We start from the raw sequence: 55,617 nt of genomic DNA on the forward strand, positions 1-55,617 counted from the left end.
ACTGACCTGCGCGGTCCCTCACCACACCGCACCGCCGCTTAGGCTCTGAGGCATGAGTCTGCGTCTGAGTTCAGGGGGCCGCCGACGGCGCTACCTTCTCAGCGGTTGGTCCACAGGTTCCACCGCCAGGGCCAGGTGCCATCGGCGCACTGGTAGGCGTCCCAGTGTCCGCGATCGATGCCCTGCTGACCGGCCGTCTGGCAACCGCTCAGGGTGAGGTACTTGCCCCGGTGCACGTTGAGGCCGTCGGCCGCCTGGACGGCGGTCACGTGCGAGGAGGCTGCGGCAGGCGCCGCGATTGCGGGCGCCGCTGCGCTCAGGCCGAGCCCCGTCACAGCGATCGCTGCGAGGGCGGAGAACATGGTGCGTACACGCATGGTGAAGCTTCCTTTCGGTAGGGGTTCCCAGTCGGCTCATGCGGCTTGTGCCGGCACGGCCATGGCCACCGGCCCGCTCACCCTCGGGGGTGATCCGCTCAGCCGGTACGCCGAGTTTGCGGTGGTAGATCCATCTTCGCCAACAGGTCCCGTTTGCTTCACCGATGTCGGGATCAATACATTCCTGACCTGCTGGGACATATCCGTCCCGGGACATGAAGCAGCCGACGGGACACGGCTGCGGCACCTGCAAGGAGACCCTTGTCGATGAGTGGCCAACGTCCAGAGCACGCAGAGGACGCAGCGGCAGCACGAAGGCTGGGAGAGTCGCTGCGGGGACTGCAGAGAAGCTCGGGCCGAACGCTTCGCGCCCTGGAAACCCAGGTCCGCGTCAGCGACTCGTCCCTCTCGCGCTACTTCCGCGGCGAAACCGTGCCTCCGTGGCCCGTCGTCCGGGACCTGTGCCGGGCGCTGGGAGCAGACCCCAGCGTGTACCGGGCTTTGTGGGAGGCCGCCGACCGCAGTCGGCCCGAGGAGCCAGCCCCTGCCGCCCCGCCGCCAAACCTCTCCCCCACCTGGCGGCGCCGTCTGCTCAAGCGCCTGTCCGGTCCATGGGGCTTCGCCGCGGCCGGCACCGCCATCGGCCTTACGGCCGGGCTGACGCTGTTCGGCCTCCAGCACTCACCCGCCGCGCCCCCTGCACAGGGCGTCACCGAAGCGAAGGACGCGAAGACCGGCTATGGCGATGCCGGCGTGCTCGTCCACAACGTCGAAGAGAAATGCCAGAAACCCCGCACGCACGAATGCGCGCTGCATCTGGCCTGGGACCCCTACCGTCCCTACACGACGCCCAACTCTGCCGACCGTGTCTGGCACCAAGACCTGCTGCACGCGCGTTGCCGGATCGCCGACGGCGTCACCGTCACCGACGAGGAAGAGAAACACAGCAGCATCTGGATCCAGGTCGCACGGAAAGGGCAGCACCTGTGGCTCCCGGGGATCCGCGTCGATCCCGACAGGCTGGTCCAGTTGAGCACCGTACTGCCCAGGTGCCCGACATAACGGAGCAGCGTCCCGGGTCGCCCGTCGGCAACTGACGAGGCGTTCACGAACCGGGCCTCGCAGTGGGAAACGGTCGCGGCCGCGCTCACCGTGCGGCTGGAGCTCGTGAGCGCCGCCGTCTCGTTGGCTTGCAGCCTCATCTGCCAGAGACGCCTCATGAAGACCGGATCATGATCGCGTCACGAGCTCATAAAAAGGCTTTGAGCGAGGCGGCGCCCCGCTGCTACTTTCGTGGCGGACCGTGAAGTCGTCGTATGGAGGTGAGCCCCGTGAACACAGTTACCCATGGGTGCTCCCTCAACCCGTCACGGTCCGGCGGCTGACGTTCGGTGTCGCCAGGAGCGCCTGAGATCGAGGCACTCCTGGAAGGAGACTCCGATGAACACGAAGCCTTTCACATCTGGCCTGAGCGAGAACGCGGTGATGATCACGCGCGTCGCGGACAGGCAATGGCACGCACTGGATGACGACCTGGTGGTCGGCCGCGGGCATGCGGAGCACCGGCCCGACGGACGCTTGTTCGTCAGCATCGACGCCTGGCACGACGCCACCTTCGACCGGCTCGCCGAGGCGATGCTGGCGGAACTGCCGGCGCCGCTGTACACGGTGGTCGACGAAGCCGACGTCGAGCTGACGGCCGGCTGGCGGCGGGCCGGTTTCACGATCCGGCGCCGCGAGTGGGAGTACGTCGTGCCGACCGACCCGCAGGTCACAGGGCTCGAAGCAGCCCTGCCGCCTTCGGGCGTGACGATCGTGCCCGCCGGTCAGGCGGACGAGAGTCTGCTGCGGGCGGTGGACCGCGCGATCCGTGACGAAGTCGAGGCGAGTGTCGGGTGGCAGTCGATGCCCGCGGAGGTGATTCCCCGACCCGACGGCGACACCATCGTCGACCCGTCGAAGTACGCGGTGGCCGCGGCGCCGGACCGCTACCTGGGTCTGATCAGGGTGGTGACGGTGGTCCGTCCGCGCATCGGGCTGCTCGTGGTCCGGGCCCGCGAGCAGCGCCGCGGCATCGCTCGGGCGCTGCTGGCCCACGCACTGGGGACGCTGCACCGCTCCGGGTTCGCCGCGGCCTGGACGGAAGTCCACGAGTCCAACCAGGCGGCCTCGGCGCTGTTCGAGGGCATCGGCGCCCGGCCGATGAGCAGCAACCTGGAGCTGGTGCGATGACGAGGAACAAGAACGTCATCGAAGTCGAGGGCAAGGTCGTCGAGTGCCTGCGCAGCGCCATGTTCACCGTGGAGCTCGAGAACGGCCACCAGGTGCTCGCGCACATCAGCGGGAAGATCCGCAAGAACTACATCAAGATCATGCTGGAAGACCGGGTGCTGGTGGAGCTCCCGCCGTACGATCTGACGCGCGGCCGGATCGTGTTCCGGTACCGGAACTAGCGGCGATCGCCACCTTCCGCGGTAGCTGATCCTGGGGCCCCGGTCACGGCGTTTCCGTGACCGGGGCCCCGACGATGGCTCGCCCGGCCGCGGCGACCACCGCTCCAGCCGCCGCCAACAGGTCTGAGCCGAGCCGAACCCGAGCTCCAGGGGCAGCAGTTGCCAGGCGGTGTGGGTCGTTGGTTGATCGGGGAGTTCCACCTCAACTACACGTCCTCCCACGAGACCCGCCCGGGAGGCTCAGCCGCTGGAGTAGCCGCTGACGTGCAGGAGCCGGAAACCCTGGGCGATGAGGTCGTTGAAGGTCTGCTGGTACTGGCTCGCCGTCAGACCGTGACGGGCCTCAAAGGACGGACCGGGGCGCTGTTCGAAGATGGCGGTGAACCGATCACCACCACCAGCGCTCAAGTAACCGTTGACGTCCACAGGCCGGAAGCCCTGAGCAACGAGATCGTTGAACGTCTGCTGGTACTGGCTCGCCGTCAGACCGTGACGGGCCTGGAAGGCTGGCCCCTGGCGTTGCTCGAAGATCGCCGCGAACAGATCGACACCGCCGCTGGAGTAGCCGCTGACGTGCAGAGGCCGGAAACCCTGAGAGACGAGGTCGTTGAAGGTCTGCTGGTACTGGCTCGCCGTCAGACCGTGACGGGCCTCAAAGGACGGACCGGGGCGCTGTTCGAAGATGGCGGTGAACCGATCACCACCACCAGCGCTCAAGTAACCGTTGACGTCCACAGGCCGGAAGCCCTGAGCAACGAGATCGTTGAACGTCTGCTGGTACTGGCTCGCCGTCAGACCGTGACGGGCCTGGAAGGCTGGCCCCTGGCGTTGCTCGAAGATCGCCGCGAACAGATCGATGCCACCGCTGGAGTAGCCGCTGACGTTCACGGGCCGGAAGCCCTGGGAGACGAGGTCGTTGAACCTCTGCTGGTACTGCCCGGACGTCAGACCGTGCATTGCATGGAACGAGGGCCCCGGGGATTGCTCCCAGATCGCGGCGAAGCGCTGCGTATCGATCGCCGCCTCGAGAGCGCCCGCCACCGTGGCGCCGGCGGCGCGTTCCTCTTCACTGATTTCACGGAGGTCGTCGCGTATCTCGAAGGTCACGTTTGAGGCGTCACCGCCGTCCTGGCCCTGCAGCACGGTGGACCCGAGCTTGGTTTCCACCACGGCCGCGGGGGCGGCGTCACCGTTCCGGGAGTCCGGATCGGCGGAGGACTTGCCCCAGCGAACGCGTACTTCACCCGCGGGTACGCCGTCGGGGTCCTCCAGCAGGTAGTCGACCTGCCCTCCCGCACTGGTGGCGAGTTCGTCAGTCTGGAACTCCCACTCCCCCCTGTCGCTGATGAGTTCCGGCGGACTCGAGGTCCACTCACTGCGATCGAGGCGCATGGCGGTGCGCCTGAGCTTCAGGTTCCGGCGGGCTGACCCTCTGGTCAGCGTGGCGTGGTTGTTGAGCGTGACATGCATCGATTTGGTGGCCATCGTGACCTCCATCCAGCGAATTGTCAGAAAAGTTCCAGCATTTCCACGCTACGCGTCGGTGCAGGCCCATGCACGGCGGCACCAAGCGTGCTCACTCAAACACGCTGTGCAGTCATCGCCCTGGGCCCCTGGGTGTGCCAGACAGTGGATTGCAGGAGTGCGGCCCGGCCACTAATTGATCATGTGGAACTTCGGGTGCTGTAACCAGGTGGCGAGGAACTCGCTGTCGGCCACATGGGTTTCGTTGGGTAGCTCCCAGACCTTGCCTGGCAGGCCGGCCACCAGCCGGCGACTCTCGGCCAGTCGGTGCTCCTCTTCATCCGGCGGGAGTTGATGAATCGAGTAGCGATAGCCGAGCAGCCCCCCGAAGTCGATCAACGTGTCGAAGCGGCGGCTGAGAGCAAGCATCAGGTAGCCCAGGAGAAGGTGACTGCTCCTACCGCGCGTACCAGCAGTCCAGACAAGTTCCTGCACCGGTCGGCGCTCGAAGTCCGCGAACAACTCGTCCGGTTCCTCCGGCACGTGGTTCTCGCGGCACAGCGTCAACGGACCGCAGCGAGAAGTGTCGATCTCTGGGGCCCCGAGAGCACAACCGTCCTGGACCCATCCGCATAGCGCGCCGTCACGCTCGACCTGCACCGGATGGCAGAACGTCTCCATCCAGGGCCGAAGCTCGCGGACGACATCGTCATGGTCCCGTTTTTCAAACAACCACAAACTGGCTGCAGGCCCCGCCACGTCTTCCTCCACGCTCACTTGTATCCGGGCTCGGTGGCCGGCCTCCACTCCCCGTTACCGCGGAGACGACGCCGAGCTGGCGCAGTGCCCCGGCGACGCGGTCGACCAGATACGGCCCGTTGCCGATCAGTATGAACTCCGAGTTCTGCCAGGTGACCTGTGACCGGCCGCAGCACCTGCCACCAGAGGCGAGGCCCGGGAAGCAAGGCCTGATCCCGCTCACCCCCTACTGCGCGGCCGCGACTGCGTCGGCGATTCCAGCGGCCGTCCAACTCCACGCCAGGAGTCAGCACGCCGGGGACTCAGCTCAGCCAGTGAGTGATCGAACGGACCAGCTCCGCGATGGCCCCCAGGCAACGGAGGTGGTCGAAGGCCGGGCGGAGCGCTGCCAGGCCGCTCCTGGCGCTCTGGGTCGCCGTGCTCTTGCGCACGCCGTACGAAGCCGCCGCCTCACGCAGGCCGGGCGGAAGGTGGTTGAGCATCCCGCGGGAGTAGTTCCGCAGTCGCTGGCCGTACAGCAGAGGGAACCGGCCGAACGGCTCACGCTACTTCCCCCAAGCAGTCCGGCGCCTGGTCCTCGTTCACATTCTTACTGAACAGCGCCCTGAACCAGCGGGAGTGACCTGGCCGTCAGCCGGGAGCCTGACCCTGGCTCGATTCTGCTTCCTTCACCGTCGGATCCGGGTCGCGCATTTCTGGATAGAGGGTCCAGACAAGGGTGAGCAGTGCCAGTGCGGCGAGCAGCATGAGCAGCACCGTGGTGGACAGGAGTTGCTCGGCGAGGGCCAGGTGTACGGCGCGGCGAAGCCGAGATAGGCGATGGCTTGGAAGACGGCGGTCAGCAGCCCCAGGTTCTGCGTGCTCGCCATCCGCTGGACCTCCATCAGGCCGCACACCAGACAGCATCCGTACCCCGCGCCGAGCACTACGGACGCGAGTGCGATCAGCCACCATCGCTCGCTCGCGGCGGCCCCTGCGCCGAGCACGAGTCCGCCCGCGACGATACCCAGAGCGGTGACGAGCAGCTGGGGCCGGCCCGGGCGGCTGACGCGGCGCGCCAATGGCTGGACCAGGATGCCGGCGCACATCGTCGCCGTGGTCACCAGGGCCCCGAACAGCAGAGCATGGCCGTCGAGTTGGTCTCGTACCAGGCCGGGCAGGTAGGCCAGGGCGATGGAGGACGCCCCGAAGGCCCAGGGGGCCAGCGGCGTGACGATGCGCCGGAAACGATGCCCGTTCGCCGGGGACAGGTTCAATCGGGACCACAGCACGGTTGACTTGTTCACCCGGTGGGTCTCCGGGGTGTGCAGCACGAACGGCACTGCCGCCAGGGTCAGCACCACGTGGGGTACGCAGGCGGTGACGACCGGGTTCGGTGCCGTCTGCGCCACCAGGCCTGCTACCAGTGGGCCCAGGGCGAAACCTGCGGTCATGCCGATCGTCGCGCGCCGGGCACCGGCGTGGGCGTCCTGGCCCACGTCGCCGGCCGTGAGCTCCTTGATCCACGCGGTACCGGAGCTGAAGGCGGCGCCGCTGGCCGCACCGGCGACCAGGCGCCCGACGAACAGCCAGGCCACCCCCGATCCGGCCGGCATGAGCAGCATGCTGGCCAGGGCGGAGACGAACAGGGCGGGCACCAGCATCCGTCGTCTGCCGTAGCGGTCGGAGAGCGGGCCGCCGAGGAACAGACCGGGAATCAGGCCGATCGCGTAGAGCGCGTAGGTGGCCTGCACTGTGGTCGCGGGGACGTTCAGCTCGGAGCGGTACATCAGCAGCAGCGGCGCGAAGTGGTTGGCTCCCCATCCGACAGCCGCGACCCCTACGGCGACCGTCAGCCAGGCGCGGCTACGAGCGCCCGACCGCGGCAAGGACCTTGCGAGGCGTCCCGGCCCGGCCCGTGATGATTGATCGGTCATGAACCGATGCTCATGGTCGGCGTCCAGCTCCGCCATGGGCAGGAATGACACCACTCGTACAATTTGGGCCATGACTGCCGTCGCCCTCGCCGTCACGGACGGCATGCCCCTGTTCGAGCTGTCCATCCCCTGCACGATCTTCGGGCCCGGTAACCCGGAGGCAGTCGCGGCAGGATACGAACTGACCGTCTGCGCGCCCCCAGGCACGCAGGTCGGCGGCTGGCTGCGCGCCGAGACCGCGTACGGCCTGGAACACCTGGCCACGGCGGACACGGTGATCATCCCGGCCTGTGACGACGCCATGCACCGCCCGCCCGAGGACCTGGTGACGGCCGTGGGCGAGGCCCACGAGCGTGGCGCCCGGATCGCCTCCATCTGCACGGGGGCGTTCGTCCTTGCCGCCGCGGGACTGCTCGACGGGCGGCGCGCGACAACGCACTGGATGTACGCCACGAAACTGGCCGAGCAGTACCCGCACACCGAGGTGGACCCCGGTGTGCTCTACATCGACGACGGCGACGTGCTCACCGCGGCGGGGCAGGCCGCCGGGATCGACCTGTGCCTCCACATGGTCCGCGTCGACCACGGCGCCGCCCTGGCCAACGCAATGGCACGGCGCCTGGTGGTCGCGCCCCACCGCGCGGGCGGGCAGGCACAGTTCATCGCCGCCCCCGTGTCCCAGGCCGTCCCGCGTGGCCAGGGCCACGACGGCAACGACCTGTCCGGCCTGCTTCACTGGGCCCTGGAGCGACTCGGTGAGCCGCTCACCGTCACCGACCTGGCGCGCCAGGCCCATATGAGCCCTCGCCACTTCAGCCGCCAGTTCCTCGCCGCCACCGGCACCAGCCCGCTGCAGTGGCTGCTCACCCAACGCATCCACCACGCCCGGGAATTGCTCGAGACGACCGACCACAGCATCGAGCACATCGCCGAAGCCGTCGGCATGGGCACCGCGACGACGCTGCGCCGCCACTTCCACCGCGCCGTGGGCGTCTCCCCCACGACCTACCGGCGCACCTTCGCCAAGGAGCGGCAGTGGGACGCGGCCGTCACGCAGAACGGCAAGTGACCGCCCAGTTCCTCGCCGAGTACCGCGACGGCACGTTGGATCGCTGGGCGCTCCCCCTTGCCCCTGGCGTCACCGCGACCCGGCCGGGCTGTGCGTCGCACCAAAGGCGTTCTTGAGGCGCCACCCTGCCGACGGCCTCGTTCTCACGCCCTTGTCAGCCCCAGCGCCGCCTGCCTGGAAGAGTGCTCCTTCAGCCTCCGCCGAACACGTCAGGGAACACCGTGCCTCGGTGATCATTGCATGCGGTTCGCGGACCTTCACCAGCAACCGGCCACGCCTGCTGGACCTGGAGCGCGAGGCTGACCAGCGTCATCAACACGTCAACGTCCGCCACGACGTCAAGACGCAGCGTCACCCAGGGTGAACCGGGCACCAGCCGGACCGAACCGGCACCCGTGAGGTGCTCCTCGAACTTCCGTATGGCCCGCGCCGTGAGGCGCAGGTCAAGAACCCGGTCGGAATGGAAGTGGGCGATCTCGCCATGGGCTGAGCCCAGCGCCCGACCTATGCCACAGCTCGGCTCCACCTCGGTGAGATCGGGCCAAGCCGCCAGTTGCGCGAAGGCGCTCGCGGCCAACGTCATGCGCCCATCATGGCCAGCTCACCCCACAGACACCAGAGGGGGAGGTACCCGTAACCGATCCGCAGCGCATGCATGCCCGTGCGGCCTTGTAGCGTCCACCGACAACGCAGGCGTGCCCAGGTTGATGCCGGCATGCCTCCGTTGGCGGGGCGTGCCCGGGTCAGGCCCGGGAGCCGGAGAGCCAGCCGCCAGCCTTTGGGACGGCCTGCGCAGCCTCCGCCCCGTACGCGTTCCATCGCGGAGGTCTCGGGACGCCTTCGGCATGAGCCAGTCCTCGGTGTCGCACTCCCGCCCGGCTGTACGATGCCCTGCACCTGGCGACCGATGCGTTGTCGTGCGCATCGGCACTTTCAGGGTGCCGCCGAGGGCCGTGCGGGTCCGGACTCTGCTGTGAAGGCGGCCTGCCCACCGTTGCTGTCCGTGCGCCGGCTCTGTTCGCGCGTCCGCCGGCTCGTCACAGGCCGGGCCAGGGGCCGCGGTCTGCTGGGAGGGTCTGTTCCGCCCAGATGACCTTTCCTTCGCGGGTGTGTCTGGTGCCCCAGTGGCTGGCGAGCCGGGCGACCAGGAGCAGCCCGCGGCCTCCTTCGTCGAAGGTGCGGGCGCGGCGCATGTGGGGGGCGGTGCTGCTGGCGTCGAAGACCTCGCAGGTCAGGGTTGTCTGGTTGATCATGCGTAGCTGGATGGGGGGCTTGCCGTACCGGATGGCGTTCGTCACCAGTTCGCTGACGAGGAGTTCTGTGGTGAACGCCGCGTCCTCGAGGCCCCAGCCGGCCAGTTGGTCACACGCGTGGGCACGGGCGTCGGCGACGATCGCTGGATCGGAGGGGAGGTCCCAGGTGGCGACGTGGTCGGCCTTGAGGACTCGGGTCCGCGCCAGGAGAAGGGCGATGTCGTCGGTGGGGCGGCTGGTCAGCCGTGTGGCCAGGAGGAGGTCGCAGGTGTCCTCCAGCGACGCCGGTGCACGGGCGAGGACGTCGCGCAGCAGAGCGATTGCGGTGTCTGCGTCACGTGCACGGTCTTCGATGAGGCCATCGGTGTACAGGGCCAGGATGCTGCCTTCCGGCAGTTCGATCTGGGTGGTCTCGAAGGGAAGCCCGCCCAGGCCCAGGGGCGGGCCGATGGGGAGTTCGGGGACGTCGACTTCTCGTGAAGGCGGCGCGCTGTCCGGGGTCAAGGGGGTCGCCACGGCCGGCACGACGTGGCCTGCGCTGGACAGGGCGCACAGGCGGGAGACCGGGTCGTAGACGGCGTAGAGGCAGGTGGCACTGATCTCGTCCGTGTCCGGTTCCTGCTCGCTTTGGAGGCGGATGACCACGTCGTCCAGGTGGGTGAGCAGTTCGTCGGGTGGCAGGTCGATGTCCGTGAGGGTGCGCACGGCCGTGCGCAGTCGGCCCATGGTGGCGGCGGCCTGGAGTCCGCGGCCGATCACGTCGCCCACGACGAGGGCGACCCGGGCTCCGGACAGCGGTATCACGTCGTACCAGTCCCCGCCCACGCCTTCGTGAGCTCCGCTGGGCAGGTAGCGGGAGGCTGTCTCGGCGGCGGGGTGTTCGGGCACGTGGTGTGGCAGCAAACTGCGTTGCAGGGTGAGCGCGGTGGACCGCTGGTGGGTGTAGCGACGAGCGTTGTCGATGTACACGGCTGCTCGGGACGCGATCTCCTGGGCCAGGAACAGGTCGTCGTCGGTGTAGGGCTCCGGGGTGCGGTGACGGACGAACTGTACGAGCCCAAGAGTGACGCCACGGGCCCACAGCGGCACCATGAGCACGCAGTGGAAGCCGTGCGCGCTCAGGGCGCGTGCGTACTCGGGGTTCCCGGTCATCCATGCCGGGACATGGAGGGCTGGGAAGTCGAGCCGCAAGGGTTTTCCGGTCGCCAGCGTGCGAGCCGGCTCCGAGTCCGGCGGGTAGGTGTGCGTCTCATCCGCTCCGAGGACTGAGTCCGGGCAGCCCTCCAGCACGGACTGCTGCGCGATCCGGCGCAGCGTCTGAGCACTTGGCGCTGAATCCGTGCCCTCGCCACCTTCGCCCTGGAGTACGGAGTCGAGCAGATCGATGGTCACGAGGTCGGCGAAAATAGTCGATGCCGACATTTGCCAGTTCCTGGCTCGTGCGGGTGACGTCAAGGCTGGCTCCGATACGCACAGTGGCCTCATCGATCACAGACTGTCGCTACTGCAGCAGGCGCTGCCGCTCCTCTTGGTACGCGGCAACAACCTGTTTCGCGATGCGATCGTTGAACTCGAACCCCATCACGCTCACTTTGACCGCCGCCGCGCTGATCAGCTCGGGATCCTTCGCGCCCCGTACCACCCCTTCGAGCGTCCACTGGAGGATGCCGGCGAGACCAAGTCGATAGCCGTGCAGCAGCTCACTCATCTGCCCACCACGCTGAGCGAACCGACGCGCGCGCTCGACGGCGACGGGCGGCGCCCCGACACCGGTCACGTCGAGGCCGCGCTCGAGGATGTCCAGCCAGCGGGTGACGTGTTCGGAAAGGAGGAACGCCACAGAGGCGGTGTCCTCTCCCTCCCACAGCGCGGGAACCTCCATGCGGAAGCGCTCGACCAACACGTCGACCAGCTTCTCCTCCCGGGGCCTGAGGCCGCGAGCGGCGCTGGACAGGCAGGCATCGGCGTTGGTCGCCACACATAAAATGTAAGGCCGACCGGGTGAGCGTGCACTCCTCCCCACACGGCGCCGCGACACCCCCTCGTGAGGCCCTGGCCGGTGGAGCCGAAGGTGACGGTGGTGTCCAGGCCGGTCCACTCGCCCACTGGCGTTCGCCGTGTCCACCAGGGCGTGGTGGGACGAGAGCGGGGAGCGGTGTTCGTCGATGCGCTCGTAGTGGCTGTCGGATACGGAGATGCCGTGGGTCGACGGACGGCTCTCCTCGTGCCGTTCAGAAGGCGTTGAGCAGGACGACGTAGACGCCGGTGCCGATGCCGATGCCGATGCCGATGCTGATGCTGATGCTGAGGATGGTGCGTCGACCGAAGGCCAGGTGGACGCCGACGGTGACGGCGGTGGCGAGCAGTGCGTACGAGGCTCCGTGCCGGTCGGCGGTGATGGTGCCGTGGAGAGCACTCACCGCCAGGATGGCGAGGATGCCCACCGGCATCCACACCGACAGTTGTCCCACGATCGCCGAGTCCCGCAGTCGGCCGAGCACCGCGAACGGAACGGCGCGCAGGGCGAGCGTGATGGTGAAGACGATCGCCAGGACGGCGGCGAGCGGAGTGACGGTTGCCATCCTGCCCACCAGCAGCAGCTCCGGAGAACCGGCGAACGCGGCCAGGGACAGAGCTGGGGTCAGCCACCACGGCAGACCGGCTTGGAGGATCAGCAGGCCGAGCGCGATGCCCAGGGGGAAGATGCCCAAGCCCGCCGAGAAGGAGTCGCGGACACCTTGGGCCATCCGCATCCGGCGGTCCGCCGGCGCAGGAGCAGCCGAGCGGGTGAGTGCCTCTCGTTGCATGGGTCCATCGTCCCGCGGAAACCGTGACATGTGGTTGCGAATATTGCTGCCACTGACCCCATCTGTGCAATATTCGCATTGCGTTAGCGACCTATGAGGCAATTATTGCCGAGTGTTCCGGCGTTGGCCGGTGGGGAGCAGGAGGGTGGCGAGGAGGGCGACTAGCAGCGTGCCGGCGCAGATCCAGAAGTTGGCGGTGAAGCCGGCCTCGGTGGGCAGGTCCTGGGCGGTGCTGGTCGCCGAGAGGATCGTGGCGAGCACGGCGGTGCCAATGCTGCCGCCGATGGTGCGGGCGAGGGTGTTGATGCTGGTGGCCACGCTGGTCTGGGACGGTGGGACGGCGGCGAGAATGGCGTTGGTCATGGCTGAGGATGCCAGGCCGATGCCGGTGCCGATCAGTGTGACCGCGGTCAGGATGTGCCACGCCGCTTCGTGGGCGAGGGCCAGCAGGACGAAGGAGGCCGCGGCCATGAGGATGCCCAGTATCAGCGGGAGTTTGGCGCCGAAGGAGCGGTCCAGGGCGCCGGACAGTGGCGCGAAGACGACCATCGCGACGGTTGAGGGAAGCTGATACAGGCCGGCTTCGCTGACGGACTTGCCGAGACCGTAGCCGGTCGAGGCGGGGAGCTGGAGCAGGAGGGGCACGAGCAGGAACGTGCCGAACGTGACGACCCCGAACGCGACGCTGGTGATGTTGGTCGTCCACACACCCCGGGCGCCGAGCATGCGGATGTCCACCAGGGGCGCGCGCACGCGCAGTTCGACCGCCACCCACGCGCCGAGCGCGACGGCCGACCCGCCGATCAAGCCGAGTGTGGTGCCGCTGCTCCAGCCCCAGCCTCCGCCTTTGTTGAACGCGAGCAGCAGGCACACCAGGCCGGCGGACAACAGCAGCGCACCGGGCACGTCGATGCGGCCGGGAGCGCCTGCGGAGGATTCCGGGATGCCGAACGCTGCGCCCGCGGCGGCGAGGACGATCATGATCAGGGCGAACCAGAACAGCCAGTGCCAGGACAGATACTCGATGATCGGTCCGGCCAGCACCGTCCCGAGAGCGCCGCCGGCCCCGAGCAATGTGGACAGCAGGGCGACGGCGACGCCGACCCGTTCGCGCGGCAGCTCCTCGCGGACGATGCCGTACGCCAGCGGCAGGATCGCGCCGCCGGCTCCTTGCAGGACGCGGCCGATCACCAGGACGACCAGGTTCTCGGCCAGAGCGGCGACCAGGGCGCCGGTGGCGAGCACGCCCAGGACGATGAGCAGCACCCGTCGTCGGCCGAACATGTCCCCGAGCCGGCCCGCGAGTGGAGTCGTGACAGCGGCGGCCAGCAGGTAGGCGGTCACGAGCCAGCTGACGTCCGTCGCCGGGGTCCTCAGGTCGTCGGCGATGGTCGGCAGGGCCGGGGCGATGAGCGACTGCAGCATCGCGAACACCACCCCGGCCAGCGCAAGGAAGCCGAGTACGAGTGCGGGCTTCTTGTGCCGGGGTGCCCGGGTGAGCGTCATGTCTGGTTCGTCCTGGCGCGTTGAGCCGCCGCGCGATCGCGTCACCAGGTGACGGGGAGTTCGTGCACGCCGTAGGCGGACATGTCGTGCCGGAACGTGACGTCCTCGAAGGGAATCGCCAGCCGGAGGCCGGGAATCCCGCGGAACAGGGCAGGCAACGCGATCTGCAGTTCCGCGCGTGCCAGTTGCTGCCCGAGGCACTGGTGGGCGCCGTTCCCGAACGCCAGGTGTCCACGGGTTTCGCGGGTGATGTCGAGGACGTCGGGGTGGTCGAGGAAGGACGGGTCCCGGTTGGCCGCCGACAGGCTGATGGTCAGGAGATCACCGGCGCGGACCTGTTGACCGCCGATGATGAGGTCCTCGGTAGCAACGCGGTTGATCTTGTCCTGAGCGATGGTCAGGTAGCGCAGCAGTTCCTCGACGGCCTTCGCGGCCACGGCCGGGTCGTCGGTGTCCCGGATGCGGGCGGCCTGCTCGGGGTTGCGCAGCAGGGTCAGCGTGGACAGGGCGATCATGTTGGCGGTGGTCTCGTGCCCGGCGAACAGCAGGATCATGCTGTTCATGGCGACGTCCTCACGGCTGAGTTCACCGGTGGCGACGCGGTCGGTGAGCAGGCGGCTGATGAGATCGTCGCCGGGCTCCCGCTCCTTGCGTGCCACCAGATCGAGCACGTAGCCGAAGAGCGCCGAGCGTGCGGCGGTCTTCTCGTCCAGGGGGGTGGTGAGGGAGATCAGGGTGTTGCTGTGCTTCTGGAAGAACTCGTGGTCGGTGTAGGGGACGCCGAGCAGGAGCGAGATCACCAGGGAGGGGACGGGCAGCGCGTAGGCGCGGACGAGGTCCGCAGGTGCCCCGGTGGTGATCATCTCGTCGAGGAAGCCACCTACCAGTTCCTCGATGTGCGGGCGCATCGCCGCGACTCGTTTGACGGTGAAGTCGCCGGTGAGCATGCGCCGGATCCTGGCGTGGTCGGGGCCGTCCATCCGAGGGAACGCCGGCGGCAGGTGCCGCGAATCCGTACGGAGTTCTGGGTACAGGCGGGCGTCGGCGGTGATCCGAGGATCGGCGAGCGCCGCCCGTGCGTCCTCGTACCGGGTCACCACCCAGGCCGTAGCGCCGTTCGACAGCGTGACCCGCTGCAGTCCCTCCGCCTGGCGCCAGCCCGCGTACTCCTCGGGCGGGTCGAACGGGCAGCGCTGGGAGCGCAGTCCCGGAAAGACGGGCAGGTCGGTCTGGTCCGCTGTGATGTTCATGAGAAGACGTCCTCTCCATGGAACGGGGGGCATGGAACCGGCCTTGACGAATTCCTCGTCCGGGTCCGGCGTTTCCTGATGGCCTCAGCAGTGATCGAACGATCAAGGCCGTACATCTCGCGAAGGGCGTGCCGAGCAGTGCTCATGGTCCTGGCCGGTGCGGTTGCGCAACGACGGCCCACACGAGGAACGCGATGCCTGCTCCGTGACGACCTACGACTGGGCCGCGACTACCCGCAACAGCTGTGCGATTTCCTCGCTGGGCCCCGCGGGGACGGTGTAGCCGGTCTCGTCGCGGATCTCGGCCAGGTGGTCACGGACGTCCTCCAGCGACAGTCTCGGGCTGTGGTAGCCCCGTGTTCTGCCGGTGAAGAACCGGGCGACCTGCCCGGCGCCTGCGGTGTAGATCTCGCCGGTGACGGGGCAGTCCTCGTGCGCGAGGAAGGCCACGACGGGAGAGACCAGAGCGGGGTCGAGCTTTTCGACGATGGCGTCCACCATGGCCACGGCGGCGGGATCGCGTCGGCGGCCTTCGGAGGTGTCGCCCAGGTGCTGGGTGAGCATGCGGGTGGCGGCGATGGGGGCGATGGCGTTGACCTTGATGCCGTGCTCGGCGCCCTCCACGGCGAGGACACGGGTGAAGCCTGCTACGCCCGCCTTCGCCGTGCCGTAGTTGCTCTTGCGCGGGCTGCCGAGCAGGCCGGCGGCCGAGGTGGTGTTCACGATGCGGCCGTGACCCTGGCCTCTCATGACCTGCCACGCCGGACGGGTCACATGGAACAGGGCATGGACGTGCACGTTGAGGACCGGGTCGAGCAACTCCGGAGTCATGTTCTCGAACAGTGCGTCGCGCAGGGTGCCCGCGTTGTTGACGAGGATGTCGACGCGGCCGAAGGCGTCGAGTCCGGTGCGGACGATCGCCTCGCCGCCGTCCGGCGTCGCGACGCTGTTGGTGTCCGCGACGGCGTCGCCACCGTGGTCGCGGATCTCCTGGGCGACGGTCTCGGCCCGACCGGCGTCCAGCCCGTCACCGGCCACCGAGCCACCGATGTCGTTGACCACCACCTTGGCGCCCCGCGCCGCGAGCAGCAATGCGTGCTCCCGACCGAGCCCGCCACCCGCACCGGTGACGATCGCCACCCTGCCGTCGAACCGGAGGTCGGTCATGATCTTCCTCTTCTCGTCGCTCACCAGGTGACGGGCAGTTCGTGCACGCCGTAGATGCTCATGTCGTTCCTGAACCGGATCTCCTCGATCGGCACCGCGAGCCGCAGTCCGGGGAGTCGGCGCAGCAGCGTGGGCAGAGCGATCTCGAGTTCGGCGCGGGCGAGGGTCTGGCCGATGCACTGGTGCACGCCGTATCCGAAGGCGAGGTGCCCGCGCGCTGGCCGGTCGAGGTCGAGCACCTCGGGCTCGGCAGTGAAGGTGGAGTCCCAGTTCCCTGCGGGCAGGTTCATGATCAGGCCCTCGCCTGCCTTGACGAGCGTGCCGCCGATCTCGACGTCCTCCTTGGCGATGCGGGCGATCAGACTGTGCACGATGGTGAGGTAGCGCAGGAGCTCCTCGACGGCGTTCGCGATCACGGCCGGATCGTCCGCGTCCCGGAGCCTGGCGGCCGCGTCCGGGTTCTCCAGCAGTGCCGCCGTGCCGAGGGCGATCATGTTGGCGGTCGTCTCGTGGCCTGCGTTGAGCAGAATCTGACCGTTCATCGCCGCCGTCTCGCGGCGCAGCTCGCCGGTCTGGACGTGCTCGCGGATCACCCGGCTCATCAGATCGTCACCGGGCTCGCGTTCCTTGCGCGCCACCAACTCCATCATGTAGCCGAAGAACTCCCGGGAAGCCCTGGCCTTCTCCTCGGGCGGGGTGTTCATGTTCATCAGAGTGGAGGTGATGGTCTGGAAGAAGTCGTGGTCGGTGTAGGGGACGCCGAGCAGCAGGGAGATCACCAGAGACGGAATCGGCAGGGCGTAGTCCTGGACCAGGTCGCCCGGCTGCCCTTTGGAGATCATCCTGTCGATGAAGTCGTTCGCCATCTCCTCGATCCGCGGGCGCATCGCGTTGACCCGCTTGACCGTGAAGTCCTTGGTGAGCATGCGGCGCAGCCGGGCGTGTTCCGGGTCGTCCATGCGAGGGAAGGTCTCCGGCGCGTTCGGGCCGCCGTGGTTCGCGTGCCCCTGCAACACACCGAGAACTTCGGCGCTGATGGCCGGGTGGGTCATGGCGGTCCTGATGTCCTCGTACCGGCTGACGGCCCAGACCGTGTGGCCGTTCCAGTGCACTCGCCGCAGGCCCTTCTCCTCCCGCCATCGCGTGTACTCGGCGGGCGGATTGAAGGGGCAGCGCGCGGTGCGTTCGCCGGGGAAGGCCGGCAGATCGGTGGTGGTCACGGAGATTCCTCCTGTCAGGCGGCGGTGGTCAGTGCGGTGGTCCAGGGGGCCCGGGCCGCGATGAGGGCCCGCCAGGCGCGCAGGGCTTTGGGGGATGCGTCGGCTGCGAGCACCCCGACGAGGCGGTCCGCCTTGCGGTAGGCGACGAGGAGTCGGTCGCTGTCGAGGACGGCTGCCTCGTCGTGGTCACGGAGGTGGCCGTAGGCCTGGAACCTGGTGCCGTACTGGTCGGACCAGAAGTAGGGCACCGGTGCGAACGGCCTGCGTGCCCCGAGGATGTTGCCGGCGACGGCCATGCCCTGCTCGGCCGCGTTGGTGCGGTGCTCGACGCGCATGTCCGTGTCGAACAGCGGGTTGTACCAGCGGGCCACGTCACCGACCCCGTACACGTCCTCCCCGGCGGCGCTGTACTCGTCGCACACGACTCCGTCGTGGACGGGCAGGCCGCTGCCGGCCAGCCACTCGGTGTTGGGCACGGACCCTATGGCCACCAGTACGTCATCAGCCGGCACCACCTCGCCGTCGGCCAACCGCACACCCGTCAGTCCGTCACCGGTGCCGATGACGCCGGTGACCGAGACCTGGGTGCGGACCGTCACGCCGTGCTCGGCATGGAGGCGAGTGATGATCTGGCCGGCCTGCTCGCCGACGGCCGGCGCCAGTGGTACGGGGCCCGACTCCAGCAACGTCACCCGCACCCCCAGAGCGCTTGCCGTGGCGGCGACTTCGGCGCCCACGAACCCCGCGCCGACGATCGCCAGATGTCGCCCGGGCCGTAGCCTTTCCTTCAGCGCCAGCGCGTCCGGCAGGGTGCGCAGCGTATGCACGCCGACGAGTCCGTCGGTGCCGGGAAGGCGGCGGGCGCGGACACCGGTTGCCACCACCAGGGCGTCGTAGGGCACGCGGGTGTCATCGGCCAGCGTCACCGCCCGTCGGCCGGTGTCCAGGGCGGTCGCCGGCACACCCAGCCGCAGGTCCAGCCCCAGCGCGTCGATATCGGCCTCCGGGCGCAGGGCGAGCCGCTCCGGGGCCCACTGTCCGGCCAGCACCTGCTTGGACAGCGGCGGCCGGTCGTAGGGCAGCCGCGGCTCGGCACCGACGAGTGTGATCACGCCCCGGTGTCCCGCCCTGCGTAACGCCTCCGCCGCCGCCAGTCCGCCGGCCGCCGCCCCGACGATCACGACTCGGTCCGGGTCGGTGCTCATGCCCCTCCGAGGTGGATCGCCGCGGCCGGGCAGACCATGGCCGACTCCCGGACCGCCTCGTGCGACTCCGGCCCCGGTGTCTCGTCCAGCAACACCACGATGCCGTCCTCCTCCCGCTGGTCGAACACATCCGGCGCGAGGAGCACGCACTGACCGGCGGCGACGCACTTGTCGGCGTCAACGCTCACCTTCATTTGATCTCCATGTCGATTCCCCTTGAAGTGACATGCTAATGCCACTTGGCGTCGACAAGCTAACACAGCTGGCATTGAACTGCCGATCGATAGACTCTGATCGTGGTCAACGAAACCGAACGGCACCTGAGGGCCGACGCCCAGCGCAACGTCGAGCGCATCGTGCGGGCCGCGCACGCGGCCTTCGCCGAGGACGGCCCCGACGTGTCGCTCGAGGCGATCGCCCGTCGCGCGAAGGTCGGCCCTCGAACGCTCTACCGGCACTTTCCGCGCAAGGCCGACCTGGTGCGGGCCGTTCTCGACCAGAGCGTGAGCGAGAACCTCACGCCCGCGATCGAGCGGGCGCTCGACGACGAGAACCCCCTGCACGGCCTGACCGCGTTGATCGAAGCCGCGGTCGGCATGGTGGCCCGCGAGGTGAGCGTCCTGGCCGCGGCGAGAAGCGCCGGCTCCCCCATGACCGACCTCTCCGCCACGTATTTCGAAGCCCTCACTCTCCTCGCGCGGCGGGCCCAGCAGGCGCGTCTCCTCCGGGCCGACCTCGTCCCCGAAGACCTGCCCAGGATCATGGCCATGCTCACCAGCGTGCTCTGGAGCATGGACCCCGAGACCGAGGGCTGGCGCCGCTACCTCGGCTTCGTCCTCGACGGCCTGTCACCCGCCGCAGCGACCGTCCAGCCCCCGGCCGCGCACGTGGTGCGGACAGCGCGAACGCGCAACTGGCTCGACTGAACGACCCGCCAACCAGCCAACGCGGCCGACTTGCCCGTCAGCCGCGCCAGTTGCGCCAGCTACTTCAGGACGAGTGCGCACTCGACGCGAAGCTTTTGTGACGATCCACTGCCGGTACCAGGGTGGGTTGAATTTCAGAGGGGACCCTGATGCACTTCAGCAAGTGGCAGTCCAGTGCCACTCCCGATGTTCGGGGACCCATCTGAGAGGTGCCGTTCGTGGCCAATGTGTTGGATTGGTTAGAGTCGTTGGCGGGACCCGCCCTGTACGCCGGCGCGGGAGTGATTGCTCTCGGTGAGGCCATAGTCGGTGTCGGATTCCTCCTCCCCGGTGAGGCAGCCCTGATCATCGGCTCGGCCACCGTCACCTCGGTGCCGGAGTTCCTGACGCTGTGGGCAGTGGTCACCGTCTGTGCTCTCGCGGGCAACGTGATCGGGTTCGAGCTCGGCCGACGCCTCGGTCCGGCGCTGCGAGAGACCAGACTCATCAGAAAGCACGGCGCGGAGGGCTGGGACAAGGCAGCGGCCCTGCTTCTGAAGCACGGCCGCTGGGCCGTGTTCGTCGGCCGGCTGATACCGCTCGTGCGGAGTTTCGTGCCCGCCGTCGCCGGTGCGGCGCGCATGTCGTACCGCGACTTCCTGCCGCCGGTGGCGGTGGGCGCGGCCTGCTCGACAGTACTGCCTCTTCTGGTCGGCGTCGGCGTTGCCGCAGGGCTGAAGAACTCCAGCAATCTGGTTCTCGTCATCGTCGGCTTGCTGCTCGTCGTCGTCGCGGTCTTCGTGATCCGCAAGCGCCGCCTGCAGCGTCAGGACCGCGCCTAGCGAAGTCTCAGCCTTGAGGCGCAGCACGCGGAGACGGTGGAGCGTTTCGAGCAGACACCGGCGCGGGCCGAGGAGGTGCTGGAGCTGCCCAGGCTGTTCGGCACACCCGACTACTTCGTGCGCGTGGCCGTCGCCGGTCTCACAATGAAAACCGTCGAGCCCGGTCCGTAGCGGACCGGGCTCGACGGTCGACCGCCGGCGCCGAGGGGAGTCGGCGCGTGGGTCAGCCGTTGGTGAGGACGACCTTCAGGGCGCCGGTATCGGCGCTGCGGGTGAAGATGTCGTATCCCTTCATCGTCTCGCTCAGGTCTAGACGGTGGCTGATGAGCTGGGTGGCGTCGAGGGCGCCGGTCGCGATGGAGTTCATCAGCTGCGGGATGGTGAGACCGGAGGGGATACCGGTGGTGATGGTGACCTGCTTGGCCCACAGCTTCTCCAGGTGGAGGGTGGCCGGGCCCTCATGGACACCGATGTTGGCGACGCGTCCGCCGGAGCGGACCAGATCGGCGGCGAGCTCGAAAGCGTCCGGGAAGCCGACGGCCTCGATGGTGACGTCCGCGCCGAAGCCGTCGGTGAGCCTGGCGACCAGGTCGTGGACCTCGTCCTCGCCGACGGCGTGGGTGGCACCCAGCTTGAGGGCCATCTCGCGGCGGGCGGGGGTGCGTTCGACGACGACGATGTTGCGCGGCGAGAACAGCTTGGCCGTCACGGTCGACGACAGGCCCACCGGGCCGGCACCGACGATGACGACGGTGTCGCCGGGGCGTACCTGGCCGTTGAGGACGCCGACCTCGTAGCCCGTGGCGAGGATGTCGGTGAGGAACAGGACCTGCTCGTCGGTCAGCTCGTCGGGGATCTTGTAGACGGAGTTGCGGGCGAACGGGATACGGGCGTACTCCGCCTGGACACCGTCGATCGTGTGGCCGAGGGCCCAGCCGGCGTGGACGCACTGCCCGTACATGCCGGTGGTGCAGAACCTGCAGTAGCCGCACGCGCTGACACAGGCGGCCAGGATCCTGTCTCCGGGCCGGACGTTCGTGACCGACGAGCCGACCTCCTCGACGACGCCGGTGGCCTCGTGTCCGAGGACGGTGCCCGGCTTCACCGTGGGCACACCGCCCTTGATGATGTGGGAGTCGGTGCCGCAGATCGTGGTGTGGGTGACACGCATGAGGAGGTCGGTGTTCTCGGTCAGCTTCGGCATCGGGTGGTCCCGGTACTCGATCTTCCCCGGTCCGTCGTAGACGAGTGCCTTCATGTCCAACTCCTTTGTTGAATGGTGCGGTGGTGCGGTGGTGCGGGAGGCTCGGCGGTACAGTCCGGCCGTCGGTCACATGCCGGGCCCGTGGAGGCCGAAGCGCAGGTCGGGATCGCCCGGGGTCCAGGTGCCTTCGACCTGGGAGCGGCGGCCCATCCGGGCGACGCGGTCGATCAGTTGGTTGCCCAGTTGCAGCTGAGCCGGTTCCCAGCGCTTGAGGGCGGTGGGGATGTCGCCGCTGAACGTGCGCAGGTGTTCGTAGAGCGTCCAGGCGTCGTCGGCGGCCTTGGCCGTGCCGGCGGCGGCGTGCGGGCGGGCGGCGAAGGCCGCGTCACCGATGATCGCCACCCGGCCCTCGGCCATCGCGGGAATACGGGTGTCGAACACGACCTGGAGATAAGGCTGTTGGGTGCGGATGACCGTCTCCGCCACCGCCGGCGCCAGCAACTCCTCGGCCGTCGTCCGCATTTCGTCGACGAACCGCTGTTGCACCTGACCGGGGTGGACGGAGACCGGGCACTCGAAGCCGCGCAGGTCCGTGGTCAGCTCGTCGAGTGGCGGGCCCGCCGGTACGTTGCGGTACCAGACGTAGTTGAGTAGCCGCTGCCCCTCCTTGATCCCACCGTCGAGGCCGGGGATCGGGTAGAGGACGATGTGGGTGTCGCGGGCCACGCTGTACGTGAGCGCTTCGCCCAGCAGCCGCCGGGTCCCCTCGCTCACCTCGCCCTCGGGTACGGTGCCGCGCCAGCCCACGTACCCGGAGTACTCGCGCGGCAGGTCCGGGAAGAGCCGCTTGCGGGCGGTGGATGCGATGCCGTCGGCGAAGACCACCAGGTCGGCGGTCTCGCTCCGGCCGGAGACGAACCGCAGTGTCACGCCGTCGGCGTCCTGGTCGAAGCCGGCGCAGAACTCGCCCAGGTGGTAGCGGTCGGTGCCGAAGTCGTCGAGCAGCGCGCGGTAGATCGTCGACCAGGACGAGTAGCGCCACTCGGCCGGTTCGTCGTGCAGCACTTCGTTGCGCTCGCCCAGATAGCGCAGACGGCGCGTCACCGTGCTCAGCTCCTCGATGCGCCGCGTGCTTCGCTCACCGAACCACTTCATGGTGGTGGGCTGCAGCACGATGCCGCCGCCGCGGTTCTCCAGAAGAGTCGGTGTGCGCTCGTAGATGTCGACGGTGAAGCCCAACTCGCGCAGCAGCAGTGCACTCGTCAGTCCTCCGATGGAGCCGCCGACCACTGCGGCGCGCTGGCCCTTGTAGCTGTCCACCGTGGATTCCTCTCGCCCCGGGGGTGGTGGACGCCATCGTTGCTCCGGTCGCACGGGTTGCCGGATGTGTCGCTCCACAGTGGTTCGCCCTTAGCATGGGGGCGGGCACAGCATCGCGTGCCGGCAGACCGTGCGAGGAGGAACAGATGGCCTTCCCTGCCTCCGCGCCGCCGGACCTCCTGCGCTGGATGAGCGCCATCGACGAACTGGCGATCGCCGTCAACCAGCAGCGTGACCTGCCCGTGCTCCTCCACCAGATCGCTCGCACGGCCTGTCGGCTGCTCGGGTATGAGAGCGCGGCCGTCCTGTTGGCCGACGCCGACCGGATCGCCCTGCGGATCGAGGGCTCGTGGGGCCTGAGCGAGGCCTACCTGCGCCTGGTGAACGAGGAGTCACCGCTGCTGCTGGCTCCGGATGGCGGCTTCGTGGGCAGCCCGTCGCGTCGTGCCTTCGTCGAAGAGGCGCCCGTGATTGTCGAGGACATCGCCCACGACCCCTCCTACGGACCGTGGGCCAAGGCCGCCCAGGAGCACGGCCACCACTCCATGGCGGCGGTGCCGCTGCGCAACCAGGGTCGGATCGTGGGCACGATGAACGTCTACGGCAGTGATCCACGCCGTCTCGGCCCCGGCGGACGCGAACTGCTGCAAGTGCTCGCCAGCCATGCCGGGATCGCCCTGGAGACCAGCGCCCAGCTGGAGCGCGACCGTCACCGCGTCCGCGAGCTCAGCTCCCTGAACGAACTGCTGCGACAGCACGCCGCCATCCACGACCGCTTCATCGGCGTCGCCCGGCGCGGCGGCGGCCTCACCGACATCGCCACCGCCCTGGCCGAGGCCACGGACCGTGCTGTGGCCGTGCAGGACGTCTCCGGCCAGGTGCTGGCCACCGTGCCCCGCGCCGGGGTGTCGGTCCGGCCGCCGGACTGGCTGTCCTGGCCCCAGCGACAGGGAGACCACTCGCTGCTCGACCTCGTCACCCATGCCACCCCGGTGACGTCCTCGTCGCTGTTCCCCGGTCTGCTGGCCGGGCCGGTACGGGTCGGGGAGGAGACGCTCGGCGTCCTCTGGCTGGCCGGCGAGAGCGAGCTCAACGACCTGCGACTGCGCGCCATCGAGCAGGCGGCGGTGGTGCTCGGCCTGGAGATGCTGCGCCGCCGAGCCGTCGTCGACGCGCAGTGGCAGCTGCGGGGAGACCTCGTCTCGGAGCTGGCGAGCGGCACGCTCACCGACCCGGCCGCCGCCATCGCCCGCGGTGACCGCCTCGGCAGCGACCTGCGCCTGCCGCAACGTGTCCTGGCCGTCCGCCCCGAACAGCCCGGCGAGACCGTCACCGCACAACTGCTGCGCCTGGTGCAGTCGCTCATGCTGTCCCGGCCCCGGCCCAAGCCACTACTGGCCCTGCGCGACGGCGCCATCGTGATCGTCGCACCGGCCACGGACCCGGACGACGGGGAACGACTCGCCCGCCAGATCCGCGCCGTCGCCTCCCAGGGCCTGGAAGGCGGCGTACGCGTGGCCGTCAGTGAGACGTGCCCCGCGCCGGACCAACTGCCCGGCGCCTTCCGCCAGGTGCACGGTCTGCTCCGGCTCCTGCGGTACGCCCCGGAGGAGGACGTTCTCACGGTGGCGTCGGCCGGCATGATCGGCATGCTGCTCGCCGACGTCGAGCCCGAGCGCATGGGCGCCCTCGCCGCACGCTGGATCGGCCCCCTGCGGGACTACGACCGCCGCCGTGGCACCGACCTCGTCACCACCCTGCGCACCTATCTCGACAACGACCTCAACACGAGCGCCACGGCTGAGACCCTGTTCATCCACCCCAACACCGTCGGTCTGCGCATCAAGCGCATCGAATCCCTGCTGGGTGTCTCGCTGACCAAGGTCACCGACCTGACCACGCTGCGTACCGCCATCGCGATCGACGACATCACACGCGGCGCCTGACCTGTCCCGTCGGACAGGAGGCTCTCCGAAGACTGTGCTGCCACACAGACGACGGGGGATTGTGTGCCCCTGACCATGTCCTCACCCAGCAACGACGCGGGGAGGACCCATGCACAACGCACAGCACGCCGTGAGAGCGACAGCCGCCACGGCACCCCAACCCCCACCGGACACCACCGCTTCGCCGACAGGTCAGGCACGCCGGGCCGGCCTGACTCTGCTGGTCGTGGCAGCACTCTCGCTCGCCACCTGGTGGCTTCTCATCGACCCCCGGTGGGCCGTCCTGGACGTCTACGGCAGCCCGGCGAACGCGGTGATCTTCTGGACGCTCTTCGCCATCGTCTGTCTCGCCTTCAACCTGGAACTGAAGGGCTTCGACCGGCTGGCCCAACCCCTGCGCGGGCTCGCCTTCGCCGCCGTCACCATCGGCGTCGGCGTCGGCATCACCGCCCTCCTCGCCCTGGCCTGGAGCCAGGTCGACCCGAGCTTCGCACCGGAACGGCCCGGCGGCGCCGGCTACTTCACCGGCGCCATCTTCGTCCTCTTCGTCTTCGTGACCAACGTGCCCGCCGCGACCGTCTTCGAGCACCGCCCGTGGAAGACCCTCGGCCTCGGCCAACCCTGGGCCGGCATCGCCGAGATCGCCGTCGCCACAGTGGCGAGCGTCGTCCTGTACGCCGCCTTCGCCCTGCCGGTGCTGGCCGGTTGGAGCAGCGTCGAACACGCGCCGCTGAGCGCCAACCAGGTCGTCGGCTTCTTCTACTCGATCGTGGTCTCCGTCATCGTCACCGGCAACCTCACCGACAACTGGCCCTGGAACACGGTGCGGAGCAGAGGCGGCTGGTTCCTGTGCACCGCGCTGGGCAACGTCCTGGTGGGCACCGGCCTGTACTTCACCCTGTCCGGAGCGACCCGCCTCCTCCTGGGCGACGACGCACGGGCCGCTCTCGGCGCGGACGCGCTGAGTGCATTCCCCGCACAGCTCGGTGTGTGCTGGGTCTTCTGGATGATCTTCTGGCCGAACTGCGCCGCGAGTTGGCCCCAGCACCTCACCCCGGCGAAGAACCGCGTCGTGCGTGTGCTCGTCACCCTGGCGCTCGCCGTCGTCACGTTCACCGTGTACTACCGGCTCGTCGCCGCCCACGTCCTCCATGAGCCGACGATCGCCCCGGGCATCGCGGGCAACGCGCTCGGATTCATGGACCTGGCCATCGTCTGGCTCCTCCTCTTCGTCATCGGAGGAGAGTCCTGGCCGCTGGCCACCCGTACCGACGGTACATCCTGACCGCCAACGCACACTCTGACACCGGAGAACGAATCCCCATGGGCGACACCCACGCCGACCCCCAGATCCGCGTCTTGCACCGCGACCAGCTCGACGGCAACACCCCCCAGACCCCCGGCCTGATCCGCGAGGTCGCCTTCGACGGACGCAACCCGGGCGCAGCCCACCTGTCCGCGTTCCGCAGCACCGTCCGACCGGGCGCCGCCACCGGAGCCCACCACCACGGCGACCAGGAAACCGTCCTCTACGTCATCAGCGGCACCGCCCGCTACCGGTGGGGCGACAAGCTGGAGAACGTCGCCGAAGCGGGCCCCGGCGACTTCGTGTTCATCCCCGCGCACGTCGTCCATCAGGAGATCAACGCCTCCGCGGAGTTCGAGACGGTCTGGGCCGTGGTCCGCTCCGGCGTCGACCCCGTCGTCGTAAACCTCCCCGAGCTCGACGAGTTCGCCGAGCCCGCGGCGGTCGACTACACCCACCCGTGACGGCTCCGCCGCGCCGCCGCCGGGTGGTGGCGGCGCGGGGGCCCTCACGCGAACGTCCAAATGGAGCTTCAGGGTTTGAGGACGACCTTGATCTCCCTGAACCCGTGGACCAGGAACGACGCCACACGGTCGAGCGGCTGGCCCTCGACGAGCGTCAGTTGGGGGAAACGCCCGAAGAGCGCCGGCAGCGCGGTGAGCGCCTCGGCGCGGGCCAGCGGTGCGCCGAGGCAGCGGTGTGCGCCGTGACCGAAGGCCATGTGCTTGATGGGGGTGGGGCGGGTGATGTCGAAGCGGTCGGCACTCTCCCCGTGCTGCTCCGGGTCCCACCCGAAGAAGCCGAAGGCGGCCAGGATCGCCTCGCCGGCGCGGATACGGACGTCGCCTATGGTGATGTCCTCCACGGCGAACCGCAGCGGGCTCATCGGGGCGGCGGGAGCGAAGCGCAGGGCCTCCTCCACCACGGTCTCCCACGGCACCTGACCCTCGCGTACGAGGGCGAACTGGTCGGGGTTCTGCAGCAGCGCGACGACAGCGTTGCCGATCAGGTGGACAGTCGTCTCGAGGCCGGCCCCCAGGACGAGGACCATCGTGTCGATGATCTCGATATCGGTGAGGGTGTCGTTGCCGTCCTGCGCCTGGACGAGCGCCGTGGTCAGGTCGTCACCGGGCCGAGCCCGCTTGTGGGCCAGGACCTCGGCGAAGGCCGCGCGGCAGGCAATGAACGCGGCGGCGCCTTCCTGCGACTCGGGCGTGGTCAGCGCGATGTTGGCGAAGTTCTTCACCGCGGCGGCCCCGTCGCCGTGCAGGTCGAACATCTCGCAGATCACACGGAGCGGCAGCGGGTCGGTGAAACCGGCGCGCAGGTCTGTCACCTCGCCGCGCCGATTGTGGGCCAGTTGACCGAGAAGATCGGAGACGAGGCGGTCGAATGACGGCTGCAGCGCTTTGATGCGCCGGCCGGTGAAAGCGGGGGCGACAAGTTTGCGCAGCCTGGCGTGGTCGGGCCCGTAGGACGAGAACATGTTGTCGCCTATGAGTCCGTACATCCAGTGGGCGTCGGGGTGGTTCTCCAGCCAGCCGTTGCGCCAGGCGTCCCAGTGCAGGCGGGCGTCACGGCTGACGCGGGGGTCTGTCAGCAGCGGTTCCAGGACCCGCTGCGAGGTGGGCATCCAGGCGCGTACGCCGCCGAGCAGTTCTACCGCGGCCACGTCTCCCAGCGCTCGAAGCCGGGCCGCTTGCCCGGGCAGGTCGACACCGCGGGGGTCGAGAGGGACGGGGCTCGGGTGGTGGTGAAGCGATTCGACGGTCATGGGGGCCTCTTCTCGGGTGAGATGGGTGAAAAGGCTGGTCCGCCTGCCTCGTGCGCGTGCGGGCGCATGGCCTCGATCCGCGCTTGACGGCGAACGCTTCAGTGCACCTGCGGTGACCGCGCGTTTGTTCGGCCCGGTGGTCCGGCCGTTCCGCTTGCGCACGCACTGCGGGCCTTCACTCAAGCGCCGACGAGTGGCAGCCCGCGGAGCGCACGTCGAGGTGTTGCAGGCAGGCCACGGCTGTCGCGTCGCGACGTCGCAGTGCTCATGAACACTCCGGTGGAGGTGTGTGGGGGATGCGAACTGCGCCTACTGGCATGTACACCGCGTTGGTCGCACAAAGTCGCAGTGCCATTAGCTAGGTCACGGTAACATAGGTTCGCGTAACGCAAATGTGGTGCACGCCGTGCCCGGGGCTCGCGGCAGAGTTCCCGCGCACTCTCGCCACCCGAGTGGCCGGGCAACGACGCCGCGCCACGGGGCTTTCCGGGTAGGCGTCCGTGGAAGGGTGCTCCGGCAGGTGCGCGTTCGCTGGGCGGGAGCTTTGTCGTCGGGCCCGGAAGGCGTTCGAGGCGGCCCGCAGAGCCCAGGGCGGACCCTGCACGCGCCTTCTTCCCGTCAGCTTTCGAGCGCGTCGTGCACGACCTCTCCGCCGAGCACGGTGAGCGCCACCGGCAGCTCCGCGATGGCGCGCGGGTCGGCGGTGAGCAGGTCGCCGGCCAGCACGCACAGGTCGGCGACCTTGCCGACCTCCAGGGAGCCCTTCCACTCCTCGGCGAAGTCCTGCCAAGCCGCGTCGATGGTGTACGTACGCACCGCCTCCGCGAGCGTGATGCGCTGCTCGGGCCCGCTGACGCGACCGCTGGCCTTGGACTCGCGCAGCAGCATCGTGGCGATGCCCTGACGCCAGTCGGGGAAGGTGACCGGTGCGTCCGAGCTGCTCGCCACCCTGACGCCGGCGTCGAGGGCGTCCCGGTACGGCCATTCGTACGCGGCCCGCTCCGGCCCGACGAACTCCTCCTCCAGGTCCGCGATGGTCCACTTGATCGTGGGATTCATGTTGACGGCGAAGCCGTGCTGGGCGAGCGTCTTCATGCTGCGCGGCGTCAGGAAGTCGCCGTGGATGACGTAGTGCCGGGCGTCCGGGCGCGGTTGCCCGGCGGTGGCGGCGGCGAAGGCGTCGACGACGGTGTCGATGCCGCGGTCCCCGGTCACGTGTACGCCGACCTGGTAACCGGCGGCGTGTGCGTGCCGGACCATCTCCGCGATCGCGGCGACCCGCTCCTCGTCGGTCTCGCCGCCCACGCACAACGCGCCGCAGCCGCCGCCGAGGTACGCCTCGTGCATCCAGGCCGTCTTGTTGGGCGGAATGCCGTCGGCGAAGATCTTGACGCCGATGATGTTGAGTCGCCTCGGATCGTCGCTTTCGGGTACGTCGTAGCCGTCCAGAGCGCGTGTGAAGTCGGCCGCCGTACTCGACATGCCCGTGGGCAGCAGCAACACGCTGACTCGGGCGGTCAGTTCACCGTCGGCCAGCAGTCGCCGGTAGACGTCGAGGGTCTCTTGGGACAGCGCCCCGCCCATCATCCGGTCACCGCCGGGACCGAGGCCCGGTTCCGTGTAGCTGGTGATGCCCAGGGCACGCAGCTTCGCGAGGGTGGATCGGACCGCCAGGGCCCGGACGTCCGGGGTGAGCGACGGCAGCGCCTGCTGGACCAGGACCTGGGCGCCCTCCTGGAACAGGCCGGTCGGCTCCCCCACGGCGTCGGTGACGATGACCCCGCCGGGCGGGGCCGCCGTGTCCCGGGCGATCCCGGCGACACCGAGCGCCGTGGAGTTGACCCAGGTGGCGTGCGCGGAGAAGTCCAGCAGCAGCACCGGGTGCTCGGGGCTCACGGCGTCGAGGTCATGCCGGGTGGGCAGGCGTGAGGGGTCCTCGGTGCACTCGGCGAGGTAACCGAGGTCCCAGCCGGTGCCCATGATCCAGTGACCGGGCGGGGTGCGTTCGGCCGCGGCGCGCACCGCCTCCGCCACGTCGGCGATGGACCGCACGGCCGGATACCCGAGGTCGAGCGCCAGCGGCGGTGAGCTGATCCCCCAGGCACAGCCGTGCAGATGTGAATCGTTGATACCCGGCAGGAGGGTTCCCCCGGCGAGGTCGACGACGCGGGTGTCCGGGCCGATCAGGTCCTCGACGTCCCCTCGTGCGCCTACGGCGGTGATGACGCCGTCGCTCACCGCGAGCGCGGAGGCGATGGTGAAGTCGGGGTCGACGGTGAGGACGGAGCCGTTCACGAAGACGAGATCGGAGAAGTCCGGCATGGAGGTCTCCCTGTTCCTGCAAGTGGGTGCTGAAAGCGAGGCGCCTGACAGCGATGGAGTGGGTCAGCCCTTCACGGAACGTGCCGAGCCCCACAGGGCACCGGGATTCACACGGTCGGGGTGGATCTCCAGCATCGCCCTGTACAACTCCTCGGTGGAGCCGGTGCGTTCGACGCAGTCCTCGAAGTCGTCGATGTACGCGCGGGTCTCGGCGAGGATGTCCGGCGAGTCAGGCCGGTCCGGACGCTTGTGTCCGGCCACGACGTGGGTGGGGTCGAGGTCTGCGATCACGTCGAGTGCCTCCTTCCATGCCGTGCGGCCCGCACTCGGGGACTCGGCGAGGTAGAGATGCACGTCGTTGTAGGCGGCGTCCCCTGCGACGACCAGGCCGATCGACGGGACATGCAGCGCGGTCGTGTCGTCGGTGTCGGTGTGGCCGAGTGGCACGATCGTCAGCTCCCGGTCCTCGAGTTCGAGCACCGCCCCTTCCACCGGGTTGGCGGCGACGAGGCGGTCCGGGATCTGGCCCGGGAACCGTGCGTTCCAGAAGCCCTCGACGAAGCCCGGGTCCATCTGCTGCGCCATGTGCCCGACGACCGCCGGCGTGGCGACCGGTCGAGCTTCCGGGAAGTGCTCGAGGAGGGTCGCCAGCCCGAACCAGTGATCTCCGTGTCCATGGGTGACGTAGATCGTCGTCAGGTTCCGGTCGAACGACTCCACCCACTCGGCGAGCGCGGCAGCCTGCTGAACCGTCATCACCGGGTCGACGAGCACCGCGTCGCGGTCGCCGTAGACGAGTGTCGAGGAGATGGGCGACCACATCCGCCGTTCCACTCCCGGAGGCAGATCGCTGATCGCCGTGGGGATGGAGGGTGAGACGTGGACCGCGTAGCGCAGATCCCTGTTGCCGGCCAAGGCCTACTCCTGTCCTTCAGTGGTGTGCCCGAGGTGCTCACGGAACCAGTCGAGCGCGCCCGTACTGGCGCGTTCGAACTGGCTGCGGTAGGGGTCGAAGTGACCACCGGGAACGAGGATCAGCTTCTTGGGCTCGAGGGCGTCCTCGTAGGCCTCCAGAGCGACGTCCGTCACCGTCAGGTAGTCGGCCTCGGCCACGATCATGAGCAGCGGTGTGGGGGACACCCGCCGGATGAGCGACCCGGGGTCGTACATGCGCGCCATGCGGGTGGACCGTACGGTCACCCGGTTCTCCCAGACTCCCTCGGGCAGTTCCTGGAGATAGAAGTCGACCGCGTCGCTGGAGTAGTAGGACGCGTGGACCGCCGGATCACTGCTGACGATCTGCTGGTACTGGAGCAGTTCCCCGCGGGCGGCGCTGCGCTCCTCCTCCGCGAACCCCTCCTCAAGGGCGGGAACGAGATGCGGAGGCACCCGCCGAAGACCCTGCCGGTAGCCGTTGATGTTCGGGACCTGCGCGACGACGGCCTTGAGGCGCCGGTCCGTGGCACCGAGCACGAGGGCGTGCCCGCCGGCGAAACTGCTCCCCCACACGCCGATCCGGCCCGCATCGACCTCCGGCTGCGCCTCCAGGAAGGAGATCGCCCGGCGCCAGTCCTCGGCCTGAACCCACGGGTTGACGTCCTGACGGGGCTCCCCGTCGCTGGCACCGAACGTGCGGTGGTCATGGAGTAGTACGGCGAAGCCCGCATCGGCGAACCGGCGGGCAAAGTCCTCCAGGGCGTGTTCCTTGACGCCCGCGTAGCCGTGAGCCATGGAGATGGCCGGATGCGGCCCTTCGTCTTCCGGTACGAAGTACCACCCGCGCAGGGTCACCCCGCCCTCAGCGGTGAACTCCACGTCTCTCTTGTCAACCATGGTTGTTCATTCCTGTCCTCGACATTCCTTTTCGCCCAGGGAAGGCGGCGGGCCCGAACGGCCCGCTGCCGCCTCGCGGTTGTCCGCGAGCCACGAGTCGATCTGCTTCCAGCCCTCGGGCCATCCCGCGTCGAGCATCAGGCCGTGCCCGACGCCGCCGATCTCCCGGATGTCCGCCCCGTAGCGCTTCGCGGTGGCCCGCACGGAGACCAGTGGCACGAGCCGGTCCGCGGCACCGGCGAGCACCAGGACCGGCAGGGGCGGCACACGCTTCGGCCGGTGGAACAGGAACTGGTACTGGACGAGCGGGGAATCAGGCGTAAGGCGCTTGCCCAGCTCGGCCGTCGCCGGGTCGTCCGGCTGGGCGTGGAGCAGGTGAGGGCCCAGCCGGAGTGGTCTGCCGGCTATGTAGCGCGGCACTTCCAACGGCTGTCGCCGGAGTACCGACAGCACCGTGTGCACCGCGGGACGCGGGGGAAGCGGAGCGACCAGGATCATCGCGGTGGCCCCTGCCGCCGCAGCCGCCCGTTGGACGACGAGTCCGCCCAGGGAGTGCCCGATCAGCACGACGGGCCCGGAGACCGAACGCGCGGCACGGACGACGTCGCGCTCGTAGTCGCTCAACACCGCACGGGCAGCCCTGCCGTCGCTGCCGCCATGGCCGCGCAGGGAGACCGCCCAGCTGTCGTGACCCGCCGCGGCTGCCGCGGACATCCAGTCCTCCCAGCACCAGGCGGCGTATCCCAGGCCGTGCACGAACAGCAATCGGGCCGATCCCGGGATCACGGAACCCGTGGGCGCGGCATGGAGCAGCTCCAGCGCCGGCTCGCCGACGAGACCAGGAAGCATCGTTGCTTTCATAGCGGCGGACCCTAGCAGCCACATACATAGGTGACAACGGTATGGCTCTGTCATTTCAAAAGAGCCCGAACACCTGGCGCTGTCACATGTGTAAGAGCTACGCTCCTGTACCAATCAAAGTCGGCCCCACTCCCCCGTGCTTCCCCGGGCGGTCGACATCCCGTGCCTCGACCGGGGCGTTCAACGGAGAGTGCGATGATCATCGATACGGCATCGCTCGACGCCAGTTCGAGCTACAAACTCCTCATCGGCAGCGTTCTGCCGCGCGCGATCGCCTGGGTCAGCACCCGGTCGACCGCGGGCATCGGCAACGTGGCCCCCGTGTCCTTCTTCACCGTCGTAGGCCGCCTCCCTCCGATCGTGTCGATCTCCCTTCAGCCCCGCTCCGACGAGGTCACCCCGAAGGACACGTTCGTCAACATCCGGGACACCGGCGAGTTCGTGGTCAACATGGCGTCGATCGGCCAGGCCGACGCTGTGCACCGCTCGGCCTTCGAGTTCGACCCGGAGGTCGACGAATTCGAGGCCCTTGGCCTGGAGAAAGCCGAGTGTGAGGTCGTGGCGGCGCCCCGGATCGCCGGCGCTCCCGTTTCCATGGAGTGCGTGGTCGATCGGATCATCCCCATGCCCCCGATGCCGGACCACGTGGTCTGGGGGCGGGTGAAGCGCTTCCACGTGCGTGACGACCTCTACCTGCCCGGAGGGCGCATCGACATCGGTGCCCTGGGGGCGGTCGGGCGCCTGGCCGCCGAGTACTCGCTCGTCGACAACATCTTCACCACCCCGCTTCCCGAGGGACTCGTCGAGCGTCTGCGGGCGACGCGCAGCGCACGGCTCGATGAACGTCCTACGGATTACTCACCCATCGACACGGCGGAATGGTCGCCTTCCGGATCAACCAAGACGGGACCGAAATGACCAGAGACTCTCTTCGCATCGACCCTGCTGTCACCGGTGGTGGCGAGGTGCTCCCCGGGGCGCCGACACTGCTGCTCGTCCACGGCTTCCTGGACGACGCCACCGTCTGGGACGGCTTCGTCGAGGCCCTGGACGGCGCCGTCGCGACGGCGCGCCTCGATCTTCCGGGTTCCGGGACCCGCGCGTCCGCTCCGGTGGACACGGAGAAGCTGAGCCTGGCCCTGTTCGCCGACGAGATCGTGTCCGTCATCGACGACATCGAGGGACCGGTCGTTGTGGTGGGCCAGAGCATGGGTACTCAGGTCGCCGAACTCGCGGCCGCCGCCCGGCCCGAGCGCGTCACCGGACTGGTGCTGCTCACGCCGGTTCCCCTCGGAGGCACCCGACTGCCGGAGGAAGCCGTCGAGCCGTTCCGGACCCTCGGCGGGAACGCGGAGGCCCAGCGCGCCGTGCGCACGCAGCTGTCACCGGCGCTCGACAACGAGGCACTGGACGCACTGGGCCGCAGCGGCCTGCTGGTGGCCCCACCCGTGGCAGCACGGTACGTCGACCTGTGGAACGGCGGTGTCGACGTGGCCCCGGAGGAGAGTGCGTACCCCGGTCCCGTGCTCATCGTCCGCGGCGACAGCGACGGCTTCGTCACCGAGGAACTGGTCACCGGAGTCATCGCGCCTCGCTTCCCCGGTGTGCGCGTGGCGACGGTTTCCGGCGGCGGGCACTGGCTGCACGTGGAACACCCCCTTGTCCTGGTCCACGAAGCCCTCGGCTTCCTCCGGAACCTGAACGCCGACGACGCCGCCTCGGACTGGCGGAGCGGCTTCTCGGAGCAGTCCGAGAACACCTTCGCCGAGGGCTTCGCCGAGCACGTCGTCCTGGAGGCCGGCGTCCTCACCCGGCCGATCACCGGTCGGGCGCTCGTCGCCTCGACGCTCGCCACCGCGAGCGCGATCTACGAGTCGCTGGAATTCACGGCCGAGGCCTCCCGCGGGACCACGACCTACCTGCAATGGAAGGCGACGGCGTTCGGCGGAGTGGAGCTCTCCGGCGTCACCGTTCTGGAGAAGAACGCGGACGGCGCGGTCGTCCGGGCGGCTATCCACCATCGTCCTCTCGGAGCGGCCCTGCACTTCTCCGCCACGATCCGCGACCGGCTGACCGGCATTGTCCCGCCCGATCACTTCTATGCCGGCGAGCCGCTGCCCGCTCCGGGCGCGTAGCCGAGCCCCCACCTGTCCCGCGCGGGTGCCGACGCACCCGTGTTTGAAAGGAATGAAGTACCGATGAGTCATCTGGGTGTCGACATCGACGATCACGTCGCCGAGATCGTCCTGGACAACCCGCCGCAGAACCGCATCGACGAACAGATGGCCGAGGAGCTGCTCGCCGCGGTCGAGAGAGCGGAGTCGTCGGGGGCGCGGGCGGTCCTGTTGCGTGCCGAAGGGCCCGACTTCTGTTTCGGCGGGGACATCGTCACCTGGCCCGACATGGATGTGCGGCAGTTGCGGATGCTGTTCGAGCGGTACATGTTCGCGTTCAACCGCTTCGAGCAGATCCCCGTGCCGGTGATCGCGGCGGTGAACGGCCTGTGCTTCGGTGGCGGCTTCGAACTCGCGCTGCGGTCCGACGTGATCTTCGCCGGCGAGGGATCCCGGTTCGGGCACCCCGAGCAGACGCTGGGCCTCGTCACGCTGCTGGGCGGAATCTACCGGTCGGCCGCTCGTGCGGGCCGTGCCAGGGCCTATGAATGGGCACTGACATCGGAACAGGTGCCCGCCGCCACCATGGCGGAGGCCGGCGTCGTCAACCGCCTCCTCCCCGACGGTGACGTCGTCGAGGCCGCTCGGTCGTTCGCACGCAGGGTGGCCGCGGGGCCCACCCGGGCCCATGCCGCACACAAGGCGCTGTTGCGGGTGTGGGAGGCCGGGGGCGTGAAGGCCGCCGACGACGCGATGTTCGACATCGCCGTCCCGCTGTTCGAGTCCAAGGACGTGGCTGCCGGTTTGACGTCGGCCGTGGCCGCCTACAGGGCCGGCCGGCCCCGACCGCCCGTTGACTTCACCGGGGAGTGAGTTCCCTCGGGGGCCGTCGGGCTGACGAACCCCGTGGGAGCCGCCTGCCCGACGGCCCCCGCCTCCACGGCCTCACTGTTGTCATAAGTGAAGGGGATAGGCTCTTACACGGGCCACCCCGGCCCACGAAGACACAGGAGGACGAGATGACTGCAGCGGTCCGATGGCCTGCGTCGGCTCGCTATGAAGTGCAGGACAGCGCCCCAGGTGGGCTGGGGTTCGTACAGGATCTGTTGAACACCGCGAGCATGGGCAAGCCACGCCAGCCCGATCTCCTGGAGTCGCTGGACGCTGCGGAGCAATGGCTGAAGTCCTCCCTCGCCACGCTCACCCATGTCGACTCCAGCGCTCCCCCGCCGCATGCCCTCGACGCACGCGGCCTCGGCCGCCTCCGGTCGCTGCGCGAGGCCCTCCGTGCCGCACTGGCCACCGGCCATGGCGAAGAAGCGGCCGTCGCCGTCGCCGTGCCGTCGATCGAGACGACGGCAGCGATCACGCTGGGCACCGACGGCGCACAGCTGCATCCTCGCGGCAAGGGCGTCGAGGGCATCCGCTCATATGTCCTCGTCCAACTGGCCGCCGCCACCTACGCCGACACGATGCGCCGACTGAAGGTGTGCGCGAACCCTCGCTGCCGCGGCGCGTTCTACGACCGTTCCAAGAACTGCTCACGCCTGTGGCACGACGTCACCACCTGCGGGAACACTCAGAACGTACGGGCCTACCGGGCCCGCCTGAAGGAACGCGGACTCTCCTCGCCGAACTGATGCGACGGCGTGCGTGGCAGGCTCTCCTTACTACCCGTGCCGGGTAGGGGGCCTGCCTCTTGTCATCACACCTGAGCGAAGGCGAAGCCGTCCTTGCCGCATCTCGGCCAGGTGCGCTGCCAGTTCCTCCGGGCTCTTGGCGGTGGTCTCGGTCAGTGGGGTGAGCCCGTGTTCGCAGACCGCCCCCATCGGGTCGCGCTCGCGCTTCGTCGGCTGTGCGCTCGCGTTCATCTCCCTGCCGCCACTGCACGCCACTAGCGTGCATTCAGACGCCGGTGAAACTCTTACGCGGTCTGCTCCAGGGCGGTCTTCAACAGCGCCTCGGCGGCGCGGCGGGCGTACACGAAGGCCTCGGCGTCGTTGCACGAAGCCGACAGCGAGTTCGCCCCTTCATAGATCACGGCCAACTGCCTGCCCAGGCTCTGCGGATCAGAGGCTCCCGCTTCGGCGGCGGTGACCACCAGGCGGTCACGGAACGCGGCCTTGTGCTGCTTCACCAGGTCGGCCACCTGCCGCAGCTCTCCGGCAGCCTCGACGGCGGCGTTGTGGAACGGGCACCCCCGAATGACGTCCGGCGGATCGGTCTCGACCGGGTCGAAGATCGCGAGCAGCCGCTGCTCGGGGGTGAGGTCGGTGCGGGTCAACTGCACCTCGGACGCGATGGGCGCTTCGGATTCGAAGCGCAGCAGGTACGCCTCCACCAGCGCGTTCTTGGTCGCGAAGTGCTGGTAGAAGGTTCGGGGCGAGACATGCGCCCGCTCGATCAGAGCGGCGACGCCCGTGGCGTGTATGCCGTGCCCATAGAAAAGCTCTTCCGCCGCCCGCAGGATGCGCTCGCGAGCGCCGCGCCCACCGCGGGCGGCCGGCCCTGCGGCTGTCTTCGTCGTCTCCACACGCACAAGTATGCCGATCGCTTTACATCGGTGCCAAGGGCCTGCTAGCTTGAGCGCAAGTAAAGTGATCGCTATACCTCAAAGGCGGGGGCCGCAGGGCAGCGCTGACGCTCGCCCCCTCACCTCATGTCCTCGGTACGAGGAATCACCGTCGTCACGGACGGATTCACAGAAAAGGGAACCTTCATGACGCTGTCGTATGCGCAGACTTCGAACAAAAAGGTGACAACCGCCGGTGGCATCGAGCATGCCTACCGCGAGACCGGTGACGGCGGCGTCCCGCTGATCCTGCTTCACCACTTCCGGGGCAATCTCGACTACTGGGACCCGGCCCTTGTCGATGCGCTCGCCGCCGGTCGACGCGTGATCGCCTTCAACAACACCGGTGTCGGAAGCTCCAGCGGCACCACGCCCAGCACGGTCGCTCAGATGGCCCTGGACGCCATCGCCTTCATCGACGCGCTCGGCCTGGAGCAGGTCGACCTCCTCGGGTACTCCCTCGGATCCTTCGTCGCCCAGGAGGTCGCGCTCATCCGGCCCGCGCTCGCCCGGCGGGTGATCCTGGCCTCATCCGCACCTCAGGGCGCCTCCGGCATGCACGGATGGCAGCCGTGGGTGATCGATTCCGTGGGTGAACGCGAGCCGCCGCCCTCCAAGGTGCTCGACGTCTTCTACCTCCAGACGCCGGAGAGCCGGTCGGCGGGGGAACGGGCCTTTGGCCGCATGTTCACCAGGAGCGAGCTGGACACCCCCATCACATGGCAGACGCGCCAGGCGCAGTACGACGCGATCTGCGCGTGGGGCATCCCGAACCATGCGCAGTTGCAGCGGGTTACCGCCATGCAGGTCCCGGTGTTCGTCGCAGGCGGCGACAGTGACCCGATGATTCCGCCGCGGTACTCCCACCTGCTCGCCGGGCTCATCCCCGACTCGGAAATCAAGATCTACCCGAACTCGGCGCACGGCTTCCTGTCCGAGCACCACGCTCGGTTCGGCGACGACGTCACCCGGTTCCTCGACCGGCCCGCCAAGTCCGCCTGACAACGCGGGGCAGCACACTGAGAGGCCCGGGGCATCACCCTGACGGCCATGAGAGGCGGAGAGCCACCCACAACCGGGTGGCTCTCCATTTGTCTACCGGCGCGCTGTCGTGTCGGACTCGGCGCCCGCCACGGCGAGGACGTTGCGGATGCCCTGCTCGAGGACGTCATCGGCGAGCCGCCGGTCGGCCAGCGCCCGGGAGAGCTGGAGTGTCCCGACCATCATGGCGAAGATGCTGAGCGCCTTCGCGCGCGCCGAGGGCGGATCGTCGGGCGCCAGGAGGGCGGCGACGTCGTCCATGACGACCAGCACGCCGTCGGTGAACGTCCGTTTGGTCGCGTCCGTGCAGCGCCCGATCTCGTCCAGCAGAGCGGCGGACGGACAGCCGTCCTCGATGCTGTCGCGGTGCTCCGCCGAGAGGTACCCGCGCACGAACTCCTCCAGGCCGGCGCGGCCAGGCGCCTGGGCACTGAAGCTCGCGCCCTGTGCGCGCAGCTGGTCGGCGACCACGGTGGCGACGAGGTCCTCCTTTGACTCGAAGTGGGCGTAGAAGGCGCCGCTGGTCAGGCCCGCGTCCGCCATGAGTGTGGAGATCCCCGAACCGTCGAGGCCGTCTCGCTTGAACCGGCGGCCGGCCGCCTCGATGATCCGCTGCCTCGTCGCCTGCTTGTGCTCTTTCCCGTACCGGGCCACGAGCTCCTCCGTCATCGCCTCGCCGGACGGACCGCTTGCCCTCCACATGACTCTCACTCTAGGGTAATTGTATTACGATCATAATCTAATGAGTTCAGGAGATCATCATGGCGACGATTCGGCCGGTGGCGGTTGTGACGGGAGCGTCCTCGGGCATCGGGAAGGCGGCCGCCCTCGCGCTCGCGGAAGCGGGTTTCGGTGTGGTCGGCACAAGCCGGAACGCGGCCAAGGTCACCGCTGTCGACAGAGCGACCTTCGTCGACCTCGACGTCGTCAGCGACGCGTCGGTCACGTCTGCGGTCGAGGAGGTGATCGAGCGGTTCGGCCGGATCGACGTCCTGGTCAACAACGCCGGTGTCGGCTCGACGGGCGCCGCCGAGGAAAGCTCCGTCGCCCAGGCCCAGCGCGTCTTCGACACCAACGTCTTCGGCGTCATCCGTATGACCAGGGCCGTCCTGCCGCACATGCGCGCACAGCGAAGCGGTCGCATCATCAACGTCTCGTCCGTGCTCGGGATCATTCCCGCGCCGTACATGGCCCTCTACTCGGCGTCCAAGCACGCGGTCGAGGGCTACTCCGAGTCCCTGGATCACGAGGTCCGCCAGCACGGCGTCCGGACGGTCCTCGTCCAGCCCGCGTTCACCAACACCAGCTTCGAGGCCAACAGCATGTGGGCCGACACGCCCCTGCCGGTTTACGCCCGGCAGCGGCAGGTCTTCGAGCAGGTGATGGAGGCGGCGATCAAGGACAGCGACGATCCATCCATAGTCGCCAAGGCCATCCTCGCGGCGGCGACCGACGCCAAGCCGAAGCTGCGGTACACAGCGGGCGCGCTGGCCGGACGCGTCAGCACGCTGCGCCGCATCGTTCCCGCCCGGGCCTTCGACCGACAGATCCGCAAGCTCAACCGGCTGCCCGGTTGACGGAGAAACCCCCACTCAGCCAACACGCACAACTCACCAGGAGTCTTACGTGGATCTCTCCACCAGCACCGTCCTTGTCTCCGGAGCCAACCGGGGGCTCGGCCGGGCGCTCGCCGCCGAGTTGCTCAGCCGCGGCGCCACCGTCCACGCCGGTGCCCGCATCCCCGACCAGGTGGACCTGCCGGGCGCCAGGCCCATCGCACTCGACATCACCGACCACGCCTCCGTCGCCGCCGCAGCCGAGGCCACGGGCGATGTGACGGTGCTGATCAACAACGCCGGCTCCTCCACCGGCACCGACCTCTGCTCGCAGGCGACCTGGACAGCATCCGCCGGGAACTGGACACCCACTACTTCGGCACCCTCTCCATGGTCCGTGGCTTCGCCCCCCAGATCGCTGCCAACGGCGGCGGAGCGATCCTGAACATCCTGTCCGTCCTGTCCTGGTTCACCATCCCTGAGACCGGCGCCTACTGCGCGGCCAAGTCCGCGCAGTGGTCGCTGACCAACGCGCTGCGTCTGCAACTCGCCGACCAGGGCATCCGGGTGGCCGGGCTGCACGTCGGCTTCATGGACACCGACATGACCCGAGGCCTCACCGAGCCCAAGGCCGACCCCGCAGACATAGCCCGCATCGCTGTCGACGGCATCGCTGCCGACGCGTACGAGATCATCGCCGACGACACCAGCCGCTTGGCCCGGTCCGGGCTGGCCGTGGGCGTCGAGGCGCTCTACCCGCAACTGGCCGGGATCTAGCGACCTCGGACATACGGGCGCCGGAGTGCTCGGCTCCTCGACGCAAACCGCCGCCCACTGTTACCGACGCCGTACGCGCAGGCCGGGCTGTGGGTGGTGGCACTGCCGACGCCGCACGGCGGCCGGACACCTCGTTGGTGCGGCTGGCGTCTGGCGGCACGGAGACCGTGGCGATCATCCACACGGCGCCGTCCGGTTTCCCACGCGCACGGGTTGCGGTTGCGCGACATACGGCGCACCGCCGGGATCACCTCGGCCTCCGCGCCCTACCTGCTGCACGCACGTCTCGAAGGGCTTACCGCACGGCGGGGGGGGCGGGTGAACGTCCTGGACGAGGACCAGCAGACCCTGCTGGACGCCGGAGGGTACAGGGCCGCCGCGGGAGGACAGGATGCGGCCCGACGAAGAGCCGTACGTACTGACCGACACGGACCGGCTGCTCCTGTGTGCGTCGCGCGAAGACGCGCGGGTCGGCTACGCACCTCTCGGCGGCGGCCACCGGCACGGCGACGGTGGTCAGTGGGCTCGCCGAACTCCGTGCGCGCGGCGCGTTGTCGTCGACGTGGACGTGGCGCTCCTGGGCGTCACGGTGTCGGCGCCGTTGTGGACGCAGGTCGCACCGGACGCGGAGGCGCCCCACGCGTGCCTGACGCGTCGCCTGGCGTGGGATGCGGTGGCACGCATCGAAACGGCTCCGGTACTGGCACGTGCAGGGCGGCAGCCGATGCCGCGGACGCCCTGACCGGCTCCTGGCGAACTGCTTCGCGTCGGCTGGAAGGCACCCGTCAGATCGTCGTGGCGGTGGTGTGGTGCGGTCGGTTGTGCACCAGGAGGGCTGCGGCGACGGCCGCGGACAGGAACACGACGGCGATGACGGTCATGGCGACGTGCACACCCGAGGTGAAGGCGTCTGCGATCGCGGCGGTCACATTCGGCGGGGCCGCTCGGTGGCCGGCCCCGGTGGAGACGGCGTGCTCGACGGCGGGCCATGCCGCCCGGGGCACGTGGTGGGCTTCGAGCTGGGCCGGCAGGTGGGACTGAAGCCGGCTGGCGACCAGTGCGCCGAGGAGGGAGGTGCCCGTGACGGATCCGATCTGCCGGAAGGCGTTGACGGCTCCCGAGGCCATGCCGGCGCGCTCATGGGAGACGCTGACCAGGGCGGCGGCGGTACTCGGTGCGGCCACCATCCCGCTCGCGGCTCCGAAGAGCACGTACAGCCACCACACGTGGGAGTAGGGGGTGGTCGGCTCCACGGTGGTCAATCCGACCGCTGCGGCCGCTCCCACGAGGAAGCCCAGGGCCAGCGGGAGTTTGAAGCCGGTGAGGCGGATGACGCGTCCGGTCGCGTAGGCGACGATGACGTAGACGCCGAAGAAGGGCAGCAGACGCCACCCCACGGCCAGGGCGGACAGGTGCTGGACGCGCTCGTAGAAGAGCACCGACACGATGCCCATGCCGGTGAAGCCGAACAGGGAGACGGCCGCGACGAACATGACGGAGCTGAACGACACCGACCGGAACAGGGACATGTCCAGCATGGGTGTGCTGCCGGCGCGCTCGACGAGGACGAATCCGGTCAGGGCCGCGGCCGCGACGCACCAGGCGGTGAGGATGCGGGGGCTGGTGTAGCCGTCGTGTCCGCCTTCGATGAGGGCGTAGACGAGCGCGGCGATGCCCAGCACGGCCAGGACCTGGCCGGGGATGTCGAGCTTGCCTTCGGGGCCGCGCGATTCGGTGACGAAGGCGCCCACGGTCAGGGTGACCACGGCGAGGGCGGCGGTCGACAGGAAGACCGTGTTCCAGTGGAAGTGATCCAGCAGTGCGCCCGAGATCAGCGGGCCGACGGCGAGCCCGATGCCGGAGGAGGCTGCCCAGGCGGTGATGACTTCGGTGCGCCGGTGGGGATCGGTGAACGTTGCTCCCAGGATGGCCAGGCTGTTGGGCAGTATGAGGGCGCCGCCCAGGCCGGAGACGAGTTGGCCGGCGATGACGGCTCCGACTGAACTCGCGGCGTAGACCGTGAGGGAACCGATGATCATGACAACGGCGCCGGTGAGGAAGGTGCGCTTGCGACCGTAGAGGTTGCCGATGGTGCCCGCGGACATCACCAGGCTGGCCACCAGCAGGCTGTACGCGGAGGGGATCCAGACCAGACCGGTCGGTGAGACGTGCAGGTCGTCCTGGATGGGCGACAGCGCCGACACGGATGCGGTGATCAGCAGAAAGGTCGTCATGGCGCCCAGACACATCGCGACGAGCGTGACGGCCGCGGCGGTCCGGGAGGGCTGGTGCGGGGAGAGCCGGTTGCCGGTTCGCTCGTCGGCCGGCTTGAGCCGGCCCGGGCGCCGGGCCGCGGCGTGGGAAGGAGTGGAAGCCATGGTGTCCTCGTCTTGACTGGGCTGACTTATGTTTATCGAAGTCAGGTCGGACGCTATAGGCTGACTATGGTCAAGGCAAGTCAGGTGAGAGGCGGAGAGATGACTGATCTGCTGGCAGGACGGGAGGACTGGTCCATGGCCAACTGCTCCATCGCCCGCGCCCTGGAGGTCGTTGGCACCAGGACGGCGCTGTTGATCATGCGGGAGGCCTTCTTCGGCACTCGCCGGTTCGACGACTTCGCGCAACGTGTGGGCATCGGCGAACCCGCCGCCTCGGCACGCCTGAAGGAGCTCACCGCCGCCGGGCTCCTGGAGCGCGTCCCCTACCAGGAGCCCGGCCAGCGGACCCGGTACGCCTATCAACTGACCGAGAAGGGCCGGGACTTCCTGCCCGTACTCGTGGCACTTCGACAGTGGGGCGACACCTGGGCCGCGGACGAACAGGGGCCCCCGGTGGTCGTACGCCACAAGGAATGCGGCACCGCGGTGCACGCGGTGATCCGCTGCGACGAGGGGCACGACGTGCGGTTCGGGGAATCGTTCGTCGACGCGGGCCCGGGTCTCCTTCGCGTCGACCCGGACAGCGCCTGAACACATCGGCGGTGCGAGCACCCGGCACACTCGCCGGCCGACGCGTCGCCCGCCTTGCCGACGAGGCCCCTTCCATCGGGAGCGGCACGCCCTCGGGCATCGCGGGGTTCAGCGGTCGGCGGCCCTCGCCGCGGTCACCGGCCGGAGGCCATGGCGGGCAGCTCCGGCTGCTTCGTGAGCGGTGTCCGGCCTGTCAGCCGAGCGGCTGCGCCGCGGGGCCCGGACGGGTACGGGCCTCCGGCGGAATCAGCGGCCCGTGCCCCTCCCCGCAGACGACCACCGCTCGCAGGGGTTCGCCGCAGTCCGCATGACGAACCTCCAAGGGCGGGCCCTGAGGGTCCGCCGTGTACCGGTCGCCCCACTGCTTGAGCGCGATCATCGCGGGCCACAGGTCCCAGCCCTTGCGCGTGAGCCGGTACTCGTGCCGGGTACGGCTTCCCGGCTCACGGTAGGCGACGGTCTCCAGGATCCCGGCCGCGACCAGCTTGCGCAGCCGGTCCGCCAGGACGGCCTCGGACAGCCCGATGTGCCGCCGGAAGTCGTCGAAACGCCGTACGCCGTTCATGGCGTCCCGAAGCAGCAGCAACGACCACTTCTCGCCGACCAGGTCCAGTGTCCGGTGGACCGTGCAGTTCTCCGCGCTCGTCTCCAGCCACCTCATGCGCCCATCCTATGCTGACTTCATCATTGACAGCCAGATGACGGCACGGCTAGCTTCACTGAAGGAAGCCAGCCGTGTTGGGGAGTGGGAATGCGCAGGTCACGTACGTTCGAGTGGGAAGACCCCACCATCTCCGCCGGAGCTGTTGGTGATCACAGCGGTCTCGATTTCCTCCGCGAGATCCTGTCCGGGCGTCTGCCCGCCCCGCCGATCGCCGCCACCCTGGGCTTCACCCTGGAGGAGGCCGAGCACGGCCGGGCGGTCTTCGTACTGGTGCCGGGCGAGGAGCACTACAACCCGATCGGCAGCGTCCACGGCGGCGTCTACGCCACGCTCCTCGACTCGGCGGCCGGCTGCGCGGTGCAGTCCACGCTGCCCCAGGGCATGGGATACACCTCCATCGACCTGACCTTGAAGTTCCTGCGCCCGATCACCGTCGACACCGGCAAGGTCCGCGCCATCGGCACCGTCCTGAACAGCGGACGCCGCACCGCCCTCGCTCAGGCAGAGCTCCGCGACTCCGAGGACCGGCTGCTGGCCCACGCCACCAGCAGCTGCATGCTCTTCCCCGTCCCGCCCCGCTGACCTCCCCTCGCGCGCGGCTGCGATGAAGGCCCGGTCCCCCGGATGAGGCGACCACGCGGCTGCCAGGTCGGAGACACGCCCGGCGCTCCTGGACGGCCCCGTCGCATCCGGGCCCTGCACCTGCATCGGCCTGCTGCCACTACGGGGCGTCGATCAGGATCAGATGCGAGCGGCGCTCGGACTACGGCCGGGACACTCCATGGGCCGTGCGGCGTACTCAGTCCTTGACGGCGTGCAGGACGGCGGTGGCCATGCCCCGTTCACCACGTTCGTTGGGGTGGACGGAGGCAGCCGGGCTACTGGGGCGCAGCGGCTCGATCCAGCGGGTGCTCTCGGGAGAGCAGGCGTTGTGTTCCGAGGACGGGGTGAAGGTGTCGACGTACGTTGCTCCGGCGGCCCGCGCCCGGTACCGGAGCATGGTGTTGAGTTGCTGTTCCTTGTCGCGCAGAAACACCACGTCATCCGGTGCGAGGGGCATGGCGTCGTCGCAGTCGGTGCCCTTGGCGGGCAGGATCGCCGGGTAGCCGACCACGTAGACCCGTGCTCCGGGCGCCCGGCGTTTGATCTGGTGGAGCGCCCGGGCCAGTTGGTCGCCCGTGGTGTGGATCTGCTGCGCGATCGTGTCGGTGTCACCGGAGGTGTACCTCCTTTCGCAGGGCGCCTTGCCGGAGACATCCGTGAAGTGGTCCGCCAGTTCGTAGAGCGCTCCCGTGGTGACGCAGTTGGTGATCAGCGAGCTGAACCCGACGTCGTTACCGCCGATGCCGAGCGTGACCAGCATCGTGCCGGCGGACAGGGCGGACAGCTGCGCGGGATTGGTGCCGTGGTCGGTGGACTGGGGCGCGGTGAGGTGGGCGATGGTGGCGCCGCTGCAGCTGACGTCGCGGAAGTCGGCCGGTTCAATGCCGAGTTCCCGGGCGACCAGGGCGGGGTAGTTGCGGCCGGACCGGTCGCAGCCGGCCGGATCGCCGGTCTGGGGAGGGATCTTCGGGCCTGAGGTGTACGAGTCCCCGAGGGCGACGTACGGCCCCTTGGGCGGCTCCTTCTCGTGGTCGCTGTCGGAATTCCGTCCGACGCCGACTGCGGTGACCAGTACCCCGCAGGCCAGGGCGATGCCGATGCCGGTTCGTGCCAACGGTCCCATTGCTGTGTCCTGTTCTCGGGCGCGGATGCCTGGCTGGGGTGTGCCGAGGCGGGTGCGGTGCGGGGACGTAGCGGTGAACGCGGGCCCGGGGCGGGCGAGAAGGCGCCCGGCCGTCAGACGGTTCGGGCGAGTGGAGCGGGTGGGGTCATGCCGGGCGGACGAGTCCGGTGTCGTAGGCGAAGATCACGGCTTGGACGCGGTCGCGGGCGTCGATCTTTGCGAGGATGCGGCCGATGTGGGACTTGACCGTGGATTCGGCCAGGTGCAGGCGTTCGGCGATCTCCTGGTTCGTCCAGCCAGTGGCGATCGCGGTGAGGACATCGCGTTCGCGTGGGGTGAGGTCGTCGAGCCGGTGCTGTTGCGCGGTGTGGCCGGGGAGGCGGTCGGCGAAGGTGTCCAGGAGTTTGCGGGTGAGGCGGGGAGAGATCACGGCTTCGCCGGCGGCCACCGCGCGGACGCCGGCGACGAGTTCTTCAGGCTGGGCGTCCTTGAGGAGGAAGCCGCTGGCACCGGCGCGCAGGGCTTCGTAGGCGTACTCGTCGAGGTCGAAAGTGGTCAGGACGAGGATGCGGGAGCGGCTTCCGGAGTCCACGATGCGGCGTGTGGCCTCGATGCCGTCCATTCCGGGCATGCGGACGTCCATCAGGACGACGTCGGGGCGCAGTTCGGCGGTCGTGCGGACTGCTTGACTGCCGTTGGCGGCCTCGCCGACGACGGTGAGGTCCGGCTGGGCTTCCAGGAGCATGCTGAAGCCCATGCGCTGCAGGGCCTGGTCGTCGACGATGAGGACGGTGGTCATGCCGGGTGCGTCTCCGGTGAGGACGGGGGTCCCCCCGCTCGGCCGGAGCCGGGCGCGGGAGCGGGCGGGTTGGGGACGAGAAGAGCGCGGACGGTCCAGCCGCCGTGGGTGTTGGGTCCGGCGGTCACCTCGCCCTGGTAGAGGGCGGCGCGCTCGCGCATGCCGACCAGGCCCCGGCCGCTGCCGGTACGGCCACAGTGTGAGGGTGCGGTACGCGGTGGGCCGGCGTCCTCAACCGTGAGGCGCACCAGGTCGGGGCCTCCCGTGAGGGAGACGTGGATCGACGTGTCGGCGGCGGCGTACTTGACGGCGTTGGTCAGGGCCTCCTGGACGATGCGGTAGACGGACAGCTGGAGACCTGGGGCCAGGTCAGTGAGGTCGCCGTGCGCGTTCAGGGCGACGGTGGGGCCGGCGGCGCGGACCCGGTCCAGCAGGGCGTCAAGATCGGCCAGGCCAGGCTGTGGGGCGAGCAGGGCGTCGGGCGGCTCGTCGTCGACCGTGTCGCGGTCCTCGCCGATGACGGCGAGCAGGCTGCGCAGTTCGGCCAGGGCGTCCCGGCCGCTGGTGCTGATGATGCGGAGCGTCTTGGCGCCGCGTTCCGGTTGGGTCCCGGCCAGGGCGGCGGCGCCGTCGGCCAGGCCGACGATGACGGCGAGGGTGTGGCCGAGGATGTCGTGCATCTCGCGGGAGACGCGGGCGCGTTCCTGCGCGGTGGCGAGCTGGGCCTGCTGATCGCGCTGCTTCTTGAGGCCGTCGATGTAGGCGTGGGCCAGCCGCACGAAGAGGCCGAGCACCGCGAACGCCGCCACGGCGATCATCGCCATCAGCGTGATGAACTCCGGACGCGTCGCGTACTCCAGCTGGCGGCCGTTCCAGAAGACGTAGGCCCACGCGGCCAGTTGCACGATGGTGACGCCGATGGCGAGGGCGACCTGGCGCGGTGGGCAGTGACGGCCGACGTTGAACAGGGCGACCACCCGGGCGGATTCGGCGCCGGTCAGCACACCCATGGGGAGAGCCACGACGGAGGCGGCGGTGGTGAGGGCGAGGACCAGCATGGGCCTGCGTTCCCGCCACAGCAGCGGAACGCAGAAGGCAAGGATGAGGGGCAGCTTCTGGTCAGCGATGTTGTACGGGTTGAGGTAGGCGTCGCTGCCGCCCGCGAGGCAGAAGGCCGGCACACCCCAGCGCCGGACCCAGGGGTGGGCCCGGTCGGCCCGTCGCCATGAGGCCAGCCGGGAGATGACCGAGACGATCACACGCTGCTCGGGATCGCTGGTCAGGGTCTCCAGGAATCGGCGCTCGTCCGGGCGAGGGGCGGGCGCGGGGGCGCTCGGTGCGGTCACGGAGTGGGCCCTCCACGTTGTCGGGGCCGCCCGCCGGTCTCGGGGGATGGGACCGGCGGGCGGGGCTGGTGGTCGGCCGGGAGCCGGCCGAGTCTGTGGGAGCGGGTTCTGTGCCTGGCTCCCGTCACTTCCTGCGGAGTAGCTTCTTCAAAGGCTTCTTCCTCACCGGAACCTCCTGCTGGTCCGAGTGGGCGGAGTCGGTGTCGGCGGTACGTGCACGGCGCTGCTTGAGCGCGGAGAGTCCTCGTGGTGTGGAACGGCGCTGTTGGGGAGGTGTCGGTTCCTCCGGGTCGACCGGTGCGTGGAGGTCGGCGACGACACAGGGCGCGCTGATGCCGTCCGAGCCCGCGCGGCTCCCGGCGACGCCGACGAGTACGGGTTCAGGCCGTTGAGGCGCGAAGCCCGTCTGCCCGCCCTCCAGTGCGTGGCGCAGCTTCTCACCCTCGACGTCCACGTTCGGCATTGCCTTGTCCAGCCACTTCGGCAGAGCCCAGGCCCGTCGGCCGAGCAGGGCCATCACCGCGGGGACGATGGTCATGCGGACAACGAAGGCGTCGAAGAACACCGCCGAGGCGAGCCCCAGGCCGATCGACTTGATGAGTGCCGCGTCGTCGAGGAGGAATCCCGAGAAGACGGAGATCATGATGATCGCGGCGGCGGTGACGACCCGGGCGCTGTGGCGGAAGCCCTGGACGATGGCCGTCGTGGGCTCGGCTCCGTGGACGTATTCCTCGCGCATCCGGGTGACGAGGAAGACCTCGTAGTCCATGGCGAGGCCGAAGACGACACCGATCAGCAGGATGGGCAGCAGGCTGACGATGGGGCCGGTCTGGTCGATGCCGAAGAGGTCCTTCAGCCAGCCCCACTGGAAGACCGCGACGAGAACGCCGAGCGTGGCGACCACGCTGAGCAGGAAGCCGAGGGCGGCCTTGAGCGGAACCAGGATCGAGCGGAAGACCAGCAGGAGCAGGATCAGCGCCATCCCGACGACGATGGCCAGGTAGGGGATAAGGGCCTGGCCGAGCTTGGCGGAGACGTCGATGTTGACGGCGGTGAGTCCGGTGACCATCAGGTCGGCGCCGGTGTCCTTGTGCAGGGCGGCACTGTGGTCGCGGATGTTGTTGACCAGGTCCTTGGTGGCCTGGCTCGTGGGGGCGCTGCCCGGGACGACACCGATCAGGGCCACGTCGCCGGACTGGTTGAAGGCGGCTTCGCGGACGGACGCGACGTCCTTCAGACCGGCCAGCACCGCGCCGGCCTCCTTGGCGGCGGCCTTGGGGTCGTCACTGTCCTGGGCGTCCACGACCACGGTCAGCGGTCCGTTGAAGCCCGGTCCGAAGCCCTTGCTGAGGGTGTCGTAGGCGACGCGCTGCGTGCTGTGCGGGGGCTTCATCGAGTCGTCCGGCAGGGCCAGACGCAGCGACATGGCAGGCAGTGCGAGTACGCCCAGGCCGATCACCGAGACCACGAGGACCTTGACCGGGTTGCGGGTGACGTACTTGGCCCAGCGCACGCCCATCGCGTCTCCCTCGCCGCGCTCCAGGGCCCTCATGCGGCGGGTCAGCAGCTTGCCCTTCATGATCCGCCTGCCGGCGAAGCCGAGGACAGCGGGCAGCAGGGTCAGCGCGATCACTACGGCGACGGCAACGGCGAAGGCGGAGGCCAGGCCCATCGAGGTCAGCGAATGGATGCCGATGACGCTCAGGCCGCTGAGCGCGACGATCACGGTCAGACCCGCGAAGACGACCGCCGAACCCGCGGTGCCCAGTGCCCGTCCACAGGCTTCCTCGGGTTCGTGGCCGTCCCGGATCTCGTTGCGGTAGCGGGAGACGATGAACAGGGCGTAGTCGATGGCGACTGCCAGGCCCAGCATCAGCGCCAGAGTGGAGGCCTGGGAGGCCATGTCGAAGAACTGGGTGGCGATCGTGATCGACAGGACGGCCGCCCCCACGCCGAGGATCGCGGTGAGCAGGGGCAGTCCGGCCGCGATCAGCGAGCCGAACGTGATCACCAGGGCGACGGCGGCGACCACGAGACCGAGCAGTTCGGCCAACTTGCTGGCGGCCTTGTCCGCGACGGCGTTCCCGCCCAGGCTCACCTTCAGACCGGCCTCCTCGCCCTGCTTGACGACGTCGGTCTGAACGTCATGGGCGGCGCTGCCGACGTCGGCCTGCGCGACCTTGTAGGACACCTGGACGTAGGCGATGGTGCCGGACCTGCTGACCAGGCCGCTGGAGAAGGGGTCGGAGACGCTCGACACCTGCGGCGACTTCTCCAGCTTCGCCACCAGCGACTCGATCTCGGCCTTGTTGGCGCCGGAGGTGAGCTTCTGTCCGCCCGGCGCCTCGAACACGACACGGGCGGTGGCGCCGTTGGCGGATGCCTGCGGGAACTCCCTCTCCAGCAGGTCGATCGCCTTCTGCGACTGCGTGCCCGGAAGGCTCAGGCCGTCCGTTGTGGTGCCGGACGAGCTCATGGCGCCCATACCGATGGCGGCCAGGACGGCGATCCACACCATCGTGAAGAGACGTCGTCGGCGGAATGCCAACCGGCCGAGCCGATAGAGGAAGGTGGCCACGGATAACTCCCGCAGGAAGAAGAGATCATTGTGTGAACCGGGCCTGACTGACCCGTGATCTCAAGCTAGGAGCGGTTTCTCGGTCACTCTGCCCCCTGCGGCACCCGATCCGGCGGAGCCGGTTAGTACCGCAGTACTAACGCCTGTCATCCCTGAGCCTCGGCGATCGCGACGCCCCGGCATCATGGACCGTCCTCGGATCGGCCGGCGTCTTCTGCCGCCGTCTTCGCCTGGATCTCGGCACGGACGGACGCGAGCCAGGCCCGCTCCGCGTCGATCCGCTGGATCCCGTGGTCGAGCGCCCGGCGGCTCCAGTACTCGTCCCGTGCCGCCGCCAGCGCGGCGGTGCCGTCCCGCTTCCGGGCCAGGATGTAGTCCTGCGTGTCCAGGATCCGAAGCTGTTCCTCGGGGGTCAGCCAGCCGAAATGCACCAGCCGTGCCATGAACTCACGTCCGTTGTCGGCCGTGTCCTCGGGCAGTTCCGCGAGCAGGTCGTGCAGGAGCTCACGGCCGACGTCGGTGATCGAGTAGACGTGGCGCGGTGGTGCGCCCTCGTGCTCCTCGGCACGTCGCAGTACTGCCTGCGACTCCACGAACTGGCGCAGCCGGGGGTAGAGCGAGTTGTTCGACAAGGTGTGCCCCGTCGCCGCCTCGATCTCCCTGCGCAGTTCGTAGCCATGCCTTGGTCCTTGCGCAAGCTCCGCCAAAAGGAGGATCTCAATCCACATGGGTACAGGTTACTGTGACCTAGGTTGTCGTAACACTGCACACCACATGGCACGGCACAACGGCCTCCCAGGAAGGAGTCGATGATGCCTGTCGTCGACATCACCGTCAGACGTGGCCGGAGCCAGAGCGTGCTCCGGGCGATCGCCGACGGCGTGCACGAGGCGCTCGTCGAACAGTTCGGTATCCCGGTCGAGGACCGGTTTCAGGTCATCCAGCAGAAGGAACCGTACGAGTTCATCTACAGCCCTGACTTCCTCGGCGGTCCCCGCACCGAAGACTTCGTGCTGGTCCGCATCGTCGTCGGCAAGGAACGCCCCGTCGAGAAGAAACACGCCCTGTACCGCGCCATCGTCGAAAACCTCACCCGACGGGCCGGCGTCAACGCGGAAGACGTGTTCATCATGCTCGACGCGGTAACGGCTTCGGACCTGTCCGCAGCCGGTGGCCGCCCGTTCAATCCCCCACACCTGGACACGATCGACGAGCAAGGGCATCCGGCTCCGCCCGGGCCCGGTACCGATCTCCGTCTGCCGCACCGGGATCCGGAGCAGAACGCCTAGTTCGCACAACTGTGTTGATGCTCAGCGGGGCGTTCTTGACGCTGCTCCGGAACACGTTCAGCTCCCGGCGGCGGCCTTTTCGGCGCGGGACAGGGCGACGTCGAGGACGACCAGGAGGGCGTCCCTGACCAGACCCGTCTTCCGTGCGTCGAACACGATCAGCGGTACCTGCTCGGTCAGGTCGAGTGCCCACCGCACCTCATCCAGGTCATGCTCCACGATCCCGTCGAACGCGTTGACGGCGACCGCGAAGGGGATGTTCTTGTGCTCGAAGTAGTCCACGGCCGCGTAGCAGTCGTCCAGGCGGCGGGTGTCCACGATCACCAGACCGCCGAGTGCTCCCCGGACCAGGTCGTCCCACATGAAGCCGAACCTCTCCTGGCCGGGTGTGCCGAACAGGTACAGCTTCAGGGTCGCGTCGATGGTGAGGCAGCCGAAGTCCATGGCGACGGTGGTCGTGGTCTTTCCGGGGGTGTGCCGGAGGTCGTCCACGCCCGCCGCGACCTCGGTGATGGCGGCCTCGGTGGTGAGCGGCCGGATCTCGGAGATCGCGCCCACGGCGGTGGTCTTGCCCACCCCGAAGCCGCCGGCGATGACCAGCTTGACCGGCAGTGGCGGCTGTTCAACCGCTGTGGCGGAGTGTGCCCCTTGAGTCGGGGACGGCACGGAGACCATCGATGACCCTTCGCAGTACGGAGATGTCCTGGGGTGTTCCGGCGTTCGGCACGTAGACCGCCAGGTGGCCGGCGGCGCGCAGGTCCTCGGTCAGTACCCGGACGACGTTGAGGTGGAGTCGCAGTCGGGCGGCCAGTTCCGCCAGTGACTGCGGCTGTTGGCAGGAAGTGACGAGGTCACGGTGTTCGAACTTGAGTGAGCGAAGGGCGGCTAGCCCGTCCGAGGTGGCCACGACCTGGGTTTCGAGCGGGAGCACGGACCCGGCGCCGCCGCCCGACACGCGGCCGGCGGTCAGCAGGAACGGCCGGATCGCGGGGGCGCGGCCGACGGGCTCCGGTGAGCCGTCGCCGTCCTCTGCTGCCTCGCGTGGTCCTGGTCCACGGACGGCCATCACCATGCCTCCTCAGGGTCAGCCGGCCGGCGTGGCGCCGACGTTGTTCTTCAGTTCCAGCACCAGTTGGGGGGTGAGCGCGGCCCCGGCCCGGTTGGCGAAGAGAGCCATCTCGTAGGCGATGGTGCCCAGCTTCGCCTCCCTGGAGGTGACCACTCCGAGGACGGCGCCGCTGCCTACGGCCGACACGAGGACATGGCCGCCCTCCATGTCGATGATGACTTTGTTGAGGCTGCCCAGGCCGTAGTTGCCGGAGGCGCCCGCGGCCAGACTCGTCAGGCCGGAGACGATCGCCGCGAGCCGCTCCGAGTCGGCCTGGTCGCGCAGTTGGGTGACCGCGATCAGCAGGCCGTCGGACGACACCGCGATCGCGTCGACGACCCCGGCGGTCTTCGTGGCGAACCGGTCGAGCAGCCAGGTGAAGTCGGCCGCCGCGGCTCGCAGGTCGGTTGGTTCCGTCTGCTCGGGACGGCTGTCACCTGTCGACGTGGTCACTGGCCCGGCTCCTTCTGGGTGTGCTGTGGTGACGATGGCGATCGTTCCTCCTCGGGACCCGGCTCGGGCATGGTGCTGTCTCGCTCCGCCCTGCGGAAGGCGTCCTCGAACTCGTCGAGTTCCGCACGGACCGCCTGGGCGTCGACGGGCCTCAGCACCGTGGGGATCGCCCGGTCGGCCGGAGGTGTGGTCGTGGCGAGCGTGGCGCCCCGGATCCGTCGCCGCAACGGAGTGCGGGACTCCTTCGCGGGCTCGTCGGATCCGCTGCCGCGCGCCGTTCTCGTACGGCGCGGCAGGAGGCCCTCCTGCGACGGGATCACCGGCCGGCGCCGCAGTACCGGGGCGGGGGCGGCGGGCACGGGCAGGCGAGTGCCATGCTCCGGCTCGGACTTGGCGGGCACAGGCACCGGCCCGTCGGCGGGGACGGTCGCCGGCGCGTCGGCCTGGTCCGGCCCGGAGGACGGCGACGAGAACACGGGGCTCATCGTCAGCAGGAGTGAGGAGGGGATCCAGACCGTACTGGTGACCCCGCCACCCGGTGTGCGGCTCAGGGCGACCCGTACGCCCCAGCGCCGGGCGAGGGCTCCGACCACGAAGAGGCCGAGCACCTTCGTCGGCACCAGGTCGAGGCGTTCACGGCGGACCAGTCGGGCGTTCTCCTCGGTGAGGCGTTCCGCACTCATGCCCAGGCCGTGGTCGATGACCTCGATCAGTGCCCCGCCGTCCGCGGTGACGTCGGTGCCGGGCCGCACCGTGACCTCCACCGGCGTTTCGGACGGCGAGAACTCGACCGCGTTCTCGAGCAGTTCGGCGAGCATCAGCGTGAGGTCGTCATGGATGTCGGGCGCGATGGTGACCTCCGTCTCCGCCCGCAGGGACACCCGTTGGTACCCCTCGATCTGGCCAAGCGCGGCCCGGATGACGTTGCCGAGGGTGGTGGGACGGGCCTCGACGGCGGTCTCCCGGATACCGGCCAGCAGCATCAGGCTGTCGGCGTTGCGCTGCAGGCGGACGGCGATGTGGTCGATGCGGTAGAGCTGGTCCAGGAGGCCCGGATCGGTCTCCTCGCTCTCCACGGCATCGATCAGCAGGAGCTGACGCGAGGTCAGACTACTGACGCGGCGCCCGACGTTGCCGAACATCTCGGCGACGTTGCGACGGCTTTGCACCTGCCGCTCCAGCAGTTGGGCGGCCGCGGCCTGCACCTGATTGAACGCCTCTGCCAGTTCGCCGATCTCGTCGCGGACCGGGACCGGGATGGGCCGTGTCCGCAGCGGAGTGCCGTCGGCGGCGTCGTCGTCCGCGACCCGTGCGAGTTCCTCGCCCGCGACGTCGACGACCTGCTGCGCGGCACCGGTCAGAGCCGTCACCGGGCGCAGGACCGAACGCCGGACCAGGACGGAGAAGGTCATCCAGACGGCGAAGCCCAGCACGAGCAGACCGACCATGAGCAGTGCCTTGCGCAGGGCGCTCGCGGAGGCGGCGTCGGCGCGGGCGGCGATCTGCTCGATCAGCGACCCGGTGATCCGCAGGCGGGTCTCGGCCTGCTTGCTCGCGGTGGTGATCGCCTCGCGCATCTGCGCCGGAGTCCGGCCCTGCAGCGATGCCGGATCGATCTGGAGCTGCGCGAACTGCGACTCGACGCCGTTCTGCTCGGCAGCGCGCTCGATGCCGCCGAGGAGCATGATCTGCTTCGGCGTGGCGATGCGCTCGAAACGGGCCGCGTCGTGGTCGTAGAGCTCGTGGGCGCCGACGGCGCGGGAGTACTCGGTGAGCGCGTTGGCGTCCCGGCTCTGCGCGGAGAAGACGGCGCTTTCGAATGCCGCGTGCGCGGCGTCGGCACGCAGGACCGTGTCGAGCAGGGTG

General features: G+C 69.2%; 55 protein-coding genes and 2 pseudogenes (1 of these 57 only partly in view). 22 read left to right on the forward strand and 35 right to left on the reverse strand.

Annotated features, from left to right (window positions below; genetic code table 11):
* Window positions 1-98: 98 nt before the first annotated feature.
* Window positions 99-377: a hypothetical protein gene (locus tag AB0959_RS42020; RefSeq protein ID WP_366832116.1), complete on the reverse strand. Its 279-nt coding sequence runs from the start codon at window positions 375-377 to the stop codon at window positions 99-101.
* Between the two features lie 267 nt (window positions 378-644).
* On the opposite strand from AB0959_RS42020, the pseudogene AB0959_RS42025 reads away from it, so the two are divergent.
* From AB0959_RS42025 to infA, 4 genes and pseudogenes are all read left to right on the forward strand, one after another.
* Window positions 645-815 (forward strand): annotated as a pseudogene (locus AB0959_RS42025) (helix-turn-helix domain-containing protein); the annotation flags it as partial.
* A 51-nt stretch (window positions 816-866) separates the two neighbouring features.
* The gene (locus AB0959_RS42030; RefSeq protein ID WP_366832185.1) at window positions 867-1,439 is read left to right on the forward strand and encodes a hypothetical protein; all 573 of its coding nucleotides are present in this window, start codon (window positions 867-869) and stop codon (window positions 1,437-1,439) included.
* Between the two features lie 378 nt (window positions 1,440-1,817).
* The gene (locus tag AB0959_RS42035) at window positions 1,818-2,609 is read left to right on the forward strand and encodes a GNAT family N-acetyltransferase (RefSeq protein WP_366832117.1); all 792 of its coding nucleotides are present in this window, start codon (window positions 1,818-1,820) and stop codon (window positions 2,607-2,609) included.
* Window positions 2,606-2,830 (forward strand): translation initiation factor IF-1, encoded by a 225-nt coding sequence (gene infA / locus AB0959_RS42040; RefSeq protein WP_007386266.1) that lies wholly within the window; start codon window positions 2,606-2,608, stop codon window positions 2,828-2,830. Before AB0959_RS42035 ends, infA begins: the two co-directional genes overlap by 4 nt.
* A 240-nt stretch (window positions 2,831-3,070) precedes the next feature.
* On the opposite strand, the gene AB0959_RS42045 is transcribed toward infA, so the two are convergent.
* The 4 genes from AB0959_RS42045 to AB0959_RS42060 all read right to left on the reverse strand — a co-directional run bounded on the left by AB0959_RS42045 (window position 3,071) and on the right by AB0959_RS42060 (window position 6,969).
* Window positions 3,071-4,327: a hypothetical protein gene (locus AB0959_RS42045; RefSeq protein ID WP_366832118.1), complete on the reverse strand. Its 1,257-nt coding sequence runs from the start codon at window positions 4,325-4,327 to the stop codon at window positions 3,071-3,073.
* 159 nt (window positions 4,328-4,486) lie between these two features.
* On the reverse strand, window positions 4,487-5,065 hold the full coding sequence (locus tag AB0959_RS42050; protein ID WP_366832119.1) for a DUF6368 family protein: 579 nt from the start codon (window positions 5,063-5,065) through the stop codon (window positions 4,487-4,489).
* Window positions 5,066-5,355: 290 nt separating this feature from the next.
* A complete protein-coding gene (locus AB0959_RS42055; protein ID WP_366832120.1) occupies window positions 5,356-5,535 on the reverse strand; it encodes a hypothetical protein in 180 nt (59 codons plus the stop codon).
* Between the two features lie 186 nt (window positions 5,536-5,721).
* Window positions 5,722-6,969: an MFS transporter gene (locus AB0959_RS42060; RefSeq protein WP_366832121.1), complete on the reverse strand. Its 1,248-nt coding sequence runs from the start codon at window positions 6,967-6,969 to the stop codon at window positions 5,722-5,724.
* A 70-nt stretch (window positions 6,970-7,039) separates the two neighbouring features.
* Between AB0959_RS42060 and AB0959_RS42065 the strand changes: the two genes are divergently transcribed.
* The gene (locus AB0959_RS42065) at window positions 7,040-8,038 is read left to right on the forward strand and encodes a helix-turn-helix domain-containing protein (protein WP_366832122.1); all 999 of its coding nucleotides are present in this window, start codon (window positions 7,040-7,042) and stop codon (window positions 8,036-8,038) included.
* 190 nt (window positions 8,039-8,228) lie between these two features.
* Here AB0959_RS42065 and AB0959_RS42070 read toward each other — a convergent pair whose 3' ends face one another.
* The 10 genes from AB0959_RS42070 to AB0959_RS42115 all read right to left on the reverse strand — a co-directional run bounded on the left by AB0959_RS42070 (window position 8,229) and on the right by AB0959_RS42115 (window position 18,640).
* Window positions 8,229-8,621: a luciferase family protein gene (locus tag AB0959_RS42070; protein ID WP_366832123.1), complete on the reverse strand. Its 393-nt coding sequence runs from the start codon at window positions 8,619-8,621 to the stop codon at window positions 8,229-8,231.
* A 454-nt stretch (window positions 8,622-9,075) separates the two neighbouring features.
* Complete coding sequence (locus AB0959_RS42075) at window positions 9,076-10,713, reverse strand: SpoIIE family protein phosphatase (RefSeq protein WP_366832124.1); 1,638 nt, start codon at window positions 10,711-10,713, stop codon at window positions 9,076-9,078.
* Between the two features lie 79 nt (window positions 10,714-10,792).
* Window positions 10,793-11,269 (reverse strand): hypothetical protein, encoded by a 477-nt coding sequence (locus tag AB0959_RS42080; RefSeq protein WP_366832125.1) that lies wholly within the window; start codon window positions 11,267-11,269, stop codon window positions 10,793-10,795.
* A gap of 253 nt (window positions 11,270-11,522) precedes the next feature.
* A complete protein-coding gene (locus AB0959_RS42085; protein ID WP_366832126.1) occupies window positions 11,523-12,098 on the reverse strand; it encodes an AzlC family ABC transporter permease in 576 nt (191 codons plus the stop codon).
* Between the two features lie 102 nt (window positions 12,099-12,200).
* Window positions 12,201-13,604 (reverse strand): MFS transporter, encoded by a 1,404-nt coding sequence (locus tag AB0959_RS42090; protein ID WP_366832127.1) that lies wholly within the window; start codon window positions 13,602-13,604, stop codon window positions 12,201-12,203.
* A gap of 41 nt (window positions 13,605-13,645) precedes the next feature.
* A complete protein-coding gene (locus tag AB0959_RS42095; RefSeq protein ID WP_366832128.1) occupies window positions 13,646-14,854 on the reverse strand; it encodes a cytochrome P450 in 1,209 nt (402 codons plus the stop codon).
* A 213-nt stretch (window positions 14,855-15,067) separates the two neighbouring features.
* Window positions 15,068-16,021, reverse strand: coding sequence for an SDR family NAD(P)-dependent oxidoreductase (locus tag AB0959_RS42100; RefSeq protein ID WP_366832129.1), 954 nt, complete (start codon window positions 16,019-16,021; stop codon window positions 15,068-15,070).
* Window positions 16,022-16,041: 20 nt separating this feature from the next.
* Window positions 16,042-17,241: a cytochrome P450 gene (locus AB0959_RS42105; protein ID WP_366832130.1), complete on the reverse strand. Its 1,200-nt coding sequence runs from the start codon at window positions 17,239-17,241 to the stop codon at window positions 16,042-16,044.
* A 14-nt stretch (window positions 17,242-17,255) separates the two neighbouring features.
* A complete protein-coding gene (locus AB0959_RS42110; RefSeq protein WP_366832131.1) occupies window positions 17,256-18,446 on the reverse strand; it encodes an FAD-dependent oxidoreductase in 1,191 nt (396 codons plus the stop codon).
* A complete protein-coding gene (locus AB0959_RS42115) occupies window positions 18,443-18,640 on the reverse strand; it encodes a ferredoxin (RefSeq protein WP_366832132.1) in 198 nt (65 codons plus the stop codon). The genes AB0959_RS42110 and AB0959_RS42115 overlap by 4 nt, the downstream gene beginning before the upstream one ends.
* A 102-nt stretch (window positions 18,641-18,742) precedes the next feature.
* Here AB0959_RS42115 and AB0959_RS42120 point away from each other — a divergent pair, with 102 nt between their 5' ends.
* The 3 genes from AB0959_RS42120 (at window position 18,743) to AB0959_RS42130 (ending at window position 20,364) form a co-directional block, all read left to right on the forward strand.
* On the forward strand, window positions 18,743-19,372 hold the full coding sequence (locus tag AB0959_RS42120; RefSeq protein WP_366832133.1) for a helix-turn-helix domain-containing protein: 630 nt from the start codon (window positions 18,743-18,745) through the stop codon (window positions 19,370-19,372).
* Between the two features lie 209 nt (window positions 19,373-19,581).
* Entirely contained in the window at window positions 19,582-20,193 is a 612-nt protein-coding gene (locus AB0959_RS42125) for a DedA family protein (RefSeq protein WP_366832134.1), read from the forward strand.
* A gap of 36 nt (window positions 20,194-20,229) precedes the next feature.
* The gene (locus tag AB0959_RS42130) at window positions 20,230-20,364 is read left to right on the forward strand and encodes a hypothetical protein (protein ID WP_366832135.1); all 135 of its coding nucleotides are present in this window, start codon (window positions 20,230-20,232) and stop codon (window positions 20,362-20,364) included.
* Window positions 20,365-20,416: 52 nt separating this feature from the next.
* Here the strand turns inward: AB0959_RS42130 and AB0959_RS42135 are convergent, their stop codons facing one another.
* Entirely contained in the window at window positions 20,417-21,451 is a 1,035-nt protein-coding gene (locus tag AB0959_RS42135) for an alcohol dehydrogenase catalytic domain-containing protein (protein WP_366832136.1), read from the reverse strand.
* Window positions 21,452-21,523: 72 nt separating this feature from the next.
* The gene (locus AB0959_RS42140; protein WP_366832137.1) at window positions 21,524-22,717 is read right to left on the reverse strand and encodes an FAD-dependent monooxygenase; all 1,194 of its coding nucleotides are present in this window, start codon (window positions 22,715-22,717) and stop codon (window positions 21,524-21,526) included.
* A gap of 146 nt (window positions 22,718-22,863) precedes the next feature.
* Here AB0959_RS42140 and AB0959_RS42145 point away from each other — a divergent pair, with 146 nt between their 5' ends.
* The 3 genes from AB0959_RS42145 (at window position 22,864) to AB0959_RS42155 (ending at window position 26,433) form a co-directional block, all read left to right on the forward strand.
* Window positions 22,864-24,663, forward strand: coding sequence for a GAF domain-containing protein (locus AB0959_RS42145; protein WP_366832138.1), 1,800 nt, complete (start codon window positions 22,864-22,866; stop codon window positions 24,661-24,663).
* A 226-nt stretch (window positions 24,664-24,889) separates the two neighbouring features.
* A complete protein-coding gene (locus AB0959_RS42150; protein WP_366832139.1) occupies window positions 24,890-25,948 on the forward strand; it encodes a hypothetical protein in 1,059 nt (352 codons plus the stop codon).
* A gap of 38 nt (window positions 25,949-25,986) precedes the next feature.
* Window positions 25,987-26,433: a cupin domain-containing protein gene (locus AB0959_RS42155; protein ID WP_366832140.1), complete on the forward strand. Its 447-nt coding sequence runs from the start codon at window positions 25,987-25,989 to the stop codon at window positions 26,431-26,433.
* Window positions 26,434-26,501: 68 nt separating this feature from the next.
* On the opposite strand, the gene AB0959_RS42160 is transcribed toward AB0959_RS42155, so the two are convergent.
* From AB0959_RS42160 to AB0959_RS42180, 5 genes are all read right to left on the reverse strand, one after another.
* Window positions 26,502-27,743: a cytochrome P450 gene (locus AB0959_RS42160; protein WP_366832141.1), complete on the reverse strand. Its 1,242-nt coding sequence runs from the start codon at window positions 27,741-27,743 to the stop codon at window positions 26,502-26,504.
* 618 nt (window positions 27,744-28,361) lie between these two features.
* Entirely contained in the window at window positions 28,362-30,065 is a 1,704-nt protein-coding gene (locus AB0959_RS42165; protein WP_366832142.1) for an amidohydrolase, read from the reverse strand.
* 63 nt (window positions 30,066-30,128) lie between these two features.
* A complete protein-coding gene (locus AB0959_RS42170; RefSeq protein ID WP_366832143.1) occupies window positions 30,129-30,980 on the reverse strand; it encodes an MBL fold metallo-hydrolase in 852 nt (283 codons plus the stop codon).
* Between the two features lie 3 nt (window positions 30,981-30,983).
* Window positions 30,984-31,898, reverse strand: a complete 915-nt coding sequence (locus AB0959_RS42175) for an alpha/beta fold hydrolase (protein ID WP_366832144.1) — start codon at window positions 31,896-31,898, stop codon at window positions 30,984-30,986.
* 6 nt (window positions 31,899-31,904) lie between these two features.
* A complete protein-coding gene (locus AB0959_RS42180; protein WP_366832145.1) occupies window positions 31,905-32,759 on the reverse strand; it encodes an alpha/beta hydrolase in 855 nt (284 codons plus the stop codon).
* A 195-nt stretch (window positions 32,760-32,954) separates the two neighbouring features.
* Here AB0959_RS42180 and AB0959_RS42185 point away from each other — a divergent pair, with 195 nt between their 5' ends.
* From AB0959_RS42185 to AB0959_RS42200, 4 genes are all read left to right on the forward strand, one after another.
* Window positions 32,955-33,677: a flavin reductase family protein gene (locus AB0959_RS42185; RefSeq protein WP_366832146.1), complete on the forward strand. Its 723-nt coding sequence runs from the start codon at window positions 32,955-32,957 to the stop codon at window positions 33,675-33,677.
* Window positions 33,674-34,894, forward strand: coding sequence for an alpha/beta hydrolase (locus AB0959_RS42190; protein WP_366832147.1), 1,221 nt, complete (start codon window positions 33,674-33,676; stop codon window positions 34,892-34,894). Before AB0959_RS42185 ends, AB0959_RS42190 begins: the two co-directional genes overlap by 4 nt.
* Window positions 34,895-34,957: 63 nt before the next feature.
* Window positions 34,958-35,746 (forward strand): enoyl-CoA hydratase/isomerase family protein, encoded by a 789-nt coding sequence (locus tag AB0959_RS42195; RefSeq protein ID WP_366832148.1) that lies wholly within the window; start codon window positions 34,958-34,960, stop codon window positions 35,744-35,746.
* Between the two features lie 146 nt (window positions 35,747-35,892).
* Complete coding sequence (locus tag AB0959_RS42200; protein ID WP_366832149.1) at window positions 35,893-36,513, forward strand: CGNR zinc finger domain-containing protein; 621 nt, start codon at window positions 35,893-35,895, stop codon at window positions 36,511-36,513.
* A 284-nt stretch (window positions 36,514-36,797) separates the two neighbouring features.
* Here AB0959_RS42200 and AB0959_RS42205 read toward each other — a convergent pair whose 3' ends face one another.
* Window positions 36,798-37,406 (reverse strand): helix-turn-helix domain-containing protein, encoded by a 609-nt coding sequence (locus AB0959_RS42205; RefSeq protein WP_366832150.1) that lies wholly within the window; start codon window positions 37,404-37,406, stop codon window positions 36,798-36,800.
* Between the two features lie 186 nt (window positions 37,407-37,592).
* Here AB0959_RS42205 and AB0959_RS42210 point away from each other — a divergent pair, with 186 nt between their 5' ends.
* Window positions 37,593-38,447 (forward strand): alpha/beta hydrolase, encoded by an 855-nt coding sequence (locus tag AB0959_RS42210; protein WP_366832151.1) that lies wholly within the window; start codon window positions 37,593-37,595, stop codon window positions 38,445-38,447.
* A 93-nt stretch (window positions 38,448-38,540) separates the two neighbouring features.
* Here the strand turns inward: AB0959_RS42210 and AB0959_RS42215 are convergent, their stop codons facing one another.
* Complete coding sequence (locus tag AB0959_RS42215) at window positions 38,541-39,140, reverse strand: TetR/AcrR family transcriptional regulator (protein WP_366832183.1); 600 nt, start codon at window positions 39,138-39,140, stop codon at window positions 38,541-38,543.
* A 107-nt stretch (window positions 39,141-39,247) separates the two neighbouring features.
* On the opposite strand from AB0959_RS42215, the gene AB0959_RS42220 reads away from it, so the two are divergent.
* The 3 genes and pseudogenes from AB0959_RS42220 to AB0959_RS42230 all read left to right on the forward strand — a co-directional run bounded on the left by AB0959_RS42220 (window position 39,248) and on the right by AB0959_RS42230 (window position 41,561).
* Window positions 39,248-40,063, forward strand: coding sequence for an oxidoreductase (locus tag AB0959_RS42220; RefSeq protein WP_366832152.1), 816 nt, complete (start codon window positions 39,248-39,250; stop codon window positions 40,061-40,063).
* Between the two features lie 49 nt (window positions 40,064-40,112).
* Window positions 40,113-40,819: pseudogene (locus AB0959_RS42225) on the forward strand (SDR family oxidoreductase).
* Between the two features lie 391 nt (window positions 40,820-41,210).
* Window positions 41,211-41,561, forward strand: coding sequence for a hypothetical protein (locus AB0959_RS42230; protein ID WP_366832153.1), 351 nt, complete (start codon window positions 41,211-41,213; stop codon window positions 41,559-41,561).
* A gap of 43 nt (window positions 41,562-41,604) precedes the next feature.
* Here the strand turns inward: AB0959_RS42230 and AB0959_RS42235 are convergent, their stop codons facing one another.
* Complete coding sequence (locus tag AB0959_RS42235; RefSeq protein ID WP_366832154.1) at window positions 41,605-43,197, reverse strand: MFS transporter; 1,593 nt, start codon at window positions 43,195-43,197, stop codon at window positions 41,605-41,607.
* Window positions 43,198-43,296: 99 nt separating this feature from the next.
* Here AB0959_RS42235 and AB0959_RS42240 point away from each other — a divergent pair, with 99 nt between their 5' ends.
* Window positions 43,297-43,788, forward strand: a complete 492-nt coding sequence (locus AB0959_RS42240; RefSeq protein ID WP_366832155.1) for a helix-turn-helix domain-containing protein — start codon at window positions 43,297-43,299, stop codon at window positions 43,786-43,788.
* A gap of 193 nt (window positions 43,789-43,981) precedes the next feature.
* On the opposite strand, the gene AB0959_RS42245 is transcribed toward AB0959_RS42240, so the two are convergent.
* On the reverse strand, window positions 43,982-44,449 hold the full coding sequence (locus AB0959_RS42245) for a helix-turn-helix domain-containing protein (RefSeq protein WP_366832156.1): 468 nt from the start codon (window positions 44,447-44,449) through the stop codon (window positions 43,982-43,984).
* A 90-nt stretch (window positions 44,450-44,539) separates the two neighbouring features.
* Here AB0959_RS42245 and AB0959_RS42250 point away from each other — a divergent pair, with 90 nt between their 5' ends.
* Window positions 44,540-45,034: a PaaI family thioesterase gene (locus AB0959_RS42250; RefSeq protein ID WP_366832157.1), complete on the forward strand. Its 495-nt coding sequence runs from the start codon at window positions 44,540-44,542 to the stop codon at window positions 45,032-45,034.
* A gap of 217 nt (window positions 45,035-45,251) precedes the next feature.
* Here AB0959_RS42250 and AB0959_RS42255 read toward each other — a convergent pair whose 3' ends face one another.
* From AB0959_RS42255 to AB0959_RS42275, 5 genes are all read right to left on the reverse strand, one after another.
* Entirely contained in the window at window positions 45,252-46,178 is a 927-nt protein-coding gene (locus AB0959_RS42255; RefSeq protein ID WP_366832158.1) for an SGNH/GDSL hydrolase family protein, read from the reverse strand.
* A gap of 145 nt (window positions 46,179-46,323) precedes the next feature.
* Entirely contained in the window at window positions 46,324-46,977 is a 654-nt protein-coding gene (locus AB0959_RS42260; RefSeq protein ID WP_366832159.1) for a response regulator transcription factor, read from the reverse strand.
* Entirely contained in the window at window positions 46,974-48,323 is a 1,350-nt protein-coding gene (locus tag AB0959_RS42265) for a histidine kinase (RefSeq protein ID WP_366832160.1), read from the reverse strand. The genes AB0959_RS42260 and AB0959_RS42265 overlap by 4 nt, the downstream gene beginning before the upstream one ends.
* Window positions 48,324-48,447: 124 nt before the next feature.
* Window positions 48,448-50,901, reverse strand: coding sequence for an MMPL family transporter (locus tag AB0959_RS42270; protein WP_366832161.1), 2,454 nt, complete (start codon window positions 50,899-50,901; stop codon window positions 48,448-48,450).
* A 182-nt stretch (window positions 50,902-51,083) separates the two neighbouring features.
* A complete protein-coding gene (locus tag AB0959_RS42275; RefSeq protein ID WP_366832162.1) occupies window positions 51,084-51,629 on the reverse strand; it encodes a PadR family transcriptional regulator in 546 nt (181 codons plus the stop codon).
* 84 nt (window positions 51,630-51,713) lie between these two features.
* Here AB0959_RS42275 and AB0959_RS42280 point away from each other — a divergent pair, with 84 nt between their 5' ends.
* A complete protein-coding gene (locus tag AB0959_RS42280; RefSeq protein WP_366832184.1) occupies window positions 51,714-52,190 on the forward strand; it encodes a tautomerase family protein in 477 nt (158 codons plus the stop codon).
* A 57-nt stretch (window positions 52,191-52,247) separates the two neighbouring features.
* On the opposite strand, the gene AB0959_RS42285 is transcribed toward AB0959_RS42280, so the two are convergent.
* The 4 genes in view from AB0959_RS42285 to AB0959_RS42300 are tightly spaced (at most 18 nt apart) and all read right to left on the reverse strand, a layout consistent with a single transcriptional unit that may run on beyond the window.
* Window positions 52,248-52,865 carry an ATP/GTP-binding protein gene (locus tag AB0959_RS42285; protein WP_366832163.1) on the reverse strand — a complete coding sequence of 206 codons (618 nt, stop codon included), beginning with the start codon at window positions 52,863-52,865 and terminating at the stop codon, window positions 52,248-52,250.
* Window positions 52,813-53,256, reverse strand: a complete 444-nt coding sequence (locus tag AB0959_RS42290; RefSeq protein WP_366832164.1) for a DUF742 domain-containing protein — start codon at window positions 53,254-53,256, stop codon at window positions 52,813-52,815. The genes AB0959_RS42285 and AB0959_RS42290 overlap by 53 nt, the downstream gene beginning before the upstream one ends.
* Before the next feature lie 18 nt (window positions 53,257-53,274).
* Window positions 53,275-53,751: a roadblock/LC7 domain-containing protein gene (locus AB0959_RS42295; protein ID WP_366832165.1), complete on the reverse strand. Its 477-nt coding sequence runs from the start codon at window positions 53,749-53,751 to the stop codon at window positions 53,275-53,277.
* Window positions 53,748-55,617 carry the 3' portion of an ATP-binding protein gene (locus AB0959_RS42300; RefSeq protein WP_366832166.1) on the reverse strand. 602 nt of this gene lie beyond the right edge of the window, so 1,870 of the gene's 2,472 nt are visible here — the last part of the coding sequence; the start codon falls outside the window, past its right edge; the stop codon is at window positions 53,748-53,750. Before AB0959_RS42300 ends, AB0959_RS42295 begins: the two co-directional genes overlap by 4 nt.

It is taken from the genome of Streptomyces sp. NPDC046862 (genome assembly GCF_040704615.1).
Lineage (GTDB): Bacteria > Actinomycetota > Actinomycetes > Streptomycetales > Streptomycetaceae > Streptomyces.

What these genes read in the sequence shown, in the direction of transcription:
- AB0959_RS42290 (WP_366832164.1), bottom strand. Translation starts at nt 53,256, where the DNA reads ATGGCCGTCCGTGGACCAGGACCACGCGAGGCAGCAGAGGACGGCGAC.
- AB0959_RS42095 (WP_366832128.1), bottom strand. Translation starts at nt 14,854, where the DNA reads ATGAACATCACAGCGGACCAGACCGACCTGCCCGTCTTTCCGGGACTG.
- AB0959_RS42235 (WP_366832154.1), bottom strand. Translation starts at nt 43,197, where the DNA reads ATGGCTTCCACTCCTTCCCACGCCGCGGCCCGGCGCCCGGGCCGGCTC.
- AB0959_RS42185 (WP_366832146.1), top strand. Translation starts at nt 32,955, where the DNA reads ATGATCATCGATACGGCATCGCTCGACGCCAGTTCGAGCTACAAACTC.
- AB0959_RS42100 (WP_366832129.1), bottom strand. Translation starts at nt 16,021, where the DNA reads ATGACCGACCTCCGGTTCGACGGCAGGGTGGCGATCGTCACCGGTGCG.
- AB0959_RS42175 (WP_366832144.1), bottom strand. Translation starts at nt 31,898, where the DNA reads ATGGTTGACAAGAGAGACGTGGAGTTCACCGCTGAGGGCGGGGTGACC.
- AB0959_RS42280 (WP_366832184.1), top strand. Translation starts at nt 51,714, where the DNA reads ATGCCTGTCGTCGACATCACCGTCAGACGTGGCCGGAGCCAGAGCGTG.
- AB0959_RS42035 (WP_366832117.1), top strand. Translation starts at nt 1,818, where the DNA reads ATGAACACGAAGCCTTTCACATCTGGCCTGAGCGAGAACGCGGTGATG.
- AB0959_RS42060 (WP_366832121.1), bottom strand. Translation starts at nt 6,969, where the DNA reads ATGACCGATCAATCATCACGGGCCGGGCCGGGACGCCTCGCAAGGTCC.
- AB0959_RS42070 (WP_366832123.1), bottom strand. Translation starts at nt 8,621, where the DNA reads ATGACGTTGGCCGCGAGCGCCTTCGCGCAACTGGCGGCTTGGCCCGAT.
- infA (WP_007386266.1), top strand. Translation starts at nt 2,606, where the DNA reads ATGACGAGGAACAAGAACGTCATCGAAGTCGAGGGCAAGGTCGTCGAG.
- AB0959_RS42065 (WP_366832122.1), top strand. Translation starts at nt 7,040, where the DNA reads ATGACTGCCGTCGCCCTCGCCGTCACGGACGGCATGCCCCTGTTCGAG.
- AB0959_RS42155 (WP_366832140.1), top strand. Translation starts at nt 25,987, where the DNA reads ATGGGCGACACCCACGCCGACCCCCAGATCCGCGTCTTGCACCGCGAC.
- AB0959_RS42285 (WP_366832163.1), bottom strand. Translation starts at nt 52,865, where the DNA reads ATGGTCTCCGTGCCGTCCCCGACTCAAGGGGCACACTCCGCCACAGCG.
- AB0959_RS42255 (WP_366832158.1), bottom strand. Translation starts at nt 46,178, where the DNA reads ATGGGACCGTTGGCACGAACCGGCATCGGCATCGCCCTGGCCTGCGGG.
- AB0959_RS42165 (WP_366832142.1), bottom strand. Translation starts at nt 30,065, where the DNA reads ATGCCGGACTTCTCCGATCTCGTCTTCGTGAACGGCTCCGTCCTCACC.
- AB0959_RS42180 (WP_366832145.1), bottom strand. Translation starts at nt 32,759, where the DNA reads ATGAAAGCAACGATGCTTCCTGGTCTCGTCGGCGAGCCGGCGCTGGAG.
- AB0959_RS42195 (WP_366832148.1), top strand. Translation starts at nt 34,958, where the DNA reads ATGAGTCATCTGGGTGTCGACATCGACGATCACGTCGCCGAGATCGTC.
- AB0959_RS42160 (WP_366832141.1), bottom strand. Translation starts at nt 27,743, where the DNA reads ATGACCGTCGAATCGCTTCACCACCACCCGAGCCCCGTCCCTCTCGAC.
- AB0959_RS42075 (WP_366832124.1), bottom strand. Translation starts at nt 10,713, where the DNA reads ATGTCGGCATCGACTATTTTCGCCGACCTCGTGACCATCGATCTGCTC.
- AB0959_RS42110 (WP_366832131.1), bottom strand. Translation starts at nt 18,446, where the DNA reads ATGAGCACCGACCCGGACCGAGTCGTGATCGTCGGGGCGGCGGCCGGC.
- AB0959_RS42045 (WP_366832118.1), bottom strand. Translation starts at nt 4,327, where the DNA reads ATGGAGGTCACGATGGCCACCAAATCGATGCATGTCACGCTCAACAAC.
- AB0959_RS42085 (WP_366832126.1), bottom strand. Translation starts at nt 12,098, where the DNA reads ATGCAACGAGAGGCACTCACCCGCTCGGCTGCTCCTGCGCCGGCGGAC.
- AB0959_RS42055 (WP_366832120.1), bottom strand. Translation starts at nt 5,535, where the DNA reads ATGCTCAACCACCTTCCGCCCGGCCTGCGTGAGGCGGCGGCTTCGTAC.
- AB0959_RS42135 (WP_366832136.1), bottom strand. Translation starts at nt 21,451, where the DNA reads ATGAAGGCACTCGTCTACGACGGACCGGGGAAGATCGAGTACCGGGAC.
- AB0959_RS42115 (WP_366832132.1), bottom strand. Translation starts at nt 18,640, where the DNA reads ATGAAGGTGAGCGTTGACGCCGACAAGTGCGTCGCCGCCGGTCAGTGC.
- AB0959_RS42220 (WP_366832152.1), top strand. Translation starts at nt 39,248, where the DNA reads ATGGCGACGATTCGGCCGGTGGCGGTTGTGACGGGAGCGTCCTCGGGC.
- AB0959_RS42190 (WP_366832147.1), top strand. Translation starts at nt 33,674, where the DNA reads ATGACCAGAGACTCTCTTCGCATCGACCCTGCTGTCACCGGTGGTGGC.
- AB0959_RS42245 (WP_366832156.1), bottom strand. Translation starts at nt 44,449, where the DNA reads ATGAGGTGGCTGGAGACGAGCGCGGAGAACTGCACGGTCCACCGGACA.
- AB0959_RS42145 (WP_366832138.1), top strand. Translation starts at nt 22,864, where the DNA reads ATGGCCTTCCCTGCCTCCGCGCCGCCGGACCTCCTGCGCTGGATGAGC.
- AB0959_RS42020 (WP_366832116.1), bottom strand. Translation starts at nt 377, where the DNA reads ATGCGTGTACGCACCATGTTCTCCGCCCTCGCAGCGATCGCTGTGACG.
- AB0959_RS42210 (WP_366832151.1), top strand. Translation starts at nt 37,593, where the DNA reads ATGACGCTGTCGTATGCGCAGACTTCGAACAAAAAGGTGACAACCGCC.
- AB0959_RS42090 (WP_366832127.1), bottom strand. Translation starts at nt 13,604, where the DNA reads ATGACGCTCACCCGGGCACCCCGGCACAAGAAGCCCGCACTCGTACTC.
- AB0959_RS42240 (WP_366832155.1), top strand. Translation starts at nt 43,297, where the DNA reads ATGACTGATCTGCTGGCAGGACGGGAGGACTGGTCCATGGCCAACTGC.
- AB0959_RS42260 (WP_366832159.1), bottom strand. Translation starts at nt 46,977, where the DNA reads ATGACCACCGTCCTCATCGTCGACGACCAGGCCCTGCAGCGCATGGGC.
- AB0959_RS42275 (WP_366832162.1), bottom strand. Translation starts at nt 51,629, where the DNA reads ATGTGGATTGAGATCCTCCTTTTGGCGGAGCTTGCGCAAGGACCAAGG.
- AB0959_RS42250 (WP_366832157.1), top strand. Translation starts at nt 44,540, where the DNA reads ATGCGCAGGTCACGTACGTTCGAGTGGGAAGACCCCACCATCTCCGCC.
- AB0959_RS42200 (WP_366832149.1), top strand. Translation starts at nt 35,893, where the DNA reads ATGACTGCAGCGGTCCGATGGCCTGCGTCGGCTCGCTATGAAGTGCAG.
- AB0959_RS42230 (WP_366832153.1), top strand. Translation starts at nt 41,211, where the DNA reads ATGCGGCCCGACGAAGAGCCGTACGTACTGACCGACACGGACCGGCTG.